45 protein-coding genes and 1 pseudogene (2 of these 46 running past the window's edge) are annotated in these 57671 nt (G+C 42.0%); 40 read left to right on the plus strand and 6 right to left on the minus strand.

Translation table 11 applies throughout. The features are described 5' to 3' along the window. The 6 genes and pseudogenes from FRZ06_21250 to FRZ06_21275 all read left to right on the plus strand — a co-directional run. Positions 1–1551, plus strand: the 3' portion of a protein-coding gene (locus FRZ06_21250; GenBank protein ID QOX65694.1) for a hypothetical protein. The gene continues 4290 nt to the left of window position 1, outside the view; only the last 1551 of its 5841 coding nucleotides appear in the window; its start codon lies beyond the left edge, outside the window; the stop codon is at positions 1549–1551. A 374-nt stretch (positions 1552–1925) separates the two neighbouring features. Further along, positions 1926–2201, plus strand: a complete 276-nt coding sequence (locus FRZ06_21255) for a transposase (GenBank protein QOX65695.1) — start codon at positions 1926–1928, stop codon at positions 2199–2201. 174 nt (positions 2202–2375) lie between these two features. Further along, positions 2376–2627, plus strand: coding sequence for a hypothetical protein (locus tag FRZ06_21260; protein ID QOX65696.1), 252 nt, complete (start codon positions 2376–2378; stop codon positions 2625–2627). Positions 2628–3352: 725 nt separating this feature from the next. Then, complete coding sequence (locus tag FRZ06_21265; GenBank protein QOX65697.1) at positions 3353–7705, plus strand: hypothetical protein; 4353 nt, start codon at positions 3353–3355, stop codon at positions 7703–7705. Positions 7706–8096: 391 nt separating this feature from the next. Further along, positions 8097–8630, plus strand: a complete 534-nt coding sequence (locus tag FRZ06_21270; GenBank protein QOX65698.1) for a hypothetical protein — start codon at positions 8097–8099, stop codon at positions 8628–8630. Positions 8631–8920: 290 nt separating this feature from the next. Next, positions 8921–9004: pseudogene (locus tag FRZ06_21275) on the plus strand (cell filamentation protein Fic). Positions 9005–9020: 16 nt separating this feature from the next. Here FRZ06_21275 and FRZ06_21280 read toward each other — a convergent pair. Then, on the minus strand, positions 9021–9905 hold the full coding sequence (locus tag FRZ06_21280) for a LysR family transcriptional regulator (protein ID QOX65699.1): 885 nt from the start codon (positions 9903–9905) through the stop codon (positions 9021–9023). Between the two features lie 161 nt (positions 9906–10066). Between FRZ06_21280 and FRZ06_21285 the strand changes: the two genes are divergently transcribed. The 6 genes from FRZ06_21285 (at position 10067) to FRZ06_21310 (ending at position 17879) form a co-directional block, all read left to right on the plus strand. Beyond that, a complete protein-coding gene (locus tag FRZ06_21285) occupies positions 10067–12010 on the plus strand; it encodes an FAD-dependent oxidoreductase (protein QOX66038.1) in 1944 nt (647 codons plus the stop codon). Positions 12011–12107: 97 nt separating this feature from the next. Next, a complete protein-coding gene (locus FRZ06_21290) occupies positions 12108–12785 on the plus strand; it encodes a response regulator transcription factor (GenBank protein QOX65700.1) in 678 nt (225 codons plus the stop codon). Beyond that, the gene (locus tag FRZ06_21295) at positions 12782–13858 is read left to right on the plus strand and encodes a sensor histidine kinase (GenBank protein ID QOX65701.1); all 1077 of its coding nucleotides are present in this window, start codon (positions 12782–12784) and stop codon (positions 13856–13858) included. Before FRZ06_21290 ends, FRZ06_21295 begins: the two co-directional genes overlap by 4 nt. Before the next feature lie 101 nt (positions 13859–13959). Further along, on the plus strand, positions 13960–14904 hold the full coding sequence (locus FRZ06_21300) for an ATP-binding cassette domain-containing protein (GenBank protein QOX65702.1): 945 nt from the start codon (positions 13960–13962) through the stop codon (positions 14902–14904). Continuing rightward, on the plus strand, positions 14901–15725 hold the full coding sequence (locus FRZ06_21305) for an ABC transporter permease (GenBank protein ID QOX65703.1): 825 nt from the start codon (positions 14901–14903) through the stop codon (positions 15723–15725). The genes FRZ06_21300 and FRZ06_21305 overlap by 4 nt, the downstream gene beginning before the upstream one ends. Before the next feature lie 132 nt (positions 15726–15857). After that, positions 15858–17879 (plus strand): Na+/H+ antiporter, encoded by a 2022-nt coding sequence (locus FRZ06_21310; protein ID QOX65704.1) that lies wholly within the window; start codon positions 15858–15860, stop codon positions 17877–17879. 107 nt (positions 17880–17986) lie between these two features. Here FRZ06_21310 and FRZ06_21315 read toward each other — a convergent pair whose 3' ends face one another. Continuing rightward, positions 17987–18973, minus strand: a complete 987-nt coding sequence (locus FRZ06_21315; protein ID QOX65705.1) for a carotenoid biosynthesis protein — start codon at positions 18971–18973, stop codon at positions 17987–17989. A gap of 251 nt (positions 18974–19224) precedes the next feature. Here FRZ06_21315 and FRZ06_21320 point away from each other — a divergent pair, with 251 nt between their 5' ends. Next, the gene (locus FRZ06_21320) at positions 19225–19749 is read left to right on the plus strand and encodes a TetR family transcriptional regulator (protein ID QOX66039.1); all 525 of its coding nucleotides are present in this window, start codon (positions 19225–19227) and stop codon (positions 19747–19749) included. 225 nt (positions 19750–19974) lie between these two features. Here FRZ06_21320 and FRZ06_21325 read toward each other — a convergent pair whose 3' ends face one another. After that, complete coding sequence (locus tag FRZ06_21325) at positions 19975–20907, minus strand: ketopantoate reductase family protein (GenBank protein ID QOX65706.1); 933 nt, start codon at positions 20905–20907, stop codon at positions 19975–19977. 193 nt (positions 20908–21100) lie between these two features. On the opposite strand from FRZ06_21325, the gene FRZ06_21330 reads away from it, so the two are divergent. The 9 genes from FRZ06_21330 to FRZ06_21370 all read left to right on the plus strand — a co-directional run bounded on the left by FRZ06_21330 (position 21101) and on the right by FRZ06_21370 (position 28326). Beyond that, complete coding sequence (locus tag FRZ06_21330; GenBank protein ID QOX66040.1) at positions 21101–21619, plus strand: TetR/AcrR family transcriptional regulator; 519 nt, start codon at positions 21101–21103, stop codon at positions 21617–21619. Between the two features lie 103 nt (positions 21620–21722). Beyond that, positions 21723–22892, plus strand: coding sequence for a galactokinase (locus FRZ06_21335; GenBank protein ID QOX65707.1), 1170 nt, complete (start codon positions 21723–21725; stop codon positions 22890–22892). 53 nt (positions 22893–22945) lie between these two features. Further along, the gene (locus tag FRZ06_21340) at positions 22946–23740 is read left to right on the plus strand and encodes a flavodoxin (GenBank protein QOX65708.1); all 795 of its coding nucleotides are present in this window, start codon (positions 22946–22948) and stop codon (positions 23738–23740) included. A gap of 185 nt (positions 23741–23925) precedes the next feature. Continuing rightward, the gene (locus tag FRZ06_21345) at positions 23926–24777 is read left to right on the plus strand and encodes a MerR family transcriptional regulator (protein QOX65709.1); all 852 of its coding nucleotides are present in this window, start codon (positions 23926–23928) and stop codon (positions 24775–24777) included. Next, entirely contained in the window at positions 24749–25903 is a 1155-nt protein-coding gene (locus FRZ06_21350; protein ID QOX65710.1) for an ABC transporter permease, read from the plus strand. The genes FRZ06_21345 and FRZ06_21350 overlap by 29 nt, the downstream gene beginning before the upstream one ends. A 227-nt stretch (positions 25904–26130) precedes the next feature. After that, the gene (locus FRZ06_21355) at positions 26131–26583 is read left to right on the plus strand and encodes a MarR family transcriptional regulator (GenBank protein QOX65711.1); all 453 of its coding nucleotides are present in this window, start codon (positions 26131–26133) and stop codon (positions 26581–26583) included. 63 nt (positions 26584–26646) lie between these two features. After that, a complete protein-coding gene (locus FRZ06_21360) occupies positions 26647–26961 on the plus strand; it encodes an antibiotic biosynthesis monooxygenase (protein QOX65712.1) in 315 nt (104 codons plus the stop codon). A gap of 46 nt (positions 26962–27007) precedes the next feature. Further along, positions 27008–27661, plus strand: a complete 654-nt coding sequence (gene catA, locus FRZ06_21365) for a type A chloramphenicol O-acetyltransferase (GenBank protein ID QOX65713.1) — start codon at positions 27008–27010, stop codon at positions 27659–27661. 212 nt (positions 27662–27873) lie between these two features. After that, the gene (locus FRZ06_21370; GenBank protein ID QOX65714.1) at positions 27874–28326 is read left to right on the plus strand and encodes a MarR family transcriptional regulator; all 453 of its coding nucleotides are present in this window, start codon (positions 27874–27876) and stop codon (positions 28324–28326) included. Positions 28327–28675: 349 nt separating this feature from the next. Here FRZ06_21370 and FRZ06_21375 read toward each other — a convergent pair whose 3' ends face one another. From FRZ06_21375 to FRZ06_21385, 3 genes are all read right to left on the minus strand, one after another. Beyond that, complete coding sequence (locus FRZ06_21375; protein ID QOX65715.1) at positions 28676–30244, minus strand: amidohydrolase family protein; 1569 nt, start codon at positions 30242–30244, stop codon at positions 28676–28678. Between the two features lie 94 nt (positions 30245–30338). After that, positions 30339–33407 (minus strand): efflux RND transporter permease subunit, encoded by a 3069-nt coding sequence (locus FRZ06_21380; protein ID QOX65716.1) that lies wholly within the window; start codon positions 33405–33407, stop codon positions 30339–30341. Positions 33408–33409: 2 nt separating this feature from the next. Further along, positions 33410–34597, minus strand: coding sequence for an efflux RND transporter periplasmic adaptor subunit (locus FRZ06_21385; GenBank protein ID QOX65717.1), 1188 nt, complete (start codon positions 34595–34597; stop codon positions 33410–33412). 189 nt (positions 34598–34786) lie between these two features. Between FRZ06_21385 and FRZ06_21390 the strand changes: the two genes are divergently transcribed. From FRZ06_21390 to FRZ06_21475, 18 genes are all read left to right on the plus strand, one after another. Further along, the gene (locus tag FRZ06_21390) at positions 34787–35461 is read left to right on the plus strand and encodes a response regulator transcription factor (GenBank protein QOX65718.1); all 675 of its coding nucleotides are present in this window, start codon (positions 34787–34789) and stop codon (positions 35459–35461) included. Between the two features lie 20 nt (positions 35462–35481). Continuing rightward, positions 35482–36804 carry a HAMP domain-containing histidine kinase gene (locus FRZ06_21395; GenBank protein QOX65719.1) on the plus strand — a complete coding sequence of 441 codons (1323 nt, stop codon included), beginning with the start codon at positions 35482–35484 and terminating at the stop codon, positions 36802–36804. A gap of 116 nt (positions 36805–36920) precedes the next feature. After that, on the plus strand, positions 36921–37805 hold the full coding sequence (locus FRZ06_21400; protein ID QOX65720.1) for a LysR family transcriptional regulator: 885 nt from the start codon (positions 36921–36923) through the stop codon (positions 37803–37805). A 286-nt stretch (positions 37806–38091) separates the two neighbouring features. Beyond that, on the plus strand, positions 38092–38280 hold the full coding sequence (locus FRZ06_21405; GenBank protein QOX65721.1) for a hypothetical protein: 189 nt from the start codon (positions 38092–38094) through the stop codon (positions 38278–38280). A 321-nt stretch (positions 38281–38601) separates the two neighbouring features. Then, positions 38602–40167 carry a hypothetical protein gene (locus FRZ06_21410; protein ID QOX65722.1) on the plus strand — a complete coding sequence of 522 codons (1566 nt, stop codon included), beginning with the start codon at positions 38602–38604 and terminating at the stop codon, positions 40165–40167. Positions 40168–40245: 78 nt separating this feature from the next. Beyond that, the gene (locus FRZ06_21415) at positions 40246–41565 is read left to right on the plus strand and encodes a biotin carboxylase (GenBank protein QOX65723.1); all 1320 of its coding nucleotides are present in this window, start codon (positions 40246–40248) and stop codon (positions 41563–41565) included. Positions 41566–41643: 78 nt separating this feature from the next. Next, positions 41644–43938: a DEAD/DEAH box helicase gene (locus FRZ06_21420; GenBank protein QOX65724.1), complete on the plus strand. Its 2295-nt coding sequence runs from the start codon at positions 41644–41646 to the stop codon at positions 43936–43938. Between the two features lie 73 nt (positions 43939–44011). Further along, positions 44012–44848 (plus strand): sialate O-acetylesterase, encoded by an 837-nt coding sequence (locus FRZ06_21425; GenBank protein ID QOX65725.1) that lies wholly within the window; start codon positions 44012–44014, stop codon positions 44846–44848. Between the two features lie 60 nt (positions 44849–44908). Next, a complete protein-coding gene (locus tag FRZ06_21430) occupies positions 44909–45295 on the plus strand; it encodes a hypothetical protein (GenBank protein ID QOX65726.1) in 387 nt (128 codons plus the stop codon). 239 nt (positions 45296–45534) lie between these two features. Continuing rightward, positions 45535–46203: a PspA/IM30 family protein gene (locus tag FRZ06_21435; protein QOX65727.1), complete on the plus strand. Its 669-nt coding sequence runs from the start codon at positions 45535–45537 to the stop codon at positions 46201–46203. Positions 46204–46262: 59 nt separating this feature from the next. Next, on the plus strand, positions 46263–47585 hold the full coding sequence (locus tag FRZ06_21440; protein QOX65728.1) for a hypothetical protein: 1323 nt from the start codon (positions 46263–46265) through the stop codon (positions 47583–47585). 15 nt (positions 47586–47600) lie between these two features. Next, positions 47601–48743 (plus strand): hypothetical protein, encoded by a 1143-nt coding sequence (locus tag FRZ06_21445; protein ID QOX65729.1) that lies wholly within the window; start codon positions 47601–47603, stop codon positions 48741–48743. Positions 48744–48927: 184 nt separating this feature from the next. Continuing rightward, complete coding sequence (locus FRZ06_21450) at positions 48928–49326, plus strand: M48 family metallopeptidase (protein ID QOX66041.1); 399 nt, start codon at positions 48928–48930, stop codon at positions 49324–49326. Positions 49327–49355: 29 nt separating this feature from the next. Next, positions 49356–50117 (plus strand): response regulator transcription factor, encoded by a 762-nt coding sequence (locus FRZ06_21455; protein QOX65730.1) that lies wholly within the window; start codon positions 49356–49358, stop codon positions 50115–50117. A gap of 96 nt (positions 50118–50213) precedes the next feature. Further along, positions 50214–51515, plus strand: coding sequence for a GHKL domain-containing protein (locus tag FRZ06_21460; GenBank protein ID QOX65731.1), 1302 nt, complete (start codon positions 50214–50216; stop codon positions 51513–51515). A 365-nt stretch (positions 51516–51880) separates the two neighbouring features. Continuing rightward, entirely contained in the window at positions 51881–56503 is a 4623-nt protein-coding gene (locus FRZ06_21465) for a hypothetical protein (GenBank protein QOX65732.1), read from the plus strand. Positions 56504–57076: 573 nt separating this feature from the next. Continuing rightward, a complete protein-coding gene (locus tag FRZ06_21470; protein ID QOX65733.1) occupies positions 57077–57379 on the plus strand; it encodes a hypothetical protein in 303 nt (100 codons plus the stop codon). Between the two features lie 66 nt (positions 57380–57445). Further along, positions 57446–57671, plus strand: the beginning of a protein-coding gene (locus FRZ06_21475) for a PHP domain-containing protein (GenBank protein ID QOX65734.1). 674 nt of this gene lie beyond the right edge of the window; 226 of the gene's 900 nt are visible here — the first part of the coding sequence; the start codon lies at positions 57446–57448; its stop codon lies beyond the right edge, outside the window.

The raw sequence follows: 57671 nt of genomic DNA on the forward strand, positions 1-57671 counted from the left end.
ACAAATGTGCCAAACGGTACATATAACCTTGTAGTCAGCAAAGACGATATTGTTGTCACAAGCATTATTACGGTAAAAAATGACGATTATGCCGCTGGTATAATCACCCTTCCGGCAGGTAAAACAAGCAGCGTGGTTGAGGTGAAGGGTAGCGAAACCCCTAAAATTGTAGTTGGGAACCTTGATAAACAGTTTGTAAACACAGTACAATATGGTGACAAGGGCGTAACTGAGTCTGATATGGCGGTTGTAACAGCTGGCGGTGCAATCGTAATAAAGTTTGTGGCTGAGAAAAAAGATATCACGGCAGCAAACGCAAATGATATCATATCCACCGCAGGAACAAATAATAAAACAGTGGGTATCTTTATAGATCTATCCGTATTAAAAACAGTCACTAATACTACTGGTGGAGCTATTTCAGTATCTCTTATTGGACTCAATGATTTGATTGATGTATATATTCCACTGGATGAAGCCTTTCAAAATAAAACGGATTATATTGTGTATCGTTATCATGGGGGTTATGTAGAAAGTATTACCACAACGGCAAATGAAGATGGAGAAAAAATTGATCTTATTGACAACAACACAACCATTAAACTGACAATAAATAAATTCTCTACCTATGCCATAGCATATGCAGCAGGCACAAAACCAAGCAATAATAGGTCATCATTACCTACGATTAATGTAGAGCAGACAGAAGGCGGAAAAGTCGCTATTAGCACAGACAAAAAAACAGCAACGATTACCCCTGATGATGCATATGTAATAGGTGATGTAATAATTGATGGAAAAAGCGTTGGTCCAGTTGAAGAATATATCTTTAAAGACAGCAAAAATCACACTATTACCGGTGTTTTTGTGAAGGAAACTGCCCTTCCGTATTACCTTCAAAATGACAAAAAAATCTACATCGGCTTCTCGGTAATTCTAGGAAGGAGTTACAAATACATCGCACCTGAAGGTGTCACAGTAAAGTTTAGAGAAAATCCAAAGACTTTTAAAGATAACACTATTGAATGGGCAAAACCACACATTGACTTTGTCACAGAGCGTGAACTATTCCTTGGTACAAGCCAGGATATATTCAGTCCAAATACAAGCATGACCAGAGCCATGTTTGTAACAGTGCTTGGACGACTTTACGAACGTTCTTATGGTATTGTACCAGGAACAAGCAAGTTCAGCGATGTAGACGTAAATGCCTATTACGCTAAGTATGTAGCATGGGCAAATGAAAGCGGAGTCATAAAGGGTATTGGCAATAACAAGTTTGCACCCGATGAGAATGTTACGCGGGAACAAATGGCAGTCATAATGTTTAATTTTGCCAAATTATTAGACAAAGCAGATGTTACAGAAAATTCACTGGCCTATACTGACAGTGCAAGTATTTCATCCTGGGCGATTGATGGGGCTATATACTGCCAAGAAACAAATATAATCAAGGGAAGAAATAGTGGAAATTTTGCACCGCAAGAAAATGCCACAAGAGCTGAAGTAGCAGCAGTCGTTGAGAGATTGATTAAAACAATAATGAAATAGAAAAGCGAAGTTTTTAAAAGCTGCAGCCTACAAACAAAATGTAGGGCTGCAGCTCTTTTGCGTGATTTTTCTATTTAGAAGTAAGCGTCAAATAGTAGACACATTGAAATAAATATTGAAATCTGCGAAAATACTCCTGAGTTGGCACGTCGATCGTGCAAGCGAAAGGAGCATTGATTATGAATCAAAGAGGAAAAGAAGAGCAGCGGCAGCTTTGGATCGCTAGGCTTTGTAATCTGGAGGAAAGCGTCGTGACATAGGAAGATTGGTGCAAACAGCATAACATTCCTTACAGCACTCTCCGGTACTGGATCAGCAAACTAAAGAAAGAAGCGGAAACTGATAGCCGGGAAACAAACTGGCTGAAAATCGATATGTCTACCGGCAGCGAAATAGCGACAGTACGTATCCCCGAGGTATCGAATACTATCGGCGGTATTAATATCCGGTTTGGCGAGTTTACGGTTGAGTTGCAGAACGGCTGCGATCCACAGCGAGTATTTGAAGTCCTGAGGATGCTGAAGGCAGGAACCTTTGAGCTAGATCCTTTTCAAGGAGCCATTTTCGTTTTCTGCAACAAGGACAAGAACAAGATCAAAGTTTTACATTGGGACAAGGACGGCTTCACACTTTACTACTCCAATGACTGAATTGCAATAGTAGTTTGTGTGTTTTAAGGACGCGCGTTTTGCTCCATCTGCCGCTCCCGGCATGATAAAACTCGACATTTACGCCAAATATCGTGCAATTACGCCACGGCCGGTTTTCGGCCGTGGTTTTTTGTATAATACGGGGACAAATACTGGATTTTGGAAGTGAGTTTAATGAAGGGAGAATCCCGAGACAGAACTGCAGAGGTAAAGGCGGCGTCCGGCGAATTTCAGATCGCACGCCGCGACTTCTGCGACGCGTTCGAGCAGGAGGCGGGACGGCTGTTTTCCGCCCGGGAGTGCTGGTACTGCCGGTACGGCGACTTCGGAATTTTAACCGAGCATCCCACGCAAAATGGCGTATGCGGCTTTGCGTGCCGGACAGGCGGCGTGCCCGAGCCTCCTGAGCAGACGGAAGAAAAATAGGAGGAGATAAAATAAGAAAGAGAATTTTGAGCGTTCTTCTGACGGCGTGTCCGGCGCTGCCTACAACGAGACCGATAACACAATCGGGGTAGGCAAAGTCTACAGCGGAAATACGATCTACGAGGCAATTCAGCCATTAACGGAATAAAGCAGCTGAAAATTACGGCGGGCACAGTGACGGAGGATGACTGGAAGAGCCTGAATTACTTGTCACCCGTAGCTCACTTCCCGAGTTATGGGTTTTTTAGTATATAACCATTTTTTATTTATATCGAAAAAAACCAAGCGGAATAAGTTGAATTTCATTTGTCAAGAGTAAATTTAAGACAATTAAAGGTTTTTAAGTGTAAAAATGAGTCTTTTAAGCGCAAAGGTCATTTTTTATTTTGTACATGCTATTATGATAGTAGAAATTTTTAGGAAATTTGCATAGATTTCTTTGCGAAGGAGTGTGATTATATGGAAAGATGTAGACGGGAGGATATGCCCCTTTATGCTCCAAATTCCGAGGGTAATATATGGCCAAAGCAGGCTTGTCCTGCCTTTGAGCCAAGAGACATCTTGACACGCCAAATGCCCTGGATGTGGGCGTATGCTACTGGCCAAAGCAATTTGTTGGAGGGGTAAGCTAACAAGACACGATGCGGTATCCTGTCAAGCAATGAGTTGGAAGCAGTCTAGAAAACCGTGCCTGACTAGCTTGGTATCTCATGATTAATTAGAGTATGGTAAATATAAGTATATCAGGAGGATGTAACATGACAAAAACTATAAGAAAGAAATTATTGGCGAGTATACTGAGTATTGCAATGCTGATAAGTTTTATGCCTGCAATGACGCTTACGGTAAATGCGGCTGAGCCGGAACCATACACTGCTACTGCTACGGTAAATGATTCGCTACCATTGCCTGTTTCGGAATTGTATGGTTTAGGTGACTTTAGTGACATCTTTATTTATTGTGTACAAGGATACACACAACCATCATCTGGTTCTAATATTGCTATGTTATATTTTGCTGATCCAGATCTCAGTGCAGGTGCTGGAGAGGTGGATTATTTGGACAAAATTGACGATGACCCGGATGATACCGTGGGAAGTAAAGATGAAAAAATTTATTTTAAGGCAAACACAGCGGGAGAGTATACTTTTTATATACGAATTTATGATTATGTCGAGATTGACGTAACAAGGAAAATTACTGTAACTGTTACCGACGGCGACACCACCAAGCCGACATTGACCGCAGGAACAGTAAACAGAACCAGCAATACCACAGCTACTGTAAATTTTACCTCTGATACGGAGGGAAGCTATTACTATAAAGTGGTAGAAGACGGAGCTCCAGAACCAACGATAGATACTGATGGGGCAGGAACAACCTGTACAACGTCTGAAACAACAATTACAAATCCTACTGGTTTAACAGCAGGAGCAAGGGATATCTATATCATAGTAAAGGATGGGGCTGGAAATAAAAGTACATCCCTTAGGATAGATATTGATGCCTACATTTCAAGTAGTGATGCAACATTGAAAACATCTTCGACGGTGAAGGGTGATGCAGTGACAAGCCTTGGAACACCAAGTGCAACGTTAGGTTCTGAAGCCGCTGGGGCAGTAACGATTACAGCGGCAAAAGCAGCAGATACCAGCAATGCAGAAAGCTTTATCACACTCTTTGACAGGAACGAAAGCCATGCCACAGTCAAGGTGGTGAAGTATGCGTCAGGAGCTTCCACCACAAACTTTGAAACGGATACAGCCTATGACAATGGGGCAATCACTGATGGAGATTTCTTTATTATCAAGGTGACAGCAGAAGATGCCACAACCATAAACTATTATAAAATAAATGTATCTGTAACCCCAGCACCTTCCACCGCAAAGGCAATCACTGCCTTTAGCTTCAATGGATTAACACCAAATGTAACCGGAACTGTGAATGAAGGCGCAAAAACTATCGCGCTCACAGTACCTTATGGAACTGACGTGACAGCATTGGTGCCAGCGATCACTCATACAGGAGCAAGCGTATCTCCCAATACAGGAGTTGCGCAAAACTTCACAAACCCAGTAACCTATACCGTAACAGCGGCAGACAGCAGCACCCAGCAGTATACGGTAACGGTGAGCATAGCGGCAAACCCGGCCAAGGCAATCACTGCCTTTAACTTCAATGGCTTAACACCAAATGTAACCGGAACTGTGAATGAAGGCGCAAAAACCATCGCGCTCACAGTACCGTATGGAACTGACGTGACAGCATTGGTGCCAGCGATCACTCATACAGGAGCAAGCGTATCTCCAAATACAGGAGTAGCGCAAAACTTCACAAACCCAGTAACCTATACCGTGACCGCGGCAGACAGCAGCACCCAGCAGTATACGGTAACGGTGAGCGTAGCGGCAAACCCGGCCAAGGCAATTACTGCCTTTAACTTCAATGGCTTAACACCAAATGTAACCGGAACTGTGAATGAAGGCGCAAAAACCATCGCGCTCACAGTACCGTATGGAACTGACGTGACAGCATTGGTGCCAGCGATCACTCATACAGGAGCAAGCGTATCTCCAAATACAGGAGTAGCGCAAAACTTCACAAACCCAGTAACCTATACCGTAACAGCGGCAGACAGCAGCTCCCAGGCGTATACGGTAACGGTGAGCGTAGCGGCAAACCCGGCCAAGGCAATCACTGCCTTTAACTTCAATGGCTTAACACCAAATGTAACCGGAACTGTGAATGAAGGCGCAAAAACCATCGCGCTCACAGTACCGTATGGAACTGACGTGACAGCATTGGTGCCAGCGATCACTCATACAGGAGCAAGCGTATCTCCCAATACAGGAGTTGCGCAAAACTTCACAAACCCAGTAACCTATACCGTAACAGCGGCAGACAGCAGCTCCCAGGCGTATACGGTAACGGTGAGCGTAGCGGCAAACCCGGCCAAGGCAATCACTGCCTTTAACTTCAATGGCTTAACACCAAATGTAACCGGAACTGTGAATGAAGGCGCAAAAACCATCGCGCTCACAGTACCTTATGGAACTGACGTGACTGCATTGGTGCCAGCGATCACCCATACAGGAGCAAGCGTATCGCCAAATACAGGAGTAGCGCAAAACTTCACAAACCCAGTAACCTATACCGTAACAGCGGCAGACAGCAGCACCCAGCAGTATACGGTAACGGTGAGCGTAGCGGCAAACCCGGCCAAGGCAATCACTGCCTTTAACTTCAATGGCTTAACACCAAATGTAACCGGAACTGTGAATGAAGGCGCAAAAACCATCGTGCTCACAGTACCGTATGGAACTGACGTGACTGCATTGGTGCCAGCGATCACTCATACAGGAGTAAGCGTATCGCCAAATACAGGAGTAGCGCAAAACTTCACAAACCCAGTAACCTATACCGTGACCGCGGCAGACAGCAGCACCCAGCAGTATACGGTAACGGTGAGCGTAGCGGCAAACCCGGCCAAGGCAATCACTGCCTTTAACTTCAATGGCTTAACACCAAATGTAACCGGAACTGTGAATGAAGGCGCAAAAACCATCGTGCTCACAGTACCGTATGGAACTGACGTGACTGCATTGGTGCCAGCGATCACTCATACAGGAGCAAGCGTATCGCCAAATACAGGAGTAGCGCAAAACTTCACAAACCCAGTAACCTATACCGTAACAGCGGCAGACAGCAGCTCCCAGCAGTATACGGTAACGGTGAGCGTAGCTACTTCAAGTAGTTCAGGCGGTGGCAGTGGTTCATCCACTACAGCAACTTCAGGAACAGGAACTGTAATTGTAGTAGTAAATGGCAAAATTGAAAATGCAGGAACAGAAACAAAATCAACAGAGGACGGCAAGTCAACCGTAACAGTCGCTATAAATAGCAAAACTGTTGAAACGAAGATTGCAGAAGCAGTAAAATCAAACACAACCGGACAGCAAAATGTGATGCAAGTGCCAGTTGCTGATACAAAATCAGATGTAGTAAAAGTAGAACTAACAGGAGATATTGTAAAGCAGCTAGAAACAAATACCTTTGATGTATCAGTAAAACGTGATGCAGTAGAATACGTGATACCTGCAAAAGAGCTAGCTATTTCAAACGCAGCAAAAGAACTTGGAGTGGCTGAAACTTCACTAAAAGTTATCAAGGTAGAAGTACAGATTACAAAACTAGAGGACTCCGTTGTAGCAAAATACAATGAAGTAGCAAAAGAAAATGGAGCAACAATTGTATTCCCACCAACAGCATTTGAAGTAGTAGCAAAGACAACAAATGCAGCTGGAAAAACTGAAGATGTTAAGATTAACAAATTCAGCAATTACGTAGAAAGAATTATGGAAATCCCAGCAGGAGTAGACCCAAGCAAGATAACAACAGGTGTAGTGTTCAATTCTGATGGATCGTACAGCCATATACCTACTGATGTATATCAGAAAGATGGAAAGTGGTATGCAAAACTTAACTCACTTACAAATTCAAACTACTCAGTTGTATGGAATCCAGTTGCAGTTAAATCTGTAGAAAACCACTGGGCAAAGGATGCAGTTAGTGACATGGCATCAAGACTAGTAATATTCAATGCAGAAACCTTTGAGCCAAATAAGGCAATCACAAGAGCAGATTTTGCAGAATATATCGTAAGAGCGCTTGGCTTATACAGACAAGGTGAACATCAGAATAAGTTTATTGATATTAATGCAAAAGGAGACAGAACACTCGCAATTTTGATAGCAAATGAGTATGGAATCGTAACAGGGTACTCTGACGGAACCTTTAGAGGAGACAATCAGATAACAAGAGAAGAAGCGATGACGATGTATCAGAGAGCAATGAAGATTACAAAGCTTACAGGAAGCGACACCAATCGAATCAATACTTATGTGGATAGCATGCAGGTAAGCAAGTGGGCCGTTTCCTATGTAACTGATGTATTGTCAGCACACGTATTCAACGGAACAACAGCAACAACTATTGCACCAAAAGCAAACTTAACTTATGCGGAAGCTGCACAGGCAATAAGAAATCTGTTGGTGGAGTCTAAGTTAATCAATAAGTAATGTTGATAAAAGGAGTACTCTATAACAATGAGGGTACTCCTCTTAACAGATTACTGAAGACACCTTCAACCGACCCTTGAAGCAATAAAAATGATGACAGTGTTGAAAGGCTACAAGACGGCAGCTATATGACAAAAGTTGAAGCATATTTCTCAGATCAATTTCCTATCCGAAATATTTGGGTTCATATACAGGAAGATTCCAGTGATCATCCCAATGACAAAAATATAAGACTCAAAGACGATCTTTAAATGACTATCGGCTAATTGTTTTTAATAATTAGCCGATAGTCATTTTATTTTCATTACCAACCGCACTAGGTTATTACTCTCCGGTTAATTAAAATGAAAATATAAGTTCAAAAATGCTGTATTGATGCAGGAGAAATGAAATGATGAAAAAGATATTGATGTGGATTACCGTGCTTATGCTTACATCGACTGCTTCTTTTGGAGTGAGCCGTTACAGGGAAGTGCAGGTACTTTTGGTGGATGATCTGCGGATTACCGTCAATGGAGAAGAAAAACAGATAAGAAACATGGATGGTTCAACGCTGTCTCCGATTAGCTATCAGGGGAGAACCTACCTTCCGATTCGTGCGGTGGCAGATTTGGTGAACTATGAGATCCGCTGGGATGACGCCTCAAGAACGTTTTCAATAACCTCTGCAAGTAACGGAGCTGAAGAAGAAGGGTGGTCGGGCTATGCCAGTATAGCAGCAGCCGCATACACAGCAGGGAAGGCGTTGAGAGGTAAGGATTATGAAGCCTTAGCGCGACTGGCTCATCCTGAAAAAGGAGTACGATTCAGCATTAACGGAAAAGTGGAAAGCGAAGTAGACATCGTCATAAAAAAAGATGAATTTGCGAGCAAGGCGGAAAACAATACAACTGGGGTGTTGAGGATGGATCTCCCGAACCGATGATTAAGTCAGTCGATACCTTTATGAATCGGTTTAACAAAGACTTTGAAAATCCGGCACGTGATGGCTGGAACGAAAGAGTTACTGGATATGGAATTAAGGAGCAGCCAAAAAACAGTGTTAAGGTAATTGAGGGGGCAGAACGCCTTTATTCAGGATGCGAGTTTGTCGAATTCTACTTCGAAGGAACATCGGGGCAAGAGTTTGACTGGGACAGTTATATTATGATATTCGAGCGATATATCTATGAAACGAACACTGTGAATACGGAAGCTGAGAAAACGGCTGATGTGGAAGATATCATCCGGTTTGAGAGCATTCATCCCTTCCAAGATGAAAATGGAAGGGTCGGAAGGATTATCTTGTTTAAGGAGTGATTAAGACATGACATTTTCACCGGTTTTCCTGGCAATGGATCAGTTGCCGATAAAATGCCAGCATATTTTCAGTCAGAACTTTACTTTTTTTCTTTACAAAGTATACGTCCCAGCTAAAACGGTCGTCCGGGAATTCATAATATCTAAGATCGGAATCATCCGGGCGGATGGTATGTGCCGGAACAACGAACAGAAGATTGTTATATAGGGCGATTTCTTTTAAAGAGTTGAAATCGCTGGAGGAAATATCAATGATTGGATCAAATCCTGCATTTCGGCAAGCGGCGACAAAATTGTGACGGATGTGAAATTGTGTGCTAAACATGGCATATCGCTGATCTTTCAAATCGTCCATCTGAATCTGTTTTTTTCGATATAATGCGTGTGCTTTCGGGATACACAAATATACCTTTTCCTGAAGCAAACATGCAGCAGAAAATCGGTCTGAATCTATGACGCCAGTAGTAATGCAAAAATCAAATTCATCTTTTACCGCAAGTTCTTCCAGATAAAAGTCTATATAATCCGCATGCTCAATCGTTACATTGGGATGGGTCTTCTCGAAATCGGTGATTAACTGATAAGGCAGGGCAGAAACAACCCCAAAGGCCATACCAAGGAATATGGTTTCATTTGGAATATCCTTGATCTGAGCAATATGAGAGCACATATTTTTTTTTCTCTCTATAATAGACTGGCAATCATTCAGAAAATACTCACCATGAGGTGTGGGGGATACGCCGTTAATATCTCTGAAAAGCAGTTGGCACCCCAGTTCTGCTTCCAGTTCACGAATCATTTTGGAGATCCCTTGCTGAGACACGTGATATGTCGCAGACGCTTTACTGATACTTCTGCACTGGCATACGGCGATAAACACTTCCATTTGTCTGAATGTCATATCTTCTCCTTTTATGTGCTCAAAAGGTCTTATGCATACAACTTTTTTGTTGTGATAATACAATGATTCTTCTGCTTTTACTTTAATTTTATTGATATATACTTGGATTGTCAAGAGATTGTCAAAGTACAGATGTAAAGATATAAAAGGAGGTAAAAATGATGAAGAATAAGTATTATCCTCATCTTGCAAGCCCGATTACCATTAACGGGGTTACTTTTAAAAACAGAATTTTTGGCGCCCCCATGTCGAATCCGGAATTAGATGTGGACTGCAACATGCGCCAGGAAGACATCGCATTTCATGAAAACCGTGGGCGCGGCGGACTTGCAAGCGTGGCCATTGGCCTTGGTATTGTGGATGCCATTGGGCGTTCCCACACAAAAGAAATAAAACTATATGATGTCATGTCCCTTCCATCACTGAAGGAAGCGGCCAATGCGATGCACCGGCATAATTGCAAGGCTGTAATGGAGCTGGCCCACGGGGGCAAATTTGGAAATGCTCGCGCTCACAGCAATGCTGACGGAACCTTGATTGGCCCTAATGATGAGGTGAATGCGGCAGGGCTTCCGGTCCGCAGCATGACCGAAGAGGATATTTACAGAGTTGCGGATTGTTTCGCCCAGGGCGCCAAGCTGGTAAAAGAGGCAGGCTTTGATATGGTGCTGATCCACGGCGGTCATGGCTGGCTTCTGGGTCAGTTCAGCTCTCCGTCGATGAATCGCAGAACCGATCAATGGGGAGGCAGCCTGGAAAATCGGATGCGTTTTTCACTGCTGGTAGTTGAAAAAGTACGGGAAGCGGTCGGTCCGAATTTTCCCATTGAGTTCCGTATGAGCGGGGCAGAGTATACGAAAGGCGGATACCCTATTGAAGAGGGCGTCGAGATGGCCAAAATGCTGGATGGCAAAGTCGATATTATCCATGTTTCGGCTGGTGTTCATGAAGACCTGGAGGTATTTACCTACACCCATCCATCTATGTTTATCGAGCATGGATATAATGTACATCTTGCAGCGGAGATTAAAAAACATGTTAAAACTCCCGTGGCAACCTTAGGCGGCATCAATGATCCAGACATGATGGAGGAAATCATTGCTTCGGGAAAGGCAGATATCGTGCAGGTTGCGCGTCAGTCGCTTAGTGATCCGTATTTTCCGGAGAAAGCATTTTCAGGGAATGCAGCTGATATCATGCGGTGCTGCCGCTGCTATACCTGCTTCTTCAATTACTTAACAAACAGAACATTTTGCTGCGCATTTAATCCGGTGATTGGCAATGAGCTGCAGCATAAGCAGGCATTCCCGGCTGCAACACCAAAGAAGGTTATCGTTGTTGGCGGTGGCCCCGGCGGTATGATGGCAGCGATTACGGCGGCGGAGCGCGGACATTCGGTTACACTGTATGAGAAGAACAGCGAACTGGGTGGACAACTTCTTTCAGAGCAGTATATTCCTTTTAAACAGGATATGTTTCACTTTGTAAAAGTTTTGAAAAGACGTTTGGAACATGCGGGTGTTGAGGTTCGACTGAATACGGAGCTCAACGCGAAGCAGGCGGCGGCAGAAAATGCAGACGTTGTTTTTACGGCCATTGGCGCGAATCCCATCGTTCCGCCCATTCCTGGAATCGATCACAAGAAAGTGGTTGGCCTTGAAGCGCTTCATCACGCGACTCCTGCCCTTGGACAAAAGGTTGTTATCCTTGGCGGCGGTCTTGTTGGATGTGAAAGTGCCATTTATCTGAATCGTCTGGGAAAGAATGTTACCATTGTTGATATGAAAGCAGACTGGGCGCCTGATTCTTACTTCATGCACAAAACTGCTATGGCAATTGCGATGCGTGACAGCAACATCAAGATTTATGTAAGCACAAAGGCAAAGGCTGTTACAGAGAAAGGACTTGTCTGTGAAACTGCGGATGGTGAGGTTACTTTTGAAGCGGACAGCATCCTGCTTGCGGCAGGTATGAAGGCGGATCGCGCCGTTGCGGACAGCTTCTATAACACAGCACCGCGCGTGTTTGAAACAGGCGACTGTATAAAGACAGGCCGAGTTGTTGATGCTGTTACAACCGGATACTACCGTGCGCTGGATATTTAAACATGCGATAGGCTGTCCTGATGTTTCCAAATTTATTTTCGCATCGTTTAATCTCTGTTTACATAGGTGTGGTACAATTCAATAGAGGTGATGTGAAATGAGTAAAATTATGATTGTTGACGATGATTCGAATATCCGAGAGCTTGTGACTGCCTTGCTCCAGAACAATGGTTTTGATGTATGTGAAGCGGCAGACGGACGTGAAGCACTGCAAAAGATCAGCGTCGACAATCCTGATCTGGCAATTATCGATATCATGATGCCGAACATGGACGGCTTTGAGCTTTGCCGTCATTTGCGTTCTTATTACGAAAACATGCCAGTTTTAATGCTGACTGCAAAAGGTGAACTTGCAAGCAAAGTGAAAGGCTTCGGTCTTGGCGCCGACGATTATCTGACCAAGCCTTTTGAAGGGGATGAGCTGGTCGTCCGTGTTCAGGCTCTGCTGCGGCGCTATAAAATTGAAGCATCCCAGGTAATTCATATCGGCAATGTCGTAATCGACAAAAATAGCTACAGCATCACGATGAATGGGTCAAATGAAGATATACCGATGAAGGAATTTGAATTGCTCTTCAAGCTGGCGAGCTTTCCCGGAAAAACATTTTCCCGCAACCGGTTGATTGAGGATATATGGGGCGTTGACTTCGAGGGAAACGAACGGACTCTGGACGTCCATGTAAACCGTCTGCGCGACCGCTTCCCAGAGCAACAGACCGGTTTTAAAATTACCACTATCCGCGGTCTCGGGTACAGGCTGGAGGTGGTGGCGTGAGACAGACGAAACGACATCCCCTTGCAATTTCGGTGATTTTACTTCTCTTTGCTTTTGGATGCTTTTTTGCCGCAGCGTATGGCATTACAATTTTGATTTACCGCTGGACCGGCACTCCCACGGATTTTTGGGCGCATATTATTTCTGGCCTCGTTGGGATTCTTTTAATCATCTGTGTGGCATCCATTTCCAGATTACTCGTCGGCAGGTATTCAAAACGTATCAAGCAGCATCAAGGCATTCAGAGTCAAATACTGAACGCCATGACAAGAATTGCCCAGGGGGATTTCGACGTCTTTATCGATACCTGGGATGATGAGTTTCACCACAACGATATGGTGGAGGGAATCAATAAAATAGCGAAAGAGCTTGGCTCCATGGAACAGCTTCGTCAGGATTTTATTTCCAATGTATCCCATGAGATTCAGTCACCGCTGACTTCCATCAGCGGATTTGCCGCATTATTAAGAAAAGACACACTTACAGCTGAACAGAAAAATCACTATTTAAGTATCATTGAAACTGAAAGTAAACGGCTATCCGCCTTAAGTGACAATTTGATGAAACTATCGACGCTGGAAACCGGAGGGGAACCTCTATCCTTCACAGAATTCAGGCTCGACAAGCAGCTGGAGGAAGTCGCCTTGATGCTGGAGCCGCAATGGAGTGCCAAGCATATTGCGATGGAAGTGGATCTGGAAAGAGTGGCGATCCAGGGCGACGAAGGGTTACTATCTCAGGTTTGGGTGAATCTTCTCCATAATGCCATAAAATTCACACCTGAGGGTGGGGTGATCCGGGTTAGTTTAACGTCCGATCAAACAAATGTGTGCTGCCGGATCACTGATACCGGTATCGGCATCGCGCCGGAAGACCAGATCCATATCTTTGAGCGCTTTTATAAAGTGGATAAATCCCGCGAGAGGGCTCTCGGCGGTAACGGGCTTGGGCTCTCCCTCGTCAAGAAAATTGTAGAATTGCATGATGGTCAGATTACTCCACAAAGCGAGATCGGCAAAGGCACAACCTTTACGATTACTTTGCAGAGGTTACATTCTGTTAAGGAGAACTGAACTTTTATTTCCCGTTTACATTGTGTTTAAGTTCCATTTAACCTCTGTTTAAATTACTGCGATAAACTGATTTTAAAGTAAATAAACAAGAGGTTATTTTTATGTCTATGATTCAAGTAGAAGAATTAGTGAAACAATATGATAAAGCAAAATCACCTGCCGTCAAGGGAGTGAGTTTTGCAGTGAATGAAGGAGAGTTTTTTGCTTTCCTCGGTCCCAATGGAGCAGGTAAGACCACAACCATTTCGATCCTTACCACCACGCTGGCCAAAACATCCGGCATCGTAAGGATTGCGGGCTATGATATTGAAAAGGAAGCAAAAAAAGTACGGGAAAAGGTTGGAATTATCTTTCAGAAGCCCAGCCTCGATCTGCAGCTATCAACGGAAGAAAATATCCGTTTTCATGCTTGCTTGTACGGGATGTACAGGTACAGTCCGAGCTTTCGCCTTATGCCCGCAGAATATAAAAACCGTGTTATGGAGCTCGCTGAGATTGTCGGTATTCAAGATGCCATATTTAAGCCAGTCAAAAAGATGTCAGGCGGCATGCAGCGTAAGCTGGAAATTATCCGCAGCCTGATGCACACGCCAGATGTTTTGTTTCTTGATGAACCGACACAGGGTCTGGACGCGGTGAGCCGGAGAAGTCTATGGGAATACATTAACAATGTACGAAAACAAAACGGAACAACGGTGTTTTTGACCACACACTATATCGACGAGGCTGAGAATGTTGACAAGGTATGCATTATCAATAAGGGACAGATCGCCAGCTGCTGTTCACCAGAGGAAATGAAGAAGAGCTTGCTGCGCAAGGAAATTATTCTGGATGCCGATGACCAGGCGGGCTTGACGAGCGAACTTTCGGAACTGGGATTGTTCCATAAAAAGGCCACTCATATCATCGTTCCTTATCAGGACAAAACGCCGCAGGAAATTATCTCCATGCTTAAAACCAAGCTGACGGTACTGGAAATTAAAGAGCCGTCGTTGGAGGACGCATATGTGGAATACATTAACAAGACGGGAGTTGGAGCAGCATGAATGAGATTGCAATGACAACAGGAAAAGGGAAATCAAGATTCGGGCGTGAAATCAACGCGATTATCACCATCGCACTAAGGGACATAACTCTTGCGATCCGGTCGCCCGTAACAATTATAATGAGCCTTGCCATGCCTTTGGTAATGATGGGAATGCTGGGTGGAAGCCTCGCCCAGAATATGGCGGGAGGGATCGGCTTCAATTACAGTAAATTTATGATGGTTGGTATGATGGTCAACATGCTCTTTATGGTCACGACCACAGGAATGATGTCACTGGTGGAAGACCACACCACGGATTTTACGCAGGAGATGCTGGTTTCCCCAGTCTCACGCTATTCGATCGTGATCGGTAAAATTTTCGGCTCATCCTTTGGCGCGATTGTTAGCATGGCAGGAACATTAATCGTCGGAATCATCATGGGAATTACTCTGAATCCCGGACAGCTGCTGATGATTCTCATTTTGTCGCCGCTCATATGCCTTTCCGGGGGCGCGCTGGCCATGATCGTCATCGGACTCATCAAAAGCAACAAGACTGCCAATATTGCCGTGATGCTGATCACCATGCCGCAGATGTTTCTTTCCGGAGCGATCATTCCTATCAGCAACTCCAGCGGCATTCTATCTGTTTTAAGCCATGCCATGCCAATGACTTACTGCCTTGACCTGGTTCGGGCGGTAGTCTACGCCGGAACGTCGGAATACGCCAGCGTCGTACTGTTCAATCCAGTGGTAAACTTTATTGCCATTGCCGCTCTGACAGTGATTTGTTTGATTGTCGGTACGTTTCTTTTCGCTCGTTCAGAAAAAAGCAGATAATACTAATTGAAGAAAGTGGCAGAGCTTATAGGGAAACAGGGAGCGAGGGACATCCTGATTAAATCTGCACAGCCCTGAACATAATTTGAAATAAAGGAAAAGAAAAACGTGAAAAATAGGAGGACATAAAAATTGAGCGTATTAACAATCATATTATTATTAATGCTGGGACTCCTGATTTCCAATATTGTTGGGCATTATATTCCGTTCATTCCCACAGCCCTGACGCAAATTGTATTTGGGGTAATCATAGCTTCGGCTATAGGGTACTATACTTTTGAAATAGATGCGGAATGGTTTTTATTATTGTTCGTAGCCCCTCTTTTGTATAACGACGGACGATATTTCTCCCGAGAAGAGTTATGGGGGATGAAGTCTCAAATCTTTGGCAATGCTTTTATTCTTGTTATACTGACTACTGTACTTTGCGGTTATGTTATAAACTGGCTTATCCCTGCTATCCCAATGGCTGCCTGTCTGGCTTTGGCGGCTATTCTCTCGCCTACGGATCCTGTAGCTGTTAATGGGATTGCCAAGAGAATCAGAGTACCGGAAAAGGTGATGGCCTTGGTGCGGGGAGAATCTTTAATCAATGATGCTTCGGGACTTATCGCCTTCAAATATGCCATTGCAGCAGCGGCCACAGGATATTTTTCACTTCGGGAGGCAATATGGGATTTTTCTTATCACTTCCTGATTGGAGCTGCAGCTGGGTTGCTCCTTGGGCTCCTGATAACCTTTATACGGTTTGGGCTACGCAATAAAGGGATAAATGATCCGGTTTTCCATTCGCTGCTGCAGATACTCACTCCGTTTGCTGTATTTATCATTACTGAGGATATTCTGCATGCATCAGGCGTTATCGCTGTCGTTGCTGCAGGAATCATTCACTCGATCATCAGAGAACATACAGAAACCCATATGGCGGAAGAGCAGCTGCTCACAGAAAATACATGGTCTATCGTTTTATTTGTCCTGAATGGATTCGTATTCCTGTTATTAGGGATGAATATTCCCTCGGCTATGTTTGAGATCCTTTCAAGTCCCGACATCGGTAATTGGCTGGTCTTCGGCTATGTGGCAATCATAGGGCTTACTATCCTTGCCATTCGATTCGTCTGGTCCTTAATGAACGGAGTTTATCGGTATTATTTCAGGAAAAAGAACGGTGCTGAAAAGCCGGAAATAAAGGCAATCCTGATTACAACACTCGCTGGTGTGCGAGGTACGGTGACCATGGCTGGTGTTCTCACTGTGCCAGCTTTTCTGGGAAACGGAGAATTATTTCCGGCACGTTCCCTTATCATTTTTATTGCCGCAGGTGTAATTCTTTTGCTATTAATTCTGGCGACAGTGTTTTTGCCGCTGATCTGTAAAGGTGAGGCGATGATAGAAGGGACAGGTAAACAGACTGATTTATATCGGGCTAAAAATAAACTTCTGATGTCGGCAATTGATAAGATAAGAGCCGAAACAAATGCAGAAAATGAATTCGCGGCCGCCATACTGATCGGCGAATACAATAATAGCTTTCAGATGAACCTTTCAGAGCAGGAAGCCGATGAACATTATAACAGGAAGATCGCGGAGGCACGCCTGCTGGCGTTGAACCTGCAGAGAAAGTATATCAAAAGTCTTTTATCCAGTGGTGATATTGATGTAACAATTTTCGATGTCCTGACCAAATATCTTGATTATCGGGAAGAAACACTGAACTTTCATTCCAGTTGGGGAACCAAGGTTTTCTTGAAAAGAGCCATTCGTGATTTCAGCCGCTTGAGAGGAAAACCGCGAAGAATACACGACACTACTTTCAATGATCTGCATCTGATCAGGGATCTCCAGACGAGAGCTATGGAGGCAGCTGTTTCGGGTTTGAAGGAACATGTGGAGGCACAGGGCCAGTCGGATTATATTTATGCGGTTATTCTGGAATATGAAAAAATATTGCCAAGGTTTAAGCGTAACAATGATAGGGATCATGAAAAACTCGAAGGGCAAATGGAAGAATTGAGGCTTAAGGTATTGGATGCGGAGCGTTCAGAATTGCACAGAATGTATGAAGTCGGAGAAATCAGCGCAGATCAGGAGAAAAAACTGCGGAGATTTACAAACTATATTGAAAGCATTGTCTTATATGAGCATTATGAGTAACGGTTAAGACTTTGATGCAGGGGAGTATTTTCTGATGAAGAAGATACTCCCGCTATTATATTCCCATTTTTAGGGAATGAAATGAAAAGAATGAAGAAAATATAGCCTTAGCCTTTTCGAGGTGCTTGATTTTTTGGAATAGCTTTTTTACTCAAGATATAAATTCCAAACCAGCCCAGCAATAATAACACCTGTGCCAGGACAACAAGCCATAATACCTGCGTGTACCCACCAATAATGCAAAACAAGGTGTTAACCAGAGGAAAACCCAGGAACGTAAACATGATAGGAAAATCTTTTTTGTAATTCAAAGAGCTAACTACCCTATGATCCCAGAACTTAACGAAGGCTAACACTAAAACTCCCGTTGTAATTACAGAAAGTGCAATCAACATTACCCATTGCATATTAGAAGTTCTGGGGAAAAATGGTCCCATATAATTAAAGAAATTGGATAGAGGGGAAACCAAACAAACGAGAGAAAGAATGGAAGCCAATATCGGATATGAATAACCAACTAGATTACTGTAGCCTTTCTTTTTATGCCACCATTCGCCGATTAAAATAAAGGCAGTCCAGTATCCTGCTATATAGATCCATCCTGTAAAATTCATGACTGGCTCCCCATATATTACAGGTTCACCAGGGATCGGGTAATAACTCCACCTGCCAATGATTCCTTCTGTAGTTTGAAAAATCTGTTTTACTGCAACTGGATCCAATGAAAAGTCAAAAATCATAGCACTAAGCCCAGTAATGAATGGTTTCGTCCATGACGGTATATTTATCGTCTTCAAAACACGTAACGTTGAGTAAACAATAAGAAACTCGATAATTGGAACAGTTAAGGGTATATTGAATATCATTAGGATACTGCGCCCATATGCATAAAAACCTTCATTTCCCATAAGTCCCATAGATACCGCAACATTTTCAAAGAGTGCGGCGTAGAAAAAGACAAAGCCTATGAATTGCATTAATACGATCTTTGGACGCTCTTCGTTATTAATGATATAAAAAATCATTAACGTGGCAATTATTAAAACTAAAATATCTTGAATAAGCCATACAGGAACTAATGTTATATTTCCCATTGTTTGTACCTCCTCAATAAATCAAATAAAATTTCTGTATTTTTCAAAATTTTTTAACCTCCATTTAAAATTATATTTGTGTTGAACTTTTAAATATATTATAATTACAAAGTGATACTTAATCAACAGCCAGTTCGATAACATTACGTTCGATATCTTACAAATAAGATAAGAGTTGTTCGTTTAATGAATTATTTAGGGAGGGTATTATGGCACACGAAAAGGAAGACCATCGAGTGAGATATACAAAGATGGTTATCAAAAACAGTTTATTGGAACTTTTGAAAGAGCATCCTATCAGCAAAGTTACAGTGACGGATATATGCAAGAAAGCAAATATTAATCGCAATACTTTTTATTCACATTATGCGAATCAGTTTGAACTTCTATCAAATATTGAAGATGAGTTATATGAAGAAATCAGACAGGTTGTGGGATATACTATGAACCATGAAGCTTCTGGAAAACTATCATATGAAATTTGCAAGTATATAAAAGCAAATAGCAGTATATGTGAAGTATTATTTTCTGAGAATGGGAATCAAGAATTATTAGAACGTATTCTTTATATCAGCCATGATTTTAATATTGAAAAATGGAAGAAGGAAGAAAAACATATCGATCAAAAGTTATTCGATAATTGGTATACCTTTACCGCATATGGCAGTATAGCCGTGATAAAAAAGTGGGTCAAGAGTGGTATGAAGGAAAGTCCCAGTAAAATTGCTGCTTTCATTGATAAAGCGACAGAAGCAGTATCGAAAGATTTTTACTAATGCGCCATTGTTATAAATACTGGAGGAAAGCAATTATGTTCCAATTATTTAAGAAGAAACCGTCTAACCTTGACCCGACAATTGTGAAGGTATTGGAAGCAAAACGGTGCGGTGAATGCAGGCATAACTGCAAACTGTCTGCACCGAGATGCGGGAAGGGAAAGCGGCAAGCAGCAGAAATTATTGGGAAATAGGGAGCTAATGATACTGCTTTCAATGATCTGCTCACTGCTCTGTAATTAGGCTTTCTACTTCGTAAAGCCGTGGTGTGCTTACCCCGTGCTTTCTGGCTTCTGATAGAACTTCCTGTACAGCATAGCCAACTTTATAGTGGTTATGGGACTGAAGTTCATAGGGCATGCTTTTAGGTGAATAAACAAGGTTACTCATAAGAAATCCAACAACTCTCGGTGGCAGGCTGCTCAACACTTTTATCATGACATCAAGTTTGATGCTTTTTGCTTTCAAGACAGGTACCATTTCTTTTATATTACGAGCAAATCCAGCGAGCGCTTCAGGCGATGAAATTACTTTTTTAAAACTGCCGCTTTTTAGTACTTCGACTTCCATTGCAGCATTTGAGATATAGTGATTCATGAGCCAACTTTGAAAATCCCTATGAACTACAATTTTGAAGCCCGCCCCAGTAAAAAGCTTGTGAACCTCTAAATCTCTTCTGGTAGGCTCGGATTCAAATGTCCCGAAATGAACTGTCTTGTAAAGCCCCCCGTAAAGGGTGTTTCCTTCAAATCCACCGCCACAACCGGGGAAGCCCCAAACAACTTGACTCAGTGGAAGCGGATGAACGGATTTTTGTATGTCGTGCCAAAAGTTACCGATCAATAGAACCGTTGCATTTCCAACTCGTGGCGCAATGTACTTTACCACACTTGATACTTGCTCGGGATTGGCACTCACAAAAATGAGGTCATAGTCATGATGTTCCGCTATTTCTTCATGTGTTACAATAGGCCATTTTTCTTTGACCAGTCGATCTTTTTTGCTTCTCCTTGTATCCAATATTTCTAAGTTTACTTGTGAGCCATATTGAGCCTTCCTACCTTCACGAACGTAAAACTCAACGGTATGGCCTGCATCCTCAAACGCCCAAGCGTACTGCGTTCCAATAGCACCGCGACCAATAAAAAGTATTTTCATAAAGCATCCTCCTGAATAATCACGTGTTGACTTTTCAACATGTGTTTGATATTCTTAGCATACCGATTTATGGAGAGAAATTCAATCGTTACATTTGTACCAAGTGTTGATAACTCAACATATTTCATTAATTTGTTGAATATCTGGAGGCGACTTTGTGGATAGAAGAATACAAAAAACAAGACAGTTGATTATGAATACCTTCATTGAGCTTTTGGCTGAAAAAGGATTTGAAAAAATAACCATCCGTGATATTGCCGAACGGGCAAACATAAACCGAGGGACTGTTTATCTACATTTTGTGGACAAATTTGACTTGCTTGACAAGTGCATTGAAACATATGTTGCGCTGCTGCTAAATCACTGTGCCAATCAAGCTGACACCAATTTAAACGCAGGCGCATTTCAAAGCGTCTTTGAATATTTGGAGGAAAATTTCACAGTTTACAAGTTGCTTCTCAGCAATGAGGGATTTGGATTTTTCCGCCGCCGCTTGTATGATATCATTGCGCAAACGGTGACCGAGGTTGTCGGTATCAAGTCAGAAAACCAAGCGTTTTCAAATGGTGTAACCACTCATTTTTTAACTTCTGGATTTATTGGGGTATTGGAATGGTGGATCAATCATTCTATGCCCTGCAATGTTAAGGAAATCACAGAGCAGCTTATGTTTTTGCTGGAACCATACACGAAGCACCTTGTATCGAGCTAACCTAATTTGCCGATAAAATCTTACTATTGGCTAGGGTTGAAGATTTATTTGGAAATCAATTTGATTTGTTTCAGTCAGAGAATAAGAAAAGGTGAGGATAAAGATGAAACTGAAATTGATGAAAGCTTTTGAAGAAACCTATGGGATCGGGGGAGATATTAGGGCTTTCTTTGCCCCCGGACGAGTGAATCTGATTGGTGAGCATACGGATTATAACGGCGGCCATGTATTGCCCTGCACGCTTCACATGGGAACCTATATGGTTGTGCGGAAAAGAAACGATTCCATCCTTAATTTTTACTCTATAAACATGAAGGAGTTAGGAATTATTACTTCCAATCTGGATGAACTATATTTTTCAAAAGAAGCCGACTGGACAAATTATACTAAAGGGGTACTCTGGGCTTTGGTGAAAGAGGGATATGAGGTGCCGTGTGGTATGGATGTTTTTGTGTATGGGACGATACCCGGCGGAGCAGGGTTATCATCGTCTGCATCATTGGAGATTGTGACTGCGCTGGCTGTTAAAGAATTGTTCGGATTCTCCGGACTGTCTTTGATAGAGCTGGCAAAGCTTTGTCAATACGCAGAAAATAATTATATTGGATGCAACTGCGGAATCATGGATCAGTTTGTGGTTGCCATGGGAAAGAAAAATCATTGTATGTTCCTCAACACAAATGATTTGACCTATCAATATGTACCCCTTGACCTGTCTAAGGTTAAAATAGTAGTTACCAACAGCAAGGTTAAGCATAGCCTTGTGGATTCGCAATATAATAAGAGACGAAGTGAATGTGAGAAGGCACTGAGTGAACTTCAGTCTGTCGTTACTATTTCTAGCCTTGGCGATTTAAGCAAGGAGCTGTTTGACATACACGAAACAGCAATTAAAGATCCTGTGCTGAGGCTGCGCGCCCGCCACGCCGTTTATGAAAACCAAAGGACAATCGAAGCGACCAAAGCATTGAAAGAGGAAAATCTCATGAAATTTGGCAGACTGATGAACGACTCCCACCGTTCCCTCAGAGATGATTATCAGGTCTCGTGTGAAGAAATTGACTGCCTGGTGGAGCTTGCATGGAACCATCCGGGCACAATCGGATCAAGGATTACAGGAGGCGGATTCGGCGGATGCACGGTAAGTATTGTAAATCAGGATTCCGTTGATTCTTTTATTGACCACTTGAGGAAGGGCTATCAACATGCCACGGGATATGATGCAGAATTTTATTTGATCGAAACCGGCGACGGGGTAAAGGAATTGCTATGATCGTAAACAGCTTTCAACGGGGACGATAATGAAAGACTATAGGAGAGTGTAAGATGTCAAAGAATATTATATTCTATTTTTCGGGTACAGGTAATAGTCGAAATGTGGCAAAAGATATCGCTGCCGCGATTGAAGACTGTGAGCTGATTTCAATGGGGAAACAGCACAACTTAAGCGGAATATACCAGCGAATTGGCTTTGTTTATCCTGTTTACGGTGGTGGTATGCCAGGCGTGGTTGAGAGGTTTATACAAACACTTGATCTTTCGTCAAATGCAAACAGCTATATTTTTGCTGTTTGCACAAGCGGAAGCGGGAGTGCCGATGGTTTGACGAATATCAGTAAAATAATTGGCGGCAAGGGAGGTAAACTGAGCTATGCTGAAAGCATTAGGTGCTTTTCTAACTATGTTGGTTTGTATGCCATGGGAAGCGATGTCGAGAATAAAGCAAAGGCACAATCACAGGCTACAAAGCAGGTTGTTAAGGATATTCAAATTTGCGCTGTTAAGTCACCCGCTAAGAACAGTCCGCTAGCACTAATTCATGGGCCTTTTATAAAGTCCCTGGCAAAAAAGGACAAAGGGTTCCATGTAAATGAAGCTTGTAATAGCTGCGCTACCTGCTGCAAGGTTTGCCCTGTGGGAAATATTAAAATGTTAGATGGCAAGCCGGATTTTTTGCATCACTGCGAACAGTGTATGGCCTGTATTCAGTGGTGTCCTAAGAAAGCTATCAACTTTAAGAATAAAACACAAGACCGTGGCCGTTATCATCATCCAGATATAACAATTGGAGAGATGATTAACGAACAGAATGATTCCTGCTTTGAGAAGTCTAAACGCTGAAAAATAGAAGCAAATGGGAGCATGCTTCCTTAAGGACTAAATAAATTGCAGAAGCCTGCCCTCTTGGGGGTCAGGCTTCTGTTTGATATGCAGCAAATTAAAAAATTAAAAAAAACACTTGCAGACGACGTAGCGTCGCGTAGTAACATAAAACAAAACCAACAAGTGAAACGAGGTGTAACAACATGGAAAACGAGGAGGAACAGCAGTTTACAATTGGAGAATTGGCACGATTGGTCGGTGTAACTGTCAGAACACTTCAATACTACGACCAGGAGAATTTGTTAAATTCGGGTTTTACTGAAAGCGGCAAAAGAATCTACACGCGCGACGATGTTTTGAAACTCCAGCAAATTCTGTTTCTGAAATCATTGGGATTTTCACTGGAAGAGATCAACGATAAAATACTGAAACAAGGGAGTTCCGCTGACTTTGAAAAAGTTTTCACCCGGCAGCGGGAAATAATTCTTGATCAAATCAGCAATTTGAGTCAAATCGTCGATACGCTGGATTTGGTAATTTCCGAAACAAAAACTGGCAAAGAGGTCGGTATGGATCGGTTGATAACCATCATGAAGCTGATGAAAGAAGGCAACCCATATTCGTTTGTAGTTCGTTATTTTAACGATGATCAACTCAAAAACACTGCCAATCGATTATTTGATTCACCAGAGAAATATGAACTTTTGTCGAAAGAATTATTTACACAACTGGATCGCCTGTACCTTGAGGGTGCAGACCCAGCGGGAGATGAAGGTCAGGATCTAGCCAAACGCTGGTGGAATATGGTAAACAAGTTTGCCGCCGGTGATCCTGATATGCTTAAGACGCTTATTTCGGTCGGAAGAGATATTGGCAACTGGCCAGTGGAGACCAAAATCATGCGGCAATCGATAGAGAACTTTTTAGAAGAAGCACTTAATATTTATCTTCATAATAACGGCATTCAGATAACAGACACGCTGACAGAAAAACATGATGTCAGGCAAAAGAAAGGAGAAGCAGAAAATGAAGCTTTCCAAGTTTTTGATAAATAAAGGCGTTACTTATGCCATTCTTCTGGCAGTTTTCTATCAAGTTGTGATGGTGGGTCTCTTTATCTACGGTTACCATGTCCTGCCCAGCGGGGTCAATCAGCTGGGGATAAATGTGGTTAATCAAGCTGGAGATCAAGGTGCAGCGATTCAGGAGGAGCTCGTTCCCAGTATATCTAAATCGTTTGTTAACGTTGCTACAGATAAGGATCTGGGCAAAAGTCGAGAGGAACTAAATAATCGGCAAATCCAAATGATTATTGTGATTCCTGAAAATTTTATCAACGATTTACAGAATGGAAAATCCGCATTTGACTTTTATATCAATGAATCAAATACAACAGCGGTTGTGACTACTATGAATGAAGTCGCTAAATCGATTACCGATGGCTTTAATCAAGCAATGAACCAGGGAAAATTGACAAATATACTGAAATCCTTAAATATTGATGGCCCTCAGCAACAATTAATTGCGGAAAGTATACAAAACTCGGTCGTTCAGAATAACATTTACATCAATAAAGCGCCAAACCGTATGGATTACGTAATGACCCCGATGTTTTTATCTGTAGCGACCTATGCGTCTTCTATGGTAGCGGCTATAATATTGTTTAATATCCTCGTTGCTTTTATTCCCATCATAGGAAAATGGAAGGCTTTTCGATATGTTCAGGTTGCGGGTTGCGTTATTGCCCTTCTTGCACCATTGTTTGGAATAATGACAGCAAGCTTGTTCATATCTATTAGCCCTCATAAATTATTTATCCTATATTTTCAACAGGTTTTTATGCAAATAACTGCATTCCAATTTACTTTAATATTTTCGCTTGCTCTTGGGCAAAATGGCATTTTTCTAAATATACCCCTATTACTTATGCAAACAATTTCTGGCGGCGGAACAATGCCTCTCCAAATTATGCCTAACCTGTTTAAACTCGTCAGTTATCTTACCCCGATGTATCCCAATATTCAGATAGATTTTGGTGTGTTGTTTGGGGGGCCAATCTTTACTTTTGAGGTCAGGTTACTGATGCTATTAATAATATCCATTCTCGTTTTATTGGCAATTGTATGGCACAAAAAAGAAAGCGGCGGTGAACCAGTGACTGCAGCAACAGTAAACCAATAGCAGTGTGGTGTAAGTCGTGAATTGAGCAAAATTGGGCTGGAAAAGAGCTTTTTTCGACCCAATTTTTTTGTACATTTTATAGATGACATTGATGTTTGGGGTGACATTTATCAAAGTTAATACTATAGTTGTTATTAGTTAAATGCTTAAATATTAATTGATTAACTAATGCGATAAGAATAAGAAACCTTATAGTATTACTAGTAAATTTTTAAAGGAGAAATAAGGTGCGAAATAGTGAATTATTAACAATGATTATGGACTTTACAAATGTTTTTAACGAATTCAATAATAAGGCATTCAAGTTTATTGATGAGCAACTAAGTAAAACAGGACTGGTCAGGACACATTTTATTATTTTGCATGAATTGGTGGGCGGAAAGGAACTCTCGATGAGTGACTTAAGCGAGATTCTCCATGTAACAAAACCAAACATAACAGTTTTGATTGATAAGCTTGTCAAGCTGGATTATGTTGAGCGTGTGAACAAAAGCCAAGACCGAAGAGTAATCTTGATTCGGCTTACAGGCAAAGGAGAAGCTTTTATCGGCAAATCGTCTGAAGAGCTAATTGAGTCCGTTGTCCAATTGTTAGATTACCTTGATCAGGAGGATTTGTATCTTGTGAAGCAATCAACACAGGTTATGAAAGTACTCATTGCAAAGCTTAATAAGAAATAATAATTTAAATAATCCAGTAGATGAAATTCTGATAAAATTCAACCAGTCTAAAAGGAGGAATATATGACTACTAAAAGTGATCCTAACAAATACCCTAACAGTGTCACGATATTTATTGAAATTCATGCGAAAGACGGTGAAGAAGACATTGCACGTCAGGCTTTTACTACGACCATCGAAACATCGGAAAAACCCGGACTCTTAAGCTATGAAATCTTTGAAGACATCAATGACCCTGCTGCTTTCTACTCAACACAAGAATGGGAAAGTGTTGAAACGTTCCATGCCCACATGAGTGCGGCAAAAAACGGATTAAGAGATGCCACTAAAATGTTGCGGGATGCACCTAGGACTAGCATACTAAAGCGTATCGGATAAGCGATCGGTAGGCGGGCACATACGAGAGAAATTAGGAGAGAATGGAATGAATTTTAATATAATTGATATAGAAAAATGGAATAGAAAAGAACACTACTTACACTATATTCAAGATATACGCTGTACATACAGTTTGACTACTAATATTGATATTACCTTTTTAAAACAAGAGCAGAAAAGGAAGAACCAGAAAATATATCCGGCATTGATATACATGATAGCAACTGCTGTAAATCATCATAAAGAATTTAGAATGGATCATGACAGGGATGACCATTTAGGTTATTGGAGTGAGGTAAATCCCAGCTATACAGTCTTTAATGAAGAAAATCAAACATTCTCAAGTATTTGGACTGAATATGATTCAAGTTTCACAACTTTCTATGATAATTGTGTTCAAGATATTTACGATTATTCCAGTTCAACACTTATGACACCGAAGTCCAATATGCCTCAAAATATTTTTACTATTTCAAGTATTCCATGGGTTGATTTTACTTCATTTAATTTAAATGTTTATAACGAAGGGCACTACTTACCACCCATATTCACTGTTGGTAAATTTATATATGAAAAAGAAAAAATTCTGATGCCAATAGCGATACAAGTACATCATGCTGTTTGTGATGGGTTCCATATAGGTAAATTCATAAACTATCTGCAAGAATTAGCGGACAGCTATCTTGATTGGGCTAAATGATAATTATTATCTCCATAAAAACCACATCGACCTATTACAGAGATTTCGGACTAAATATGAACTGACTGATAATGGTCTAGTAGAGTCAAGGTCAGGTAGTATTTTGTTCCAAAATCTCCCCCTTACCCTAGACGACAGCGGACGGCAGAGTCAGGCTTGACTTTGCAGGAAAATATCCTCCAATTTCAGTGTATATTTAAGGAGAAAAAAAGGTGCAAAATAGTGAACTGTTATCAATGATTGTGGACTTTACAAATGTTTTTAACGAATTCAATAATAAGGCATTCAAGTTTATTGATGCTCAACTAAATAAAACAGGACTGGTCAGGACACATTTTATTATTTTGCATGAATTGGTGGGTGGAAAAGAGCTCTCAATGAGTGACTTAAGCGAGATTCTCCATGTAACAAAACCAAACATAACTGTATTGATTGATAAGCTTGTCAAGCTGGATTATGTTGAGCGTGTGAACAACAGCCAAGACCGAAGAGTAATCTTGATTCGGCTTACAGGCAAAGGAGAAGCTTTTATCGGCAAATCGTCTGAAGAGCTAATTAAGTCCGTTGTCCAATTGTTAGATTATCTTGATCAGGAGGACTTGGATGTTGTGAAGCAAACGACACAGGCTATGAAAACGCTCATTGCAAAGCTCAATAAGAAATAATGATGAAATAATCCAGTGGATAAAACTCTGATAAATTCCGAGTCAAAAAAGGAGGACGCCATGATTACTAAAAGTGATACCAACAAATATTCTGACAGTGTCATGATCTTGATTGAAATTCATGCGAAAAACGGTGAAGAGGACATACTTAAGCGTATCGGATAAACGATCATAGGCAATTCCTTTTTCAGTTAAACAGGTCTTCACCAGAGCAATCCCAAAAAGGGCTCGCTTTGATGGTTGCTAATCTAAATGTAAAAGAAAATGACCAAATGCATGATAGTCTTAAAAATTATAGTCATTGAAAAAAATTTCAGACAGCACTTCATAGGCAGCAATGCATACCGATTCATGAGTCCAGTTCTTCCTTGGTGTGATAGGAACCAGCACGTATAACAGCGTCAATCTTATGAAGATTTTGAACACTCTCTATAGGATTTGCATCCAGAAGCACTAAATCAGCATACTTGCCAACTTCTACAGTGCCCATATCATCCAGCCGACCCAGAAATTCAGCTCCGTTCAGGGTTGTCATCTGAAGAACATGAAGCGGGGAGATGTCGGCCTTCTCAAGCTCGTCGAATTCCTTGTGAATAGCGTCACCTTCGCTTCCATCGGTCCCAGCCATCATTTTAACGCCTTCCATATCGTAGATCTTGACGAGACTTAAATATAGATCATAAAGCCTCTGTGCAGTGGCTTCACTACTCCCGTTGAACAGGCCGGCATGCATGCGCACCATCGTCGGGCATTGCCACGTATTATATTGGACGTAGACATCGGCAAGTTCTTTTGCCTTTTCCTCACGATAAGTGTTAATGATATGCGTCAGCTGTGTTTCATCATTTGCGCCCCCAGAGGTATTCGTACCCCACGTGATGAATTGCTCGTTCACATAATGCTGAAGGCCCTGGATTTTCATGAGATGTACGAAGATTGGATTTTGAGTGAATTTGGTAGGAATCTCAGTTGCCTGCGCTCTCAAGGTGTTCTCGTCTGTAGAGCTGGAAATCAGAGCCCCGAAGTTGATTCCGAAGTGCTCGACACTGTGGAACCCATTTTTCGAGACCTCTTTTAAATCCATATCTGGCAGCACGTGTCCCTCGACAGGAATACCGAGTTTGTTCGCCTCTGCTTGAGTCGCATGAAACACATCTGGAGAGACACCGCCAACTTTTATAAAGTCAACACCTGATTCATGCTGTTGGCGGACAAATTTTACGGCAATCTCGGGCGTTGGTGCATTTATGGGTGTCATGATACCGCCGGGCATCGTCAGTAGCGCTGGTTGGTCCGTAGAGCTGGTAAATGCGCCGGATCTCCATTCCTTTAGAAGTTCAGCGGAACCGCTCATTTGTCTGAATCCAGTTACACCGTTGGCAAGCAGAAGTGCCATCGATTCCAGAGTATCCTCTTCCCCAATCACATGCATATGCATGTTTAGGTACCCGGGAACCACATACTTTCCAGTTGCATCAATGATCTTTGCATTGTCCGCTTTGATGGTGCCAGCCGGTGCAATGTCTTTGATTTTTCCATTGTCACACAGAATGCTCATATTGAAAGTAAGATTACCAGTCCGCGTATCCACAATCGCTAAGTTATTCAGTAAAAGTGGATAGGGTGCGCTGGGCTGCTCCAATTTCTGCGGGATGTAAGGTTGTATATTCGTTGCAGGCTGGCCGGAAAAGAGACCAGTCCATGCAACAACAAGTGCGAATATCCAAAAGAGCGGGACCCTCCATCCGCGCCAGAATTTCGTATTTCTTAGGAAAACGAGCAAACCAACGCAGGCTGCCAGAATCAGATAAGCAAACCATCGCTCTCCACTGCTGATCATCAGCACTAGAACAACGCCGAACAAAAGCACTAATAGGAGTACAAAACCAATTGTCATTAGAATTTTCCTTTGCTTCATCGTATGATCCTTCCTTTATCTTGATTTTGCAAAACGTCCGACTGCAACCTCTTTCAAACTTGGCTTGCTTTTATTATCAGATAAAAACTGAATTTTATCCACGAATGAGCTGAGTGACAGGAGCCGGAATTGTTTTTCTTCTTGTTTTCCAATCTTCAAGCAGTGAATAGGAGATGGGAACGACAAAAAGTGTGAGTAGCGTTGAGGTTATTAGACCTCCGATAACAGCATAGGCCATGGGAGCACGCAGTTCCGATCCGGTGCCGTTTGCGATTGCCAGGGGCAGCATTCCGAAAATCATTGCCAGTGTTGTCATCAGGATTGGACGCAGGCGAATCCTGCCTGCCTCAATCAGCGCCTCTCTGCATGGAGTGCCGTGGCGGGTTGCCTGTTTCGCGAAATCCACAAGCAGGATGGCATTCTTTGCCACAAGTCCCATCAGCATGATGATGCCGATCAGTGACACGATACTAAGTTCGTTTCCGGAAACAAGCAAACCCAGAATTGCTCCCGACATGGCGAACGGCATGGAAAGCAAGATTGAAATTGGATCAAGAAAGCTTTCAAATTGCGCAGCCATGACCAGATAGATGAAGAGAATGCCTGCAGCCAATGCTATCAGTAAGCCGATAAATCCCTCCTGCATGGACTGGTTGAAACCGCCCATGGATACTTTCACATTCTTCGGAATATTCATTTGATGGTTCAATATATCCTCGTACTCCTTAATAAAGTCACCGGAGGCAGCACCGATCACATTGGCGGAAAGCTGAATCTCTTCCTTCCGGTCGTATCGGTGAAGCTCTGAAGGACTGGAGCGAAAGGAGACTTTGGTAATCTGGCTGAGCGGGATCATCTGACCGCTGCTGTTCGGAACATAGATGCCCTGAAGACTTTCGATTCCCTGTTTTTGTGAATCTTGCAGAGAGACGGTAATATCGTACCGATCATTTCCGTTGTCAAATGTTCCGACGTTTGTACCGTTATACAGGGTTCGAACAGTATTGGCAGCGATGGAGGCATTGACGCCGAGGTCAGCGGCAGCATTACGGTCAATATCGATAGAAAGCTCAGGGTTCCCGGGCTTATAGTTTAAGGAAACGTCGGTTGCATGCGGGTCTTCTTTCATTTTTTCTGCTGATTTTTCTGCAAAGGCAGATAAGGTTTCCCTGTCAGTGCCTAGCAGATTAAAGGAGACATCTTTCGATTCTCCAACACCGATAGATGGTGAATTAACCGATAGCTGGGTTCCTATCAGGGGGGAAAGTTCTTTCCGGACCTCCATGCAAAGATCCTGAGCAGACTTACTTCTGTGTGCTTTGTCTGTCAACTTTGCATAAATAGCGATAGAATTGTCTTCCACGATGGTATAGGTGTATAATATTTCCGAATTTTTTGATAGTCTTTTTTCAGCCTGAATCGCAGTTTGATTTGATTTCTCTATCGTCCATCCTGGGTCTGTGTCCATCGAGATATTAAGTTCGCTCATATCGGTTGCCGGCAAAAAGGAATAGCCGAGGGCCGGAGTGACACAAAGTGAGAGCACAAATATGGCAGCGCCGATGAGCAGTATGACTTTTCTATGCAAAAGCGCGACTCTGAGAGCGTTCACGTATTGCTCTGTAATTTTATCAAATCTTTCGTTGAACCGCTCCATTATGTTTCGCAGCCAGTTGATCTTAAGCTCCTGATCCGGCTTTAAAAGGCGGGATGAAATCATCGGAACTAAGGTGAAGGATACGATCAGAGAAACCAGCATACTGAATGCAACCGTGAGACCAAATTCTTTGAAGTACTTTCCGATGACTCCTGAAACCATTGCAACCGGCAGAAATACCGATACGACGGACAATGTCGTAGCTAACACTGCTTGACTGATTTCAGACGTGGCTGCTTTTGCGGCTTCCAACGGTGAAGCACCTGCATGCAGATGCCGGATAATATTTTCAATGACTACAATCGCATCGTCAATCAGCAAACCCACTGCTAAAGACAATGCCAAAAGGGACAGGGTGTTCAGGGAAAAATCCATCAGTTTCATCGAGATGAACGTAATGATAATGGAGGCGGGTAGCGATACCGCACAAATCAAGGTACTCTGCCATTCCTTCAAAAATAGAAAGACGATGAGTATGGCAAGAATACAACCCTCAACGATTGTTTTCAGAACATCATTAACCGATGCATTAATTGAAGTGGAGTTGTCACGTACAATTGCAATGTGCATCCCCTCCGGCAGTGACTGCTGCAATTCTGCAATGGTTTCTTTGACTGACTCGGCGGTTTTAACTGTATTTGCGCCGGATTGCTGGATGATGTCAATTCCGATTGCATTCTGGCCTTTGTAATGGCAAAGGGTTTCGGCATCCTTATATCCATCCGTGATTGAAGCGATATCTCCGAGACGGATCTCTGCTCCGTTGCGTTTTGCAATCAGAACATTGCTGAATTCACGGACATCGGAAATATTGGCATTGGTACGAAGGCCGATTTCGGTATCACGATCGGATACACTTCCACTGGGAATCTCAAGATTATCTGCCTTCAGACTGTTTACAACCTCTGTGGTTGAAATACTGTATGCCTGCAGTTTTTGACGATCCAGTCGAATCTGTACTTCATGTTCCGTATTCCCGTATAAGTTGACCCCTCCGACGCCGCTGACCTGATATAGCTCATTGGTAATATGGTCTTCAATATATTGAGACATCTCGTACAAGTGGTCCGTGCCGGTTACTGCCAGAGAAAGGATTGGCTTGGAAGTCGGATCAAATTTTACGATGACAGGGTCTTCAATATCCGAGGGAAGCTTTGAGCGAATACTGCTAATTTTATCGCGCACCTCCTGTGCCGCAGCATCAGGAGCTTTATCCAGCTCAAATTGGATAATTGTAATAGATACGCCTTCTTTTACATTAGTCGTAATATGGTCAATTCCGGAAATTTGGCCGACGGCGTCTTCAACCTGCCGGGAAATCTTATTTTCAATTTGCTCAGCAGATGCACCTTGTTCGACAATACTGACGGTGACAAAGGGCAAGTCAGCTTTCGGCATGTCGTTGATTGGCAGCAGATGATAGCAGTAGAAACCAATAAGAAGGGAGGCAATGAAAACGACAGTAATCAGAACCGGGCGTTTTGTGCTGACATTCGCAAGATACATGATTATTGCACCTCCTTGTCCTGAACCTTGATAGAATCACCGTCTTGAAGCATGCTGACGTTGGATATGATCACCGAATCGCCTTCCTGAATGCCAGACTGAATGGAGATTGTCTGATTCAAGAGTTCTCCTATCTGGACTTCCCGGCGCACTGCTTTATTGTTTTCTGCCAAATATAAATAATATTTTCCTCCATTCTCAATCACCGCATCCATCGGAACTGTGATGGCCATCTTTGCGGCAAGACCGGAGAAGGAAACGGTGGTAAAGATTCCGGGCATCAGTTCGGGATCTTTCTGATTTAATGCGATTTTGCATTTAAAGCTGCGGGAAGCGGGATCGGCGGATGGATCAATGCTGGTAACCATACCCTCAAAGGTTTTATCTGACCCATCTAGGGTGACTGTTGATTTTTGACCGACTTGGATCAGACTGAGACGGTCCTGCTCTACTTGAATCACAGCATTGAGAACAGAGGTATCGTTGATTTTTGCAAGTACGACATTACTGCCTTGTGTTGTCAGATATTGTCCTACCGAAACATTCTTGCTGTCAATAATTCCAGAAATCGGCGCACAAATTGTTGCGTTGGCCATCTGATCTTTTAAGAACTGCATACTTATTTTAGCGGTATTGATATTGGCCTGAGCAAGACTGTAATCGGCATTGGTCGTTTGCAGCGAGGTTGTCGCAGCATCCAAGCTGGATTGGGACACAGCACCTTCCTGAAAAAGCGCCTGGGCACGATCAAATGCGAGCTGGGCGGAGCTCAGTGCTGCTTTTGCCTTTTGTTCTGAAAAAGAGGCAATTTTTAATTGGTTTGCTGCGGAAGCAAGCTGGTTTTCAATATCCTGTGTGTCGATCTGGATCAGTGCCTGACCCTGTTCAACTGCATCCCCGTTTTCAAAAAAGATGCTGGAGACCTTTCCGGCAATTTTTGTTGTGACAAGGCCGTATTCCTTTGGTTCCAATGTAGCCTTATATGTATAAACCGGCGAGACTGGCAGTGCGGATGCTCTTTCAACAGCGACAGATACACTGTATGACTCATCACTGCCATCATTTCCAACAGATGTGGACGTCATCATTCGAACCGAAAACAAGATAACCAATAAAATCAGAATACCTGCGGCAATACTTTTTTTCCCTCTAAAGTCAGGGAAAGATTGTTTTATTTGCTTGATTTTCATCAATAATACCTCCCGATCGATATACGTTTTTTCAATATTTATCAACGGTACCAGTATAATGATAAAAAATAATGAGGTAAGGGTGAAAAAATTAAGAATTATTAGAAACCACACTGGAATTCTGATAAATTTTAATTTTTATTTTAAGGGTCATTGCTGTAGAATAGTAAGAAAAAAGGAGACACGCTGATGCATAGAATTTTAATTGCTGATGACGATACGGAAATTGCCGCACTAATTTCTGATAGTCTGAGAGATGAAGGATTTGAGACCGAAATGGTCTATACCGGGAATGATGCATTTCGGGCGTTGAAAGAAAACAAAGATTATGCACTGGTAATATTGGATATTATGCTTCCCGAAATGGACGGATTAACGATCTGCAGAAAAATAAGAGATGAAATTTCCTGTCCTATTTTGCTTGTGACTGCGAAAAACCGTTCCATTGATACCATTTTAGGATTAGAAATGGGCGCGGATGATTATATTAAGAAACCGTTTGTTGTGGATGAGCTGATTTCGAGAGTAAAAGCCCATTTGAGGCGTGAGCAGCGAAAGGATCTGATCCCTGTGACAAGTCTTCTGAAAGCCGGCTCAATCACGCTGTATCCGGAACGGTTTGAAACATGGCTGGAGGATGAGAAGGTTGAGCTGACACCAAGGGAATTTCAGCTGCTTGCATATTTGATCGAAAATAAAGGCCGCGTTTTGTCCAAAAGCCAGATTTTTGATGCGGTATGGGGTGAACATTATGGAGATATTAATACGGTTACAGTGAATATTAAGAATCTACGATCGAAGATTGATCCGCAAAACAATCATATCATAACGGTTTGGGGTGTGGGATACAAGTTTTTGGTGTAAAAGGAAAAAGGGAATTACATATGAGCATCAGAAAAAAATATATTCTTTTTATGTTTATACTTATCCTGTTCAACTTGATTGCAGTATATCTGACCTCCAATTATTTTATGAATTATCAAACGGCTGAAAATATTCGCAGCCTTCAGGACTCTATGGACGAAGGTCTTGCGGGAATTGCCGCACAAACCCCTTTTTTGGATCTCAATCACCTGGAAAAAGCATTGAACAAAGAAGCGGGCCGGGATCAATTATCCTTCAGAGTTGTAGATATGAGCGGCAAAACAGTGTTCCGGACAGATCATTTTGTGAAGCGCGGTGGTGTTTTAACTGAGTTTCGCCCGGTACAAGCTGGACAGGAAAATTATGTGGTTCAGGCAGCAGAGAATTTTGGCGTACGAAAACTGATTCTGGACTCGCTGGTACACAAGGTTCTTATCATTGAACTAATCCTGCTGATTTTATCGGTAATCGTGTCCAGTATATTAATTATTCGAAAATACGTAGATCCACTGGTACTTCTTGCACACCAGATGGAGGAGTATGAGCATTGCTCCCAAACGGACCTTCTGCAAGTCAAGCGCAGTGATGAGATTGGCTTACTTCAGAGGAAGCTTGTTTCCCTGATGGACACAATTCGTCAGGATAAGAAAAAGGAAAATCAGCTCATTGCCGGCATCTCGCATGACATCAAGACGCCGCTTACATCCATTATGGGATACGCGGAAAGAATTATGGGAAAGAAACTACCTCCCGAAAAAGAAGCGCAGTATATGGATATTATCTATTCCAAGGCACAGCGTATCAATGAAATGATCAACGAATTCGATGAATATTTAAGCTACAATGTCGATGAAGTATATTCTTTTCAGAATTGTTCCTTTGCAGAACTTGCTGAATTGCTGCGGGCTGAATGCCAGGATGAGCTGGCGGACATGGGCGTTCAGTTTGATGTAATCAATGAATGTGCACCGGGAACTGTGACGATTGATATCATGAAACTGAGACGTGTTGCGGGGAATCTGATAGCGAACTCCCTTCGTTTCATGAAAGATGATCCTCACATCATGATAAGAATCCGACCTGCAGAAGCAGGTGTGGAGTTTGAAATGGCAGACAATGGGACCGGAGCGAGCGAGGAAGAGCTGCCGTTTCTTTTGGATCCGTTTTACACGACAGATAAAAGCAGAAAGGTAGCCGGCCTCGGACTTTCCATTTGCAAACGAATCATAGAGGCGCACCATGGCACCATCAGGGTGGAGAACCGTGATGAGGGCGGCTTTCGTGTCATTATGCACCTTCCCTTATTGATTGTGAAAATGCCTTTTAGCTCGGTTCACGATTAATTCAAAGGGCAATCGGCTAAGAACTTTCTATTATCCATGCTAATAATACTGTATGATAAATAAATAATTATTGATATAATAAATTAATAACAGAAACAATTAATAGGAGGAGCTCTATGGACTTGCTGCAAATTAAATATTTTCAAACTGTGGCCCGCATGCAGCATATGACAAGAGCTGCCGATGTATTGCAAATCGCTCAACCTGCCTTAAGTGCCATGATTGCTAAGTTGGAGGCGGATTTGGGAGTTCCTTTATTTAATCGGACAGGACGTAATATTGTTTTGAATGAATATGGGAAAGCATTTTTAAAACGGGCTAACAGAATCTTGAAAGAAGTTGACGAAGGGCGGCAGGAGATATCCGATCTGTCTGGCAGCGAAATGGGCTCTGTGTCTTTTGCAACTACATCGTTGAATAAAGAATTCGGTAATTTAATCGGCAACTTTGCATCTCTTCATCCAAAAGTAAACTTCCATATTACACAGTTAGGTGATGATCGAGAGAAATTCCATCTGCTAAATAAAGATGAAATCGATTTTGCCTTCATCAATACGATTGATGAGCACGCTAATTTCTCTACTGTGAAATTAGCAGAGGAAGACATTTATTTAGCAGTACCAGCATCACATTCCCTTGCTGGTTACCGAACAGTTTCTTTTCAGAATTTGAAAGATGAAGCTTTTATCGGATTAAAAACAAATTATAGTCAGCAAGAATTTTGTGATGAACTTTGCAAAAAGAATGGATTTGTACCCAATATCATCTGTGAGTGCAGTGAGTTTACAGCGGTGATTAATTTGGTCGAAGCAGGGCTTGGTGTTTCATTTCTACCATGTTCTGAGGATGAAAAAAAGGAGTTGCCTGTTGTTTTACTTGAGATTGAAGGGATTAACTTTAAAAATATTCTGAGACTTGCATGGAAAGAACAACGATATTTTTCAAAAGCTGCAATAAATTTCCGAGAATACGTAATACAATATTTTAATATAACAATTTAATGATAACAAAAGAGCAAGCAGTAAATTGGCTTGCTTTTTTTGTTTGGATTCATATATAAATACTTATGCATATATACATTATAATATATTTTTATTTATTGAAATTTAAGCTTATAATTTAGATAGTAGAGAGATCAACGATTTAGCGTTGCTACATAAAGAAGAAATTTGAGGGTGGAGAAGTCAAATTTTTTTTAAGCCTTGGTTAGTCAAAACTAACCAAATAGAATGTAATGATTTCAGGCATTAGACAAATGGTACAACGCTAACATACAAGGAGAACAACATGAAAGCAAGAAAAGACAAGCGGTTGAGAAAGTACGACGAAGAGTCTTACTCAGCTTTAATAAAATACTTTTTAAGTTATTATCAATTATATTTCCCTTTTTATTGGGGATGGATGCCATCCTTTTACTATCCGGAGACGCCAGTTTCGTCAAATTTACCTAACGAAACGAAAGAGCGGGAGACCTAAAACAAAAGAAATTCCATTTCTAAAGACAGGTCCGACTCTTGGCGGAGCCTGATAGGCAGTCTATCCCCTCTTCCTCAATATCAAATTGTCAAGTCAACACCACTTTGATATAATAAATGCAAATCAAGGAAGCAAATTCATTTCAATTTGCTTGATAAGGCATTTATTGTATCGGTGTGTAACAAACCGGAGCAACGGTTTGCACTTATGATATAATAAATGCAAATCAAGGAAGCAAATTCATTCAATTTGCTTATTAAGGCATTCATTGTATCGGTGTGTAGCAAACCGGAGCAACGGTTTGCACGTATGATATAATAAATGCGAAGGTGGTGTCCTATGGCTGATATTCAGAATCTGATCAAAACAATCAATAACAAGTTTACAAATAATGCTTCTACTGTATCGAAAATATACAGGGATGAGCCGATCCTGAAAACAGCAGCACAAATGGCTAATTATACGCCGCCCAAGTATCGTGAAATGAGAAATTTAGTAAAATCAAGCCCTGTTTTTTATGCGTCAGATGCAGCGCAAATCTTTTATGAACAAGGAAAATTCATGGAAGATCATACGGATGACTACCAGTATCACGGTGAATTCCAGAGCTATTTTCCAACCTATCGGTACATGACTGACCAGCAATTACGTGGATATTTTTCATGGAGAACCAAAGTTCGTGACGGTATCATAGAGAAAACGTCACTTTCTTTTGTTTTTGTTTATATTTATGAGCTTTTAATGCAAATCGGTGTCAGTACTGCGGAGGAAGGCTTTTATAAGATTAAGGACTTCTGGCAGTATTATAAGGATATCGACCCTAAGATTAGCCATTATATTAAGCTTTGGCTAAAGGACTATGTGATCTTTAATGGTCTGGAAAAACACTTGCTTGAAGATTTTACAGACATTCATTATGATCATGCAGTTTTAACCCTGATCAATTGTCATTCGCACAGTGTCAGCGAAGTTTTTTCTGCACTTAACACCTTATCATCCTATAATCTCGAGAATTCGAGATTTTACAAATTATATTCCGATGATGTTGAGCATGTAGTGTATCATGTTTTTAGTGAGCTTACAGAGTACTATCATAAAAACCGTAAAAACAGTATATGCGAAAAATTCTTCGGAAAAATAGCAGTCGATACCTATGTGATGTTTAACGCGGCCGTTTTTTATAATCATGAGAAGCACAGAGACTGCGTTTATGAAATAAACGCTATTTGTAAATATAGATGTAAAGATGGAAAATGGACCTACGAAAGATTTATCTTCCTCAAAGATAAAAACAAATATATTGGTGAACTCTTGAAAACGATAGACTTCATAATGAGGCAGGAGTATGATTTTAAATCCACCTTGAAGGTGGACAAGGTCATAAAGGTTTATCAGGATATCATCCAGAAGGTAACAAGGGGCTTATTAGAAGATAAGAAGAAAAAGTCGGTTCCCAAAATTGAAATTGACATTTCGAAGCTGCAGACGATTAGAAGAACTGCCCTTGAAACGCAAAATAAGCTGATTGTTGAAGATGCAGAGAAAATCATGATTCCTGAGCCTGTAGCAGATAGAGCAATTCAGGCAGATACAGAGGCTCAGACAGATACAGAGGCTCAGGCAGATACAGCAACTCAGGCAGATGCTGCATCCCAGAAAGATGCTGCAAACTTAAGCAGTATAGAGTACGAGTTTATGAAATGTCTGTTATATGGCAAAGATTATAGTGATTTGATAAAATCAAACGGACTTATGCTTTCCGTACTCATTGATTCTATAAACGAAAAGATTTTTGATATTTTCAGCGATACAGTGCTCATTTTTGAGGGTGAAAATCCGGAATTGATTGAAGATTATGAGGCTGAATTGAAAGAAATTATTGTGTGACATGTGTGACCTGGGGATGGCTCTTTTTTCTTCCAAAGAACAAAAGAGTCGTTGCTTTGTAACAGAGAGGATCTCGTAATGGTAAAAATTCCGAAAAGAATATCGACTGTAATTATAAATTCATTGAAGGGCGGAGTTGTGCCAAGAATCGGCCTTCCTTATATCACAGTAGGCAGAGAAACCGAAATCAATGCTCTTTTGCACGATGTTGATATTATTGCAGATGGTGGAGCATCCTTTCGCTTTGTTGTAGGCAAATACGGCAGCGGAAAAAGTTTTCTCCTGCAAACCATACGAAATTATGTTATGGATAAAAACTTTGTAGTAGTAGATGCTGATCTTTCTCCTGAAAGACGGCTGCAGGGAACAAAAGGACAGGGGCTGGCTACCTATAAGGAACTCATACAGAATATGTCCACCAAAACCAGACCCGAAGGCGGTGCTCTGACACTTATCCTTGACAGATGGATCAGCAATATCCAAAGTGAAGTGGCCGCTGAAAGTGGCCTGTCCTTTCATGACAGTGAATTCAGCAAGCTGGTTGAAAAGAAAATATACGAAGTAATCAGTTCACTGAACGAAATGGTGCATGGCTTTGACTTTGCGAAGCTTTTAATTATATATTATAAAGCCTTTCTTAATGGTGACGATGAAAGCAAAGCAAAGGTAGTAAAATGGTTTCGTGGTGAATATGTGAATAAAACGGAAGCCAAATCGGAGCTTGGTGTTAATATAATCATTACAGACGACGACTGGTACGAATATATTAAGATCTTTGCGATGTTTCTCAAGAAAGCTGGATATCATGGGCTTCTTATACTGATTGATGAGCTTGTAAATATTTATAAGGTTCCGAACAGCATTACACGGCAGTATAACTATGAAAAAATCCTGACGATGTACAATGATACACTTCAGGGAAAGGCCAGATATCTAGGCATCATAATGGGTGGAACACCACAGTGCATCGAGGATACGAGACGCGGTGTTTTTAGCTATGAGGCATTAAAATCCCGACTTGAAGATGGGCGCTTCGGACGTGATAATATGAAGGATGTGCTTGCACCGGTAATCAAGCTCTCTCCCCTTACTTACGAGGAAATGCTGGTTCTGATTGAAAAGCTTGCCGATATTCATGCAGGCCTCTTTGATTATGAGCAAGCCTTAAGCCAGGAGGATATGATCAATTTTATTAAAATTGAATTTAGTAGAATTGGTGCTGAGACAAATATTACACCGCGTGAGGTGATCCGCGATTTTATAGAACTGCTGAATATCGTCTGCCAAAACCCAAATATCAATGTTGCCGAGCTTTTGGGCTCTGAATCATTTGAATTTGCTAAGACAGAAATTAATGATGAGGTACTGGAAAAAGAGTTTGAGGAATTTGAGATTTAGGAATCTGATTTTATGGAAGTACTGAATGAATCAGCGCTTCTTCCTTAATGTGCTGGGATTGTGGGAGTGGACACAGGTATGAATATTTTTAATCGATATGCGCCGTTTATTCAGGATTTTATTTATCAGAATAACTGGGAAGCCCTCCGCGCAATCCAGGTTGCGGCAGGGGATGCAGTTTTTAATACAGACCAGAATGTTCTGCTGTCCGCATCAACAGCTTCAGGCAAAACAGAAGCTGCATTTTTCCCGATTCTCACACTCTTTCATGAAGAGCCGCCCAGATCGGTAGGGGCCATATACATCGGGCCTCTGAAAGCGCTGATCAATGATCAGTTCATGCGTCTGAATGATTTGTGCAGGGAAGCAGATATCCCTGTTTGGCATTGGCATGGAGATGTTGCCCAGTCTCACAAGAACAAACTATTAAAAAGTCCATCCGGTATTTTGCAGATTACCCCCGAATCTCTGGAAGCTTTGCTGTTACACAAACATGCAGATGTGTCAAGGCTTTTCGGCGACCTAAGATTCATTGTGATAGACGAAGTCCACTCGCTCATGCGTGGTGACAGAGGGGGCCAGACCCTGTGCTTGATTGAAAGACTTTCCAAACTGTCAGGAGTGAATCCAAGGAGGATCGGACTTTCTGCAACCATTGGGGATTTGGAAAGCACAGGAGCATTTTTGTCATCAGGTACAGGAAGAGGCACAGTCATTCCAAAGATTGAGGCCAAAGGAGCAAAATGGCGGCTTTCGATGGAGCATTTTTTCAACACTGCCAATGAGGAGCGTCGTGGACCGAGAACGCAGCATACTGATGATTCGGCGGAAGGTTTGGCACAAGATGCGGCAGAGGATAAGGGCATTCTGAAAGCATTGCCTGTTTTGGATATGAAGTCAGATATTGCACCCCAAAACGCTGACCCCGGTATGGGATATATCTTTGAACACACCAGGGGTAAAAAATGTCTTGTGTTTGTAAATTCAAGAGAAGAGTGTGAGGCTGTTACAACAACGCTCCGCCAGTATTGTGAAGCCAAGCACGAGCCAGACAGATTCTTGATTCATCACGGCAATCTGTCGGCCTCCTACCGGGAAACGGCAGAAGCTGTTATGAAGGATGAGGAACAATACCAAACCACTGTCACAACAGCAACCCTTGAGCTTGGAATAGACATCGGACGGCTCGAACGTGCTTTTCAGATCGATGCACCTTTTATGGTGTCTTCCTTTCTGCAAAGAATGGGGCGTACCGGCAGACGAGATTTGCCGCCGGAAATGTGGTTTGTCATTCGAGAAGAGGTTCCAGAGGCAAGAGCAATGCTGCCGGCAACGATTCCATGGATGCTGCTGCAAGGAGTCGCCCTCATTCAGCTCTATGTGCAGGAACGATGGGTTGAGCCTCCTAAGCTGGACCGGCTTCCCTATAGCCTGCTGTATCATCAGACGATGTGTACCCTGGCCTCCAGCGGGGAAATGTCTCCAGCGGGGCTTGCATCCCGGGTGCTTTCTTTGAGCTATTTTCATAGAATTACGCAGGACGATTATAAACTGCTTTTAAGGCATCTGATCAGCATAGAGCATATCCAGAGAACGGAAGAAGGCGGGCTGATCGTAGGCCTTGCGGGAGAACGGCAAACAAATTCCTATAAGTTCTATGCCGTGTTTAAGGAGAATGAAGAGTACACGGTCAGAAGCAAATCACAAGAGCTTGGCACAATCGTCATGCCTCCGCCAGTGGGTGAAAAAATAGCCCTTGCCGGACATGTCTGGATCGTTGAAGAGGTTGATCACAAACGCCATCTGGTGTATTGTGAGCAGGTGAAGGGAAAAGTTCCTGCATATTTCGGACAATGTCCGGGGGATATTAACACAAGGGTTCTTGAAAGAATGAGGGATGTTCTGCGTGAAAATATGGTCTACCCTTACCTGATGAAGAACGCTGTGACGAGGCTTGATGAAGCAAGGCATACTGCCAGAAATTCCAATATGACAGAAGAGTCACTCATCTGTCTTGGCGGTGATATGTGGTGTCTGTTTCCGTGGCTTGGTTCCTATGCATTTTTAGCGCTGGAGAGATTTATTAAGCTAAAATGTGCACCACAACTGGGGCTCACTGCTCTTGATTCCTCAAGACCGTATTTCATTCAGTTCAAGATGAAGGCGACGCGAGAAGACTTTTTCAAGGTTTTAATTGAGATGGAAAAGCAGCCTCTAGACCCGATGGAGTTGATCTATAAAGGTGAGATTCCGCTATTTGAAAAGTACGACGAATTCTTACCGGAGGAGCTGGTGAAAAAAGGCTTTGCATATGGCATTCTTGGGATCGAGGAGATGAAAATGCGCATTCGCAGCTGGGAGAAGAAATCATAGAATGCAAACTAAAAAATCAATGTATCAATTAGAATTTGCATTGATCGTTTAAGCTATATAAGTTAGGAGAACAATGAAATCAGTATTAATGATTGGACAGTCAAACATGGCTGGCCGTGGATTTATAGATGAAGTACCAATGATATGTAATGAGAGAATTCAAATGCTTCGTAATGGCAGATGGCAAATGATGACAGAGCCAATAAACTATGATAGACCCGTCTCGGGTATCGGTCTTGCAGGCTCTTTTGCAGCAATGTGGTGTATGGAAAATGAAGAAGAAAAGATTGGACTCGTTCCATGTGCAGAAGGTGGAAGTCTGCTTAATGATTGGGCGGTAGATAAAACATTATTTAAACATGCAGTCAGTCAGGCAAAATTTGCAATGCAGGATAGCGAACTGATTGGAATTCTATGGCATCAGGGCGAAAATGATAGTTCCGGAGGAAGCTATCAGTCATACTATGAAAAATTTCAGCTGATTGTAGAAACATTACGATACGAACTGAATGTACCAGAAGTTCCACTCGTTATTGGTGGTTTGGGTGATTTCTTGGGAAAATCAGGCTTTGGATTGAATTGTACGGAATACGAATTGGTAAATCATGAATTACAAAAATTTGCTTCAGAACAGAACAATACGTACTTCGTAACAGCAGAAGAATTAACCTGTAACCCAGATGGAATTCATATGAATGCGATTTCACAAAGAAGATTTGGCATACGTTATTATGAGGCGTTTTCAAAGAGAAATAATGTGTTAAGCCCGATGGGAAATGAGATGGAATTACTGAATCTTTGCATTAATAGACCATATACAAAAAGTGAAAAAATGTATCTGGTGATGATGGAATTTGCATTAGGTAAGATGACTTATGAGATGTATGTGGAAAAATTAGGAGCATTATAGCGCAATTGGAATAGAGTTGAAATGAATGGAAGAAATCTGCATTTCCAGAGGAGGAGTAAAATGATAAAAGTATATTTGGCTGCATTCCCAATGTTATACGAGGGAGAAGATATTGAAGTACGATACAGCTTGTTTCAGGATGAGATTCCTGTTAAGAAGGAATCTATTTATTCAGAGTATATGAAACCGGCGATTGTCGGATTGCATTCTATTCTTACGATGTTGCTGAAGCTGGAAGAATATAAGGATGAGGAAATTACAGTCCTGATCAATGACGCTTCCTTGTATGAAATTATTAAGGGAAGCAGCACCACAAAGAATGGTGACGTTCTAAAAATGGCGAGCAAGATGAAAAAGCAGCTGGTCAAATTCAACAATATATCCTTTATTAACGTTACTAAGGACAAAGCATCTTTGGTGAAATGGAAGGAACTATTAGAGGACTAAATTGGAAGAAATAAGGAAGCAATATATCCGATATCTGGGAGCAATGAAACCTCTGGATGAAGTGATTTTGGTTGATGAGCTTTGGGAAAATAAGATGTTCTCCAGTCATTGGTAAAAAGGGTTCGTCTATTGACGTGAGGGGAAAGCTTCACGTCTTTTTTTGTAGAAATCACTAATGCTGTTGCTGGAAATTCATGATATAATGAACTGTAAATTATAAACAGAAAAGGAGAAATTATATGAGTCTTATTAAAAGAGTTGCAGATCTTCTGGATGCAAATATCAATGCGCTGATAGATAAGGTTGAAGACCCAGAGGTTATGCTCGAAAAATATCTAGTAGATATGAATAAAGAGTACAAGGAAACTGAGGCTATGGTTGCAAATGCTATTGCCGCCCGTAATATAACACGGAGTAAGTATGAGGAAGCTCAAAAACAGGTTGATACGTGGGAAAAGAATGCAATGCTTGCTGTTGAAAAGGAGAACGACGAACTGGCGAAGAAGGCTCTTCACGAACAGGGTAATTATGAGCGAACTCGTGACGGCTTCAAATCTGAACTGGATAGCCAAGCGGCAGAGGTAGAAAATCTTAAAACTCTACTTTCAAAGCTTGAAGATAAGATTAATGAAGCAAAGAGTAAGAAAGACCTTCTAATAACAAAAGCTGCAAATGCCAAAACTAAGAAAAAACTTGCAGAGGTTTCTTCAAAAGCTTCCGGCAGTGATTCTACGGAAGGTTTCGCTCGTATGGAGGAGAAAGTTAATAAGATGATTGCAGAAGCTGATGCCTTTGATGAACTTAATGGAGAATCACTGATAGCACAATTTGAAAGTTTTAAGGAAGATAATGAAAATACTGCAATAGATGATAAGCTTGCTGACTTGAAAGCCAAAATGGGTAAGTAAATTGAAACATCTATATTTGCGATGTTGGATAAATAAGTCTGAAAGTTGTGAGGGGAAAAATGACTGACATCCAACGGTTAAAAAATTTAGATTTACGCGAAAGACTTGGATGGTTTTATAAAAGAAATCCGAAAAAGGCTGCAGGTATTTTTTTAGTAGTCTTGATTTCTGTTTTTTTTATTTTATTAATTCCTAGAGCTATTTTATTGAATCAGACGCAAATTGCTGAAAAATACATTTCTGAGTCTCAATCTCGTATAGAAAAGATTGATTTATCAATCGATAAAATATCTGAACGTTTGGAGAAAAACGCCAAACTTTATAAGGACTTTGAACTGTATAATATCCAATTAAATCAGGATAAAGAATGCAGCAAAAAATTGATTACAGAATTAAACGCCATCAGGGAAGAGTTAAAAAATGAGGAAATCAATAAGGTATTAGAAAAATTTCAAATTGGCAACAATGAAAAAATTCTTTTCCCAGATGAAATTACCAAGCTCGAGAAAAAAGTAGAAAGTTTAAACGCTGATATTGCAAGTGTTATCTCCATTGATACATATTTAATTTCACAATATTCTACATTTCATAAATATAAAGATTCTATTGGCGATTGTATGAAATCAAGGTTTGACAATCTTAAGATTATACAGTCAAAGGGAAAAAATGCTTCTGTCAAAAATAAAGCAAACCAGTACTTTATCGCAATCAGTGATAATGCAACGAGATTTACAAACGGATTGGATGCGTTGAACTCATATACAATTGCCGACCAGGGGACCTTCACTCTTGATGAGTTACAGGCAGTGAAACAAAATTATTTGTCTCAATCTACGCTGTTAGCAGCCACTGATTCATCGATTGATACATTTGATGAGTATTGGAATTCACTACAAGAACAATACTACACAATCATAACAGATCAATATTATACAAGAAGTACAGATTATGTGACTGAACCCAATCCTCAATTTCGCCAATGGATTGAAACAGAAACATATGAGGACACTGAAACATATACCGAAAGAGAATACGTAGGGAGCAGAATAGTTGGGGATCAACAGGAAGATATTTATGAGACAGTAACAAAGACGCGTCCTGTGACAAAAACCAGAAAGGTTACAAAAGATAATGGGCAGGCGCAAATGATTTCTGTACCATATGACGTTTACTCATTCTACTATACTATTGAAAAGTATACACCCCTTGGTATTACTAATAGTAACGTGTTTGTCGGGAAAAAACATGAAAAATACGACACATCTATAACCGTTTGGGATTACCAGTCAACTCAGGCAGTTGGCTATACTGAATGGAAGCAACTGTGGAATGACAAAAATGGTATCTTGACAGGAAAGAATATTTCTCCGAAATTGGAGTAGTAAGGAGGTGAGGGTATGGACAATCAAAATGAAAAGCTAAATGACCGTCTGAGTTTCTATATGAAAGCATATGCTGAAACCATGGACGAATTGAAACTTCCCGAGTCTGAAAAATCGAAAGTAGAACAGGAAATCGATAGCGAGTCAAAGAATATATTGGATGAAACCATACCAGATCCTCTTGATAATAGTCGGATAGATTCTCTGGAAAAGGAATACCAAATGAATCTGGATGATATCGTTACCAAGCATGAAGAATTAAAAAATAAATACATAGAAGAAAAAGAATCATTGCAATCAGACAGCAGATATAAAGAATACCTGAATCTTATTATCAATGATGATCTAAAGCTTGTAGAAAAAATGGAAAATGATGATGTTTTTGATTATTTGCTGAATCAAAAATTTGGTACCGTTGAATTCGAAAATGAACCCTGTATTATTTTCATAAAATTCAAGTATCAACCGAGATTCTGGAAATTTAAGAAAATAGCCGACAAAAAAGCTAATGAATTCGGAATTGATTCCTTTGAAGAGATGTATCATCTTTGGAGCGGGCTCAGAATCAATTACAAAAGTCTTGTGGGAAATAAAAAAATGTCAGATGTTATTGGAGAGTCTGAGCTCATTGAAAAAAGGATTAAAGACTTGGATGTAGCAATCAATAGTTATCTCACTTCACGCAGGCAGGATATAATCAATACTATTATTAGGAGAATTAAAATGGTAGATGTTGTAGCGTTTGACAAAACGAAGTTTTCAAATCTTATACCATTGTTGGAGAAATATAATGGCATCGCGCAACATATTAGAGGATTGCAGAATAGAAAAACAGTTATCATGCAAAACATTAATACAGTTGAAAAGATGATTATACTGGCAGAGCAGGGACGTTTTGTATTGGATAAAAAATCGACGGATGCTTTTTTTAATAATACTAATCCTGTAACTCCAATCTTTGAGATGATTACCGAGGCAGAGTGGAGTAGTATCAATAAAGCATTGGTCCGAAAAGGGATTAAAACCACTTCAAAAGATAATTATTCTGTTGTCCGCAAAACGATTTCAGAGAAGGAAAAAAAAGCCATTCTGGAAAAGTACAATGTAAAAGAGGGAGAGATATTCATTGATTCTAATTTAGTAAGTAAAACTAATTAAGGTTGTACAAATTGTTAAGTGGTTGATCAGAAGATCAAATTATCAAGATTTATATGAAAAATATAAAAATAGAAGTTAAAAGATTATGTTACCAAGGACAGAGCGTCTTTGGCGAAATGGAAGTAAATTTTAGAGGATTAAATTGGAAGAAATAAGGAAGCAATATATCCGATATCTGGGAGCAATGGTACCTCTGGAGGAAGTGATCTCTTTTGATCGGTTTTCAGAAGTAGTGATATTAACAGAAACAGAGATATTAGAGGAAGTCAGTAAGTTCTATGTTAGGATGAGCAAACAGGTTACGAAAGAAAGAACGGAAATTTATCAAAAGGCATTGGGAGTAGCGCCCAAATCAATAAAAATAGACAAAATATGCAATCGCTGGGGCAGCTGCAATACCAGAAAAGAGATTACTTACAATTATTTAATCGTAACGTTGCCCATGGAGCTCATTGATTATATTGTGGTTCATGAGCTTTGCCATATCTATCATATGAATCATGATAGATCCTTTTGGCGTAAAGTTGGGAGCATTATGCCTGACTATAAGAAAAGAATGAAAATACTGAACGGGGGTGAATAAGAGCTCCACGGAATTATTATGAGTTTGGAATGAAATATGGATCAAGGGAGAGAGGCAGAATGATTAACATTGCAATCTGTGACGACGAGCCGCAAGAAATCGAGCGTGCTCGCAGCTTGCTTACACGATACATACAAGAGCACCCTCAATATGAAATAACAATACATTCCTACGCCGCTCCTTTGGAACTGTTATCTTATGTGGCTGAGAATGGAGGCTTTGATGCGCTGCTTCTTGATGTCTATATGGCAGGCATTCTTGGTACAGAGGCGGCAAGAGAATTGCGGAACCTTGGAGATGACTGTGAAATCATCTTTCTTACCACATCTAGGGATCATGCGATTGATGCTTTTGAAGTGAATGCAGCACAATATCTAGTTAAGCCATATACAGAATCAGGAATTTTTTCGTCATTGGATAAGATTCTTCATCGTATCAATGCGGATCGGCGTCATACTATTACCCTCAAGACATCCGAGGGAATTACCAGGATTGCCCCGCGTAATGTGGTTTTTACCGAAACCGGACGAAACAACTACCAGATCATTCACACAACTCAAGGGAAGAAGCTAGAGGTGCGTATGACCGCCTCGGAACTTTTTGAGATGCTCTCACAGAACAAATTATTCGTCCGGTGCGGTGCTTCTATCAACTTGAATCTCAAATACATCCGTCAGATTTCCAAGGACGCCATAACCTTTGATACCGGTGAGCATCTGGCATACCCCTACCGCGCTTATCAGAAGCTCAAAGCGGAGTTTCTGCGCTTCCAAATGTTCCCTGAGGACTAAAACGTGGCAATTACCCCTAAAATGATGGCAATTACCCCTAAAGCAGTTTTTTGAGCAGTTTTGTGCTAGGATAATGCGAAGAAAGGAGGAGGCGGATTGTACAACGTTTTAGTATTTTTCTCATTTTTGCAATCTGTTATCGGCTTTACACTGTTGTCATCCTCTGTCATGCGTTTTCGGGAGCCCGTCAAAAATCGAGTCGTAACAGGATTGTTTGTGATGCTTTGCGGGATAAGCCTCCTGTGTTATCAATTATTTAGACATGGCTTTGACTCGGTAGACAGTTTTGCGATATTTGTAATTCTGATGATAGAGCTTTCGTGGTTTTTAATTTGTTCCGATGATAATTTTTTCGTATCACTCTTCAGTTTTCTAACCTTTGTTAATATTTATGTGTCTATAAGCTATATCAGTGATATCTTAGCGATGCATTCGGAGGGGAGTGCTTTCGTATTTGAACGGATCGTCATTCGCTTGGTAATATATTTAGTAATTCTTCCATTCCTGTTCAAATTTGTGCGCCTGCGTTTTCGCCGGCTGGTGGATGCTTTGGACAAGGAATGGCGCGCAGCTGCGTTGGTGCCGTCGATGTTTTTAATCATGCAGATCATGGTGCTATACTATCCGGCGCCCTATTGGTATTGGAATAATGATAATTGGTTCAGATTCATTATTATCACTGTCTATCTGTTGTTTTTGGCGGTATATTACCTCTTGTATATACAAGCTAATGCCATTGTTGAAAAATACGCATTGGAAAAGCGGCAGCTGCTTATGGCACAGCAAGAGAAACTGTGGGAATCAGAACTTGCCCGCCAGAAAGCGACAGCAGCATTGGTATTTCAGCAACGGCATGATATGCATCATCACAACGCAGTCATTATGGGGATGCTGCAGAGCGGTGATACGGACGAGCTTAAGACTTACATGAAAAGCTTTGACGCTGCGCTGGATGCACACAATGCCAACTCCTTTTGCTCAAACCCAATTGCCAACAGCATTTTTAACGTTTACGCCCGCAGGGCAGAAGCGGAAGGGATCAAGACGGTGTTTCGTGCAAGTATACCGGAAAGCATCGGCATCGATAACATCGACCTCACCTGTGTGCTTGGAAATACTTTGGAAAATGCATTGGAGGGTTGTTTGCGCTTAGCAAAGGAAGTCGAAAAAGAGATCAGCGTCACCGCAAAATTTATTGATAACCGTTTGCGTTTGCAAGTGGAGAACACCTGTCTAACGGACATCGTCTTTAATGATGAGCTCCCCACCACACAAAAACAGGGCGGTGGTACGGGTACAAAAAGCATCCTTTACACTGCCGAACGTTACGACGGCACGGCGGGCTTCTCGGTATCAGACGGAAAATTTATCACTCAAATCGTACTCAATGCGAATTGAAACAATATACAATGAAAGATGTCGTAAGCAGCTATCAATTACCTCTGATAGTTGCTTTTTTTCGTCAAAAATCGGCAATTACCCCTAAAATGATGGCAATTACCCCAAAAACGGGTTTTGTCTCGTCTTTGTGTTATGATGCAAGATGAAAAAATAACTTGTTTTAGCCAATGGTGGAGGAGAATATAACATGAAAAAAACAAAAACAAGGGAAAAGGTCGCGGTAATTGTGGAGAGGTTACTGCAAAAATCCAATTTAATATAACCTAAGATAGAAATAAATACACGTAATGGGCAAGTACAAAGTGAGTGTAGAGATATTTATTAATTATATTAAGTCCTAAAAAAGATGGAGGTTATCCTTTATGAGATTCATGAAAGAAAAAGGCAAGCGGTACATGGCAATATTAATGGTATGCGCCATGATGGTAGGGTTATTCCCGGTGGGAGTATATGCAGAATCCCCGGGTACTAAAGAAGGTCCAGAGGGAAACCAGAGTGGCGTCATAATTGGAGCAGTACTACTTGTATCCTCTAACGCTGTAGATGATTCTGCAGACCGTGCAGATAATGCAACGTATCAAACGCTTGGTGGTGCTATTAGTAAGGCTGAAAGTGGCGATACAATTAAACTTCAAACAGATGTTACCCTTGCAAGCGGTCAGACCATCACTGACAAAAACCTAATCCTTGACCTGAACGGCCACAGACTAACAGGTGCAAGCGATTTAGGTGTAGCTGCCATTGAATTAAAAGATACGGCAAGCCTGGAGGTCAAAGATACAAGCCCAGGAGCAACCGGACAATTATCTGGAAGCAGTCGAGCAATCTGGAACAAAGGCGCCGGTTCGGTCACTGTTTCCAGCGGAACGGTAACTTCTGCCGGTGTTACCATCAGTAATGACAATAGTGGTAGTGTTACTGTTTCCGGTGGAACGGTGTCTTCCGATGGAAGCAGCTATGCAATCTGGAACAACGGCACCGGTTCCGTAACTGTTGCCGGAGGGACAGTTACTTCAAACTCAATTGCGATCAGTAATGACAATAGTGGCAGTGTTACCGTTTCCGAGGGGACGGTATCTGGCTCTATCTACGCAATCAATAGTACGCATGTCGATGGAAAAGTCAACATTTCCAGTGGTACAATATCATCAACAGGGGGATTATTTTCTATTCTCTCTTCGGGTACTTCAAACATAGTTGGCGGGGAACTTGGTTATGTAAATACGAGTATATTGAACCTCTCCGGCGACCCGACGCTCACAGTTAACGTAAATTCCTTGACAAGCAAAAGGGTATCGATTACAGGAGCGCTTACTGGGGCACCCGGCAGCATTAAACTCAATGCCGCATATCCTTTAAATACAGATGCAGGCACTGTTGTTGCGACAGCGACAGAGGCTAACTACGCAGATGCTTCCAAGTTCGTGCTTATAAATGTAACAGGCAAAACCCTTGCGAAAAGTGGTAAAGACATCGTGTTTGCGGCGGATAGTCCTGCTGGACCCTCCACCGACTGGAACGGAATCATCCCAACCAGTGACCCCGGCTTCGTCTACAGCGGCGGCAGCGGCACAGAGGCGTCTCCTTACTTGATCGCGAACAGCTACGACCTTGCCATGCTTGCCTCGAACGTCAACACGACCACTGACTACAGTGTCGACAAACATTTCAAGATGACGGCGGATATCGATCTTAATCCGAGCATAGCAGTGATTGATGCGACTACTACAGCCAAAGAATGGACGCCCATCGGGAAAAATTTAAAGGAATTCAAGGGTACCTTTGATGGCGGCGGGTTCGCCGTTAAAGGTATGTATCTCAAGGATATAGTAGGTGAAAATTACCGCGGCGGTCTGTTTGGCAAAATCACTAACTCAATAATAAAGAACCTGGGTGTGACTAATAGCTTCGTTAATATTATTAATCCTACTTACGGTGTGGCTGGTATTATATGCTTTGCCGACTACAGTACAGTGGAAAGCTGCTACAATACGGCAAAAATTAATGGTTATGCGTCTGTCGGCGGTGTAGTGGGTACTAGTTCAGGAAGTACGGTGAAAAACTGCTACAATACCGGTGAAATCAGCGGCACGGATACCTATGTCGGTGGTGTTACAGGTCAAGGCAGTAATACGATATTTCAAGATTGCTATAACACTGGCAATATATCCGGTTTGGGCGCAGTGGGCGGTATTGTTGGAGCCATACATAACTCTTCTGCTTTTAGTGCCTCTGCTATGTATCGCTGCTACAACATTGGTAATATCGTTGCCAGTGAATCTGTATATTCCTATGGTAGCAATACTTACAGTGGTTCTTGTGGTATAGCGGGTTGGGTTAGGTCGTGGACTTCTACGATACCTAAGATGATCGTTCCCTTAGATAACTGTGTTTCTCTGGGTCTGTCCGTTAGCACGACGACCATTGATGTTCATAACACAACGACGCGCGTGGCGCAGGGTAATGGAGCCATCTCGAATTCCTATGCACGGTCGGATTTGAAAGTGAATGATCAGCTTATTTTTAATGGCACCAAAACAAATGAACACGGCCAGAATTTGACTGTGGCCCAGAACACGGCCCAGGATTGGAGTACCTGGTTTGGGAGTGCAGGCAGTTTAGCGTGGGATTACCCGGAGGATGGCAAGCTGTGGTATCAAGCGCCGCTTCCTACGCTGAAAGGCGTCGGCGGCATTCAAAACCCCAAGCTGCCCGGGACGGGTTCCGGATCAACCGACACCTATACTGTGACAGGCACGGTCAAAGACAAGGACAGCAATCCTGTTACCGGGGCAACCGTTACCCTCACACCGAATGCAGGTACTCCAAATCCTGCAACGACAGGAAACGATGGGAAATATACCATGAATAACGTTCCCAATGGCAGTTATACGATTACAGTGATATTACCGAGCGGCGGGGGAACCTTCACAAAAAACATCACCGTTCCTGATGATATCAGTTCGGGCAACATCGACCTTCAACAACCAGCGGTACAAACCTACACTGTGACCTACAACGGCAACAAAGCAACTAGCGGCAGCGTTTCGGCACAAACCACAAACGTGGGCACAGCTACCACTGTTGCTGTAAACAGCTTTGCCAGAACAGGCTTCACTTTTGCCGGCTGGAATACAGCGGCAAACGGCGGCGGGACAGCCTATACGGCCGGCAGCAGTATACCGTCTCAAGCAGCGGGATCAACGGTAACCCTTTATGCCCAGTGGGCAGAAAACACCTATGGGGTTTCAGGAACGGTGAAGGACCATTCCGGCAGTAATGCAGCGGGTGCAAGCGTGAAGCTTATGCAGGGGGATACGCAAATAGGAAGTACTGTTACGACGGGTGCCGACGGTACTTTCCTCATCACAGGTGTTCCAAATGGGACATATAACCTTGTGGTAGAGAAGGACGGTATTATCGTTACAACCGTGATTACGGTAAGCAATGGCGATTATGCCTCGGGAACCATACGGCTTCCGGCAGGCAAAACAAACAGCGTCGTTGTGGTAACGGGAAGCGAGACACCAAGGATTGTTGTGGGCAATCTCGACGGGCAATTTTCAAGCATTGCAACGGACAATGACAAGGGGGTAACAACAGACGATAATGGTGTTGTAACAAACGGCGGCTCCGTAGAAATAAAACTTACCGCTGAGAGAAGGGATGACACGGCATCAAATGCAGGCAACATTTCCGCTGCCGCGACAGCAAACGGAAGAACCGTGGGGATTTTCCTTGATTTAGCGGTGCAAAAGACGGTGAAGGATAGCGGCGGAGATGAAATCGCCTCCCAATCCGCCATTCTGACTGAGCTTCCGAGCTTAATCGACGTGTATATTCCGCTTCCTGCCGCCCTTCAAGGCAAAAGCAGTTACGTCGTATACCGTTATCACGGCGCGGCAGTCAATACGATCACAACTGAGGAAAATAATGGCGAAAAGCTGGCGCTGATTGATAACGACACAACCATCAAGCTGACAGTCAAGAAATTCTCCACCTATGCCATTGCATATACAACGTCATCACCTAATCCAGGGGGCAACACAGGCGGAGGTTCAAGCAGCAGTTCAACATCCTCCGCAATCACTGCCGAGCAAAGCGGGGGCGGAAAGATTATAATTGGCACGGACAAAAAGACAGTTACGATTACTCCTGATATCGGATATGTCATAGCAGACGTTTTGGTTGATGGAAAGAACATCGGCGCAACAGAAAAATACACCTTCACAGACAGCAAAGCCCATAAAATCAGCGCTGTATTTGTAAAGGATACCGAGCTTCCTTACTACAAGAAAAATGACGGAAGAATTTACATCGGGTTTTCTGCAATAGCGGGAAATATGTATAAATATATTGCACCTACGGGCGAAACCGTAGCATTCAGAGAAAATCCGAAGAATTTTACGGATAATACGATTGCATGGGCGAAACCAAGCATAGACTTCGTGACAGAGCGTGAACTATTCCTTGGGACAAGCCAAGATGTGTTCAGTCCAAATGAAAGCATGACAAGAGCGATGTTTGTAACGGTAATCGGCAGACTTTATGAGCGCTCTTACGGAAGCATTTCGGAGGATGGAAGTGGTTTGGGAACGGACAGCGTTGTGGGAGCAAGCACTTTCTCTGATGTGAATACAGACGACTACTATGCCAAGTATGTTGCATGGGCAAATGATCAGGGGATTATCAAAGGTATGGGAGAAAACCGGTTTGCGCCAAGGGAGAAGGTAACCCGTGAGCAAATGGCAGTTATTATGCTGAACTTTGCAGACTTCTTGAACAAGGCGAATGTTTCTGGAGTTTCCCTCGGATATACTGACAGCCCAAGGATTTCATCCTGGGCGACTGATGGCGCAAAATACTGCCAGGAAACAAAGGTGATAACCGGCAGAGACGGAGGCAGCTTTGCTCCTCAGGAAAACGCCACGAGAGCCGAAGTGGCAGCGGTTATAGAAAGATTTATTAAAACAATTGTGAAATAAGGCAATACAATTACCTTTTAGCAATGTTAGATGCTATGATGACAGTCGTAACTTTACAATCTTGATGCCCTGAGGACAGTCGTAACCTTTAGAAATAAAGGCGGCTGTCCTTATCAATTTGAACTGATCTGCTTGTCCTGCGGCGCAGAAAGTCAGAGTTGGTAAAATGGGCCTTCCTGATCTCTGTTGATGATCTCAGGAAGGCAGTTTAAAGCTATTTTCAGAAGGTAGTAACGAAGGTTTTGTCCAAGGAGCTATGGCTTTACAAGCACGCGCATGCAGATTATAATATAAACGCAACAATCCGTGCCCGAGCGGAAGCTGCAAGAAGTACAAGAAGTGATGCGCACGGATTGACGATGAAAAAACAGCATGCACATTGCAACGGAAATTGCCTGTGCAGATTGAAACCGTTTTACTTCCCTTCAAGGGTAAGATTATCTATGACAGTTTCATGAGCTCCATGCCGATTGGATTTGCAGAAGGTGCAAAGGCGACTTTTCGAGAGATGTATAATAAAGCAATCAAACATGGTATTATCACGAGTTTAGAGGAATGAGAGGGATATCTCTTATGAGTGAATTTTTGAGATTGAAAGATTTGATCATGGGCTGTGCAGAAACTGGCTACGAAGAAGCAGTAGTAAAGCTTTTAAAGGACAATGGAATCGCTGTTGATGACTTTGAGCACGTCGGAAAGTGTGATTCTGAGTGCCCAAATTGCGGAGCGGAAAATTTTAGTATCTGGCAAAGGAATATAGGCTTGCTGGAAGACCAGGAAATGGTTACTTTCGATTTAGATGAAGCGGATGATATTTTGGACTTTGCGATATACCTCTGTAATAAATGCGGAAAGTGGACTACTTATATCGAATAATGCAATATCAGTATACGAATTGTGGGCTGCCTCGTAGATATTCGATGGCAGAAAGGATGATGAATCATGGCAGACAAGTTCATTGATTTACACATGCACAGTTATTACAGTGATGATGGAGAATTCTCACCTGCGGAGTTAGTCAGGAGATCTAGTGAGCAAGGAATTACGATTATGGCAATTTCTGATCATAACAGTATCAGGGCAGTGGAGGAAGCGAAAAAAGAAGCTGAAAAATATCACATTCATTATATCAATGCAATTGAGATAGACTGCACGTATCGAGGGATCG

The sequence above is a fragment of the Clostridiales bacterium genome (genome assembly GCA_015243575.1).
Taxonomy (GTDB): Bacteria; Bacillota; Clostridia; order Peptostreptococcales; family Anaerovoracaceae; genus Anoxybacterium; species Anoxybacterium hadale.

What these genes read in the sequence shown, in the direction of transcription:
- FRZ06_21330 (QOX66040.1), top strand. Translation starts at nt 21,101, where the DNA reads ATGAATACCTTCATTGAGCTTTTGGCTGAAAAAGGATTTGAAAAAATA.
- FRZ06_21450 (QOX66041.1), top strand. Translation starts at nt 48,928, where the DNA reads ATGGTACCTCTGGAGGAAGTGATCTCTTTTGATCGGTTTTCAGAAGTA.
- FRZ06_21435 (QOX65727.1), top strand. Translation starts at nt 45,535, where the DNA reads ATGAGTCTTATTAAAAGAGTTGCAGATCTTCTGGATGCAAATATCAAT.
- FRZ06_21390 (QOX65718.1), top strand. Translation starts at nt 34,787, where the DNA reads ATGCATAGAATTTTAATTGCTGATGACGATACGGAAATTGCCGCACTA.
- catA (QOX65713.1), top strand. Translation starts at nt 27,008, where the DNA reads ATGAATTTTAATATAATTGATATAGAAAAATGGAATAGAAAAGAACAC.
- FRZ06_21445 (QOX65729.1), top strand. Translation starts at nt 47,601, where the DNA reads ATGGACAATCAAAATGAAAAGCTAAATGACCGTCTGAGTTTCTATATG.
- FRZ06_21350 (QOX65710.1), top strand. Translation starts at nt 24,749, where the DNA reads ATGAAGCTTTCCAAGTTTTTGATAAATAAAGGCGTTACTTATGCCATT.
- FRZ06_21395 (QOX65719.1), top strand. Translation starts at nt 35,482, where the DNA reads ATGAGCATCAGAAAAAAATATATTCTTTTTATGTTTATACTTATCCTG.
- FRZ06_21340 (QOX65708.1), top strand. Translation starts at nt 22,946, where the DNA reads ATGTCAAAGAATATTATATTCTATTTTTCGGGTACAGGTAATAGTCGA.
- FRZ06_21290 (QOX65700.1), top strand. Translation starts at nt 12,108, where the DNA reads ATGAGTAAAATTATGATTGTTGACGATGATTCGAATATCCGAGAGCTT.
- FRZ06_21465 (QOX65732.1), top strand. Translation starts at nt 51,881, where the DNA reads ATGAGATTCATGAAAGAAAAAGGCAAGCGGTACATGGCAATATTAATG.
- FRZ06_21280 (QOX65699.1), bottom strand. Translation starts at nt 9,905, where the DNA reads ATGACATTCAGACAAATGGAAGTGTTTATCGCCGTATGCCAGTGCAGA.
- FRZ06_21455 (QOX65730.1), top strand. Translation starts at nt 49,356, where the DNA reads ATGAAATATGGATCAAGGGAGAGAGGCAGAATGATTAACATTGCAATC.
- FRZ06_21405 (QOX65721.1), top strand. Translation starts at nt 38,092, where the DNA reads ATGAAAGCAAGAAAAGACAAGCGGTTGAGAAAGTACGACGAAGAGTCT.
- FRZ06_21305 (QOX65703.1), top strand. Translation starts at nt 14,901, where the DNA reads ATGAATGAGATTGCAATGACAACAGGAAAAGGGAAATCAAGATTCGGG.
- FRZ06_21320 (QOX66039.1), top strand. Translation starts at nt 19,225, where the DNA reads ATGGTTATCAAAAACAGTTTATTGGAACTTTTGAAAGAGCATCCTATC.
- FRZ06_21260 (QOX65696.1), top strand. Translation starts at nt 2,376, where the DNA reads ATGAAGGGAGAATCCCGAGACAGAACTGCAGAGGTAAAGGCGGCGTCC.
- FRZ06_21325 (QOX65706.1), bottom strand. Translation starts at nt 20,907, where the DNA reads ATGAAAATACTTTTTATTGGTCGCGGTGCTATTGGAACGCAGTACGCT.
- FRZ06_21420 (QOX65724.1), top strand. Translation starts at nt 41,644, where the DNA reads ATGAATATTTTTAATCGATATGCGCCGTTTATTCAGGATTTTATTTAT.
- FRZ06_21380 (QOX65716.1), bottom strand. Translation starts at nt 33,407, where the DNA reads ATGTATCTTGCGAATGTCAGCACAAAACGCCCGGTTCTGATTACTGTC.
- FRZ06_21385 (QOX65717.1), bottom strand. Translation starts at nt 34,597, where the DNA reads ATGAAAATCAAGCAAATAAAACAATCTTTCCCTGACTTTAGAGGGAAA.
- FRZ06_21400 (QOX65720.1), top strand. Translation starts at nt 36,921, where the DNA reads ATGGACTTGCTGCAAATTAAATATTTTCAAACTGTGGCCCGCATGCAG.
- FRZ06_21285 (QOX66038.1), top strand. Translation starts at nt 10,067, where the DNA reads ATGAAGAATAAGTATTATCCTCATCTTGCAAGCCCGATTACCATTAAC.
- FRZ06_21430 (QOX65726.1), top strand. Translation starts at nt 44,909, where the DNA reads ATGATAAAAGTATATTTGGCTGCATTCCCAATGTTATACGAGGGAGAA.
- FRZ06_21300 (QOX65702.1), top strand. Translation starts at nt 13,960, where the DNA reads ATGTCTATGATTCAAGTAGAAGAATTAGTGAAACAATATGATAAAGCA.
- FRZ06_21375 (QOX65715.1), bottom strand. Translation starts at nt 30,244, where the DNA reads ATGAAGCAAAGGAAAATTCTAATGACAATTGGTTTTGTACTCCTATTA.
- FRZ06_21315 (QOX65705.1), bottom strand. Translation starts at nt 18,973, where the DNA reads ATGGGAAATATAACATTAGTTCCTGTATGGCTTATTCAAGATATTTTA.
- FRZ06_21470 (QOX65733.1), top strand. Translation starts at nt 57,077, where the DNA reads ATGAGTGAATTTTTGAGATTGAAAGATTTGATCATGGGCTGTGCAGAA.
- FRZ06_21415 (QOX65723.1), top strand. Translation starts at nt 40,246, where the DNA reads ATGGTAAAAATTCCGAAAAGAATATCGACTGTAATTATAAATTCATTG.
- FRZ06_21255 (QOX65695.1), top strand. Translation starts at nt 1,926, where the DNA reads ATGTCTACCGGCAGCGAAATAGCGACAGTACGTATCCCCGAGGTATCG.
- FRZ06_21410 (QOX65722.1), top strand. Translation starts at nt 38,602, where the DNA reads ATGCGAAGGTGGTGTCCTATGGCTGATATTCAGAATCTGATCAAAACA.
- FRZ06_21360 (QOX65712.1), top strand. Translation starts at nt 26,647, where the DNA reads ATGACTACTAAAAGTGATCCTAACAAATACCCTAACAGTGTCACGATA.
- FRZ06_21270 (QOX65698.1), top strand. Translation starts at nt 8,097, where the DNA reads ATGATGAAAAAGATATTGATGTGGATTACCGTGCTTATGCTTACATCG.
- FRZ06_21265 (QOX65697.1), top strand. Translation starts at nt 3,353, where the DNA reads ATGGTAAATATAAGTATATCAGGAGGATGTAACATGACAAAAACTATA.
- FRZ06_21345 (QOX65709.1), top strand. Translation starts at nt 23,926, where the DNA reads ATGGAAAACGAGGAGGAACAGCAGTTTACAATTGGAGAATTGGCACGA.
- FRZ06_21335 (QOX65707.1), top strand. Translation starts at nt 21,723, where the DNA reads ATGAAACTGAAATTGATGAAAGCTTTTGAAGAAACCTATGGGATCGGG.
- FRZ06_21440 (QOX65728.1), top strand. Translation starts at nt 46,263, where the DNA reads ATGACTGACATCCAACGGTTAAAAAATTTAGATTTACGCGAAAGACTT.
- FRZ06_21425 (QOX65725.1), top strand. Translation starts at nt 44,012, where the DNA reads ATGAAATCAGTATTAATGATTGGACAGTCAAACATGGCTGGCCGTGGA.